General features: G+C 61.7%; 52 protein-coding genes (2 of these 52 only partly in view). 31 read left to right on the top strand and 21 right to left on the bottom strand.

What is annotated here, in order from left to right; translation table 11 throughout:
• From RTH74_RS11115 to RTH74_RS11100, 4 genes are all read left to right on the top strand, one after another.
• A protein-coding gene (locus RTH74_RS11115) for a gluconokinase, GntK/IdnK-type (protein ID WP_316914675.1) crosses the window boundary here: on the top strand, positions 1-66 show its 3' end. 1056 nt of this gene lie to the left of the window's left edge; the window shows 66 of its 1122 coding nt (coding positions 1057-1122); its start codon lies off the left edge, out of view; its stop codon occupies positions 64-66.
• Between the two features lie 49 nt (positions 67-115).
• Positions 116-1393 carry a TRAP transporter large permease subunit gene (locus RTH74_RS11110; protein ID WP_316914674.1) on the top strand — a complete coding sequence of 426 codons (1278 nt, stop codon included), beginning with the start codon at positions 116-118 and terminating at the stop codon, positions 1391-1393.
• A 57-nt stretch (positions 1394-1450) separates the two neighbouring features.
• Positions 1451-2464, top strand: coding sequence for a TRAP transporter substrate-binding protein (locus RTH74_RS11105; RefSeq protein WP_316914673.1), 1014 nt, complete (start codon positions 1451-1453; stop codon positions 2462-2464).
• Positions 2465-2643: 179 nt separating this feature from the next.
• Positions 2644-3663: a LacI family DNA-binding transcriptional regulator gene (locus RTH74_RS11100; protein WP_316914672.1), complete on the top strand. Its 1020-nt coding sequence runs from the start codon at positions 2644-2646 to the stop codon at positions 3661-3663.
• 2 nt (positions 3664-3665) lie between these two features.
• Here RTH74_RS11100 and RTH74_RS11095 read toward each other — a convergent pair whose 3' ends face one another.
• Positions 3666-4697, bottom strand: coding sequence for a lipase secretion chaperone (locus tag RTH74_RS11095; RefSeq protein WP_316914671.1), 1032 nt, complete (start codon positions 4695-4697; stop codon positions 3666-3668).
• Between the two features lie 84 nt (positions 4698-4781).
• Complete coding sequence (locus tag RTH74_RS11090; protein WP_099524344.1) at positions 4782-5735, bottom strand: triacylglycerol lipase; 954 nt, start codon at positions 5733-5735, stop codon at positions 4782-4784.
• 513 nt (positions 5736-6248) lie between these two features.
• Between RTH74_RS11090 and RTH74_RS11085 the strand changes: the two genes are divergently transcribed.
• Complete coding sequence (locus tag RTH74_RS11085) at positions 6249-6557, top strand: class I SAM-dependent methyltransferase (protein ID WP_316914670.1); 309 nt, start codon at positions 6249-6251, stop codon at positions 6555-6557.
• A gap of 78 nt (positions 6558-6635) precedes the next feature.
• On the opposite strand, the gene greB is transcribed toward RTH74_RS11085, so the two are convergent.
• The 3 genes from greB to RTH74_RS11070 are packed head-to-tail and all read right to left on the bottom strand — an operon-like array spanning position 6636 to position 10375.
• On the bottom strand, positions 6636-7133 hold the full coding sequence (greB, locus tag RTH74_RS11080; protein ID WP_316914669.1) for a transcription elongation factor GreB: 498 nt from the start codon (positions 7131-7133) through the stop codon (positions 6636-6638).
• 54 nt (positions 7134-7187) lie between these two features.
• The gene (locus tag RTH74_RS11075; RefSeq protein WP_316914668.1) at positions 7188-9692 is read right to left on the bottom strand and encodes an FtsX-like permease family protein; all 2505 of its coding nucleotides are present in this window, start codon (positions 9690-9692) and stop codon (positions 7188-7190) included.
• On the bottom strand, positions 9692-10375 hold the full coding sequence (locus RTH74_RS11070; RefSeq protein ID WP_099524335.1) for an ABC transporter ATP-binding protein: 684 nt from the start codon (positions 10373-10375) through the stop codon (positions 9692-9694). The genes RTH74_RS11075 and RTH74_RS11070 overlap by 1 nt, the downstream gene beginning before the upstream one ends.
• A gap of 11 nt (positions 10376-10386) precedes the next feature.
• Between RTH74_RS11070 and RTH74_RS11065 the strand changes: the two genes are divergently transcribed.
• The 3 genes from RTH74_RS11065 (at position 10387) to RTH74_RS11055 (ending at position 12392) form a co-directional block, all read left to right on the top strand.
• Positions 10387-10992, top strand: a complete 606-nt coding sequence (locus RTH74_RS11065) for an arylesterase (protein WP_316914667.1) — start codon at positions 10387-10389, stop codon at positions 10990-10992.
• A gap of 90 nt (positions 10993-11082) precedes the next feature.
• Positions 11083-11364, top strand: coding sequence for a hypothetical protein (locus RTH74_RS11060; RefSeq protein WP_099524330.1), 282 nt, complete (start codon positions 11083-11085; stop codon positions 11362-11364).
• 71 nt (positions 11365-11435) lie between these two features.
• A complete protein-coding gene (locus RTH74_RS11055; RefSeq protein ID WP_316914666.1) occupies positions 11436-12392 on the top strand; it encodes a L,D-transpeptidase family protein in 957 nt (318 codons plus the stop codon).
• A 150-nt stretch (positions 12393-12542) separates the two neighbouring features.
• Here RTH74_RS11055 and oprI read toward each other — a convergent pair whose 3' ends face one another.
• On the bottom strand, positions 12543-12794 hold the full coding sequence (gene oprI, locus RTH74_RS11050) for an outer membrane lipoprotei OprI (RefSeq protein ID WP_003239826.1): 252 nt from the start codon (positions 12792-12794) through the stop codon (positions 12543-12545).
• 271 nt (positions 12795-13065) lie between these two features.
• On the opposite strand from oprI, the gene RTH74_RS11045 reads away from it, so the two are divergent.
• Both RTH74_RS11045 and RTH74_RS11040 read left to right on the top strand, forming a co-directional pair.
• A complete protein-coding gene (locus RTH74_RS11045; protein WP_316914665.1) occupies positions 13066-14439 on the top strand; it encodes a GntP family permease in 1374 nt (457 codons plus the stop codon).
• Positions 14440-14585: 146 nt separating this feature from the next.
• Complete coding sequence (locus tag RTH74_RS11040) at positions 14586-14858, top strand: GNAT family N-acetyltransferase (protein WP_099524325.1); 273 nt, start codon at positions 14586-14588, stop codon at positions 14856-14858.
• Between the two features lie 262 nt (positions 14859-15120).
• Here the strand turns inward: RTH74_RS11040 and RTH74_RS11035 are convergent, their stop codons facing one another.
• Together RTH74_RS11035 and RTH74_RS11030 are read right to left on the bottom strand one after the other, a co-directional pair.
• Complete coding sequence (locus RTH74_RS11035; protein WP_316914664.1) at positions 15121-16197, bottom strand: 3-deoxy-7-phosphoheptulonate synthase; 1077 nt, start codon at positions 16195-16197, stop codon at positions 15121-15123.
• Positions 16198-16392: 195 nt separating this feature from the next.
• Positions 16393-16806: a PilZ domain-containing protein gene (locus tag RTH74_RS11030; protein ID WP_099524323.1), complete on the bottom strand. Its 414-nt coding sequence runs from the start codon at positions 16804-16806 to the stop codon at positions 16393-16395.
• On the opposite strand from RTH74_RS11030, the gene RTH74_RS11025 reads away from it, so the two are divergent.
• The 5 genes from RTH74_RS11025 to cysB all read left to right on the top strand — a co-directional run bounded on the left by RTH74_RS11025 (position 16805) and on the right by cysB (position 20903).
• A complete protein-coding gene (locus RTH74_RS11025) occupies positions 16805-17191 on the top strand; it encodes a thioredoxin (RefSeq protein ID WP_316914663.1) in 387 nt (128 codons plus the stop codon). The two genes, RTH74_RS11030 and RTH74_RS11025, sit on opposite strands and share 2 nt — an antisense overlap.
• Positions 17191-18147: a putative 2-dehydropantoate 2-reductase gene (locus tag RTH74_RS11020; protein WP_316914662.1), complete on the top strand. Its 957-nt coding sequence runs from the start codon at positions 17191-17193 to the stop codon at positions 18145-18147. Before RTH74_RS11025 ends, RTH74_RS11020 begins: the two co-directional genes overlap by 1 nt.
• Positions 18148-18149: 2 nt before the next feature.
• The gene (locus RTH74_RS11015) at positions 18150-19055 is read left to right on the top strand and encodes a 5'-nucleotidase (protein WP_106732375.1); all 906 of its coding nucleotides are present in this window, start codon (positions 18150-18152) and stop codon (positions 19053-19055) included.
• Between the two features lie 123 nt (positions 19056-19178).
• Positions 19179-19679, top strand: coding sequence for a universal stress protein (locus RTH74_RS11010; RefSeq protein ID WP_106732374.1), 501 nt, complete (start codon positions 19179-19181; stop codon positions 19677-19679).
• A gap of 249 nt (positions 19680-19928) precedes the next feature.
• Positions 19929-20903, top strand: coding sequence for an HTH-type transcriptional regulator CysB (cysB, locus tag RTH74_RS11005; protein ID WP_037003999.1), 975 nt, complete (start codon positions 19929-19931; stop codon positions 20901-20903).
• Positions 20904-20966: 63 nt separating this feature from the next.
• Here cysB and RTH74_RS11000 read toward each other — a convergent pair whose 3' ends face one another.
• The gene (locus RTH74_RS11000) at positions 20967-21587 is read right to left on the bottom strand and encodes a phosphoadenosine phosphosulfate reductase family protein (RefSeq protein WP_179544796.1); all 621 of its coding nucleotides are present in this window, start codon (positions 21585-21587) and stop codon (positions 20967-20969) included.
• 175 nt (positions 21588-21762) lie between these two features.
• Between RTH74_RS11000 and thrH the strand changes: the two genes are divergently transcribed.
• Positions 21763-22380, top strand: a complete 618-nt coding sequence (gene thrH, locus RTH74_RS10995) for a bifunctional phosphoserine phosphatase/homoserine phosphotransferase ThrH (RefSeq protein WP_316914661.1) — start codon at positions 21763-21765, stop codon at positions 22378-22380.
• 52 nt (positions 22381-22432) lie between these two features.
• Here the strand turns inward: thrH and pabB are convergent, their stop codons facing one another.
• Positions 22433-23791, bottom strand: coding sequence for an aminodeoxychorismate synthase component I (gene pabB / locus RTH74_RS10990; protein ID WP_316914660.1), 1359 nt, complete (start codon positions 23789-23791; stop codon positions 22433-22435).
• A 164-nt stretch (positions 23792-23955) separates the two neighbouring features.
• On the opposite strand from pabB, the gene RTH74_RS10985 reads away from it, so the two are divergent.
• Positions 23956-26670: a LuxR C-terminal-related transcriptional regulator gene (locus tag RTH74_RS10985; protein ID WP_316914659.1), complete on the top strand. Its 2715-nt coding sequence runs from the start codon at positions 23956-23958 to the stop codon at positions 26668-26670.
• Entirely contained in the window at positions 26667-29390 is a 2724-nt protein-coding gene (locus RTH74_RS10980) for a LuxR C-terminal-related transcriptional regulator (protein WP_316914658.1), read from the top strand. Before RTH74_RS10985 ends, RTH74_RS10980 begins: the two co-directional genes overlap by 4 nt.
• Positions 29391-29501: 111 nt before the next feature.
• On the opposite strand, the gene RTH74_RS10975 is transcribed toward RTH74_RS10980, so the two are convergent.
• Genes RTH74_RS10975 through RTH74_RS10965 form a run of 3 tightly spaced genes read right to left on the bottom strand, consistent with a single transcriptional unit; the run spans position 29502 to position 32558 of the window.
• The gene (locus RTH74_RS10975; protein ID WP_099524298.1) at positions 29502-30488 is read right to left on the bottom strand and encodes an alpha-L-glutamate ligase-like protein; all 987 of its coding nucleotides are present in this window, start codon (positions 30486-30488) and stop codon (positions 29502-29504) included.
• 4 nt (positions 30489-30492) lie between these two features.
• Positions 30493-32019 carry an inactive transglutaminase family protein gene (locus tag RTH74_RS10970; protein ID WP_316914657.1) on the bottom strand — a complete coding sequence of 509 codons (1527 nt, stop codon included), beginning with the start codon at positions 32017-32019 and terminating at the stop codon, positions 30493-30495.
• 5 nt (positions 32020-32024) lie between these two features.
• Positions 32025-32558 (bottom strand): ATP-dependent zinc protease, encoded by a 534-nt coding sequence (locus RTH74_RS10965; RefSeq protein WP_099524292.1) that lies wholly within the window; start codon positions 32556-32558, stop codon positions 32025-32027.
• A gap of 304 nt (positions 32559-32862) precedes the next feature.
• On the opposite strand from RTH74_RS10965, the gene RTH74_RS10960 reads away from it, so the two are divergent.
• From RTH74_RS10960 to prpF, 5 genes are all read left to right on the top strand, one after another.
• Positions 32863-33585 carry a GntR family transcriptional regulator gene (locus RTH74_RS10960; RefSeq protein ID WP_316914656.1) on the top strand — a complete coding sequence of 241 codons (723 nt, stop codon included), beginning with the start codon at positions 32863-32865 and terminating at the stop codon, positions 33583-33585.
• Positions 33582-34469 (top strand): methylisocitrate lyase, encoded by an 888-nt coding sequence (gene prpB / locus RTH74_RS10955; protein ID WP_316914655.1) that lies wholly within the window; start codon positions 33582-33584, stop codon positions 34467-34469. The genes RTH74_RS10960 and prpB overlap by 4 nt, the downstream gene beginning before the upstream one ends.
• Before the next feature lie 113 nt (positions 34470-34582).
• A complete protein-coding gene (gene prpC, locus RTH74_RS10950; protein ID WP_316914654.1) occupies positions 34583-35740 on the top strand; it encodes a bifunctional 2-methylcitrate synthase/citrate synthase in 1158 nt (385 codons plus the stop codon).
• 14 nt (positions 35741-35754) lie between these two features.
• On the top strand, positions 35755-38364 hold the full coding sequence (gene acnD, locus RTH74_RS10945) for a Fe/S-dependent 2-methylisocitrate dehydratase AcnD (RefSeq protein WP_316914821.1): 2610 nt from the start codon (positions 35755-35757) through the stop codon (positions 38362-38364).
• A 132-nt stretch (positions 38365-38496) separates the two neighbouring features.
• Entirely contained in the window at positions 38497-39684 is a 1188-nt protein-coding gene (prpF, locus tag RTH74_RS10940; protein ID WP_316914653.1) for a 2-methylaconitate cis-trans isomerase PrpF, read from the top strand.
• A 66-nt stretch (positions 39685-39750) separates the two neighbouring features.
• Here the strand turns inward: prpF and ppsR are convergent, their stop codons facing one another.
• Both ppsR and RTH74_RS10930 read right to left on the bottom strand, forming a co-directional pair.
• On the bottom strand, positions 39751-40569 hold the full coding sequence (gene ppsR / locus RTH74_RS10935; protein ID WP_106732364.1) for a pyruvate, water dikinase regulatory protein: 819 nt from the start codon (positions 40567-40569) through the stop codon (positions 39751-39753).
• 36 nt (positions 40570-40605) lie between these two features.
• Entirely contained in the window at positions 40606-40803 is a 198-nt protein-coding gene (locus RTH74_RS10930; protein WP_243699065.1) for a hypothetical protein, read from the bottom strand.
• Here RTH74_RS10930 and ppsA point away from each other — a divergent pair.
• From ppsA to RTH74_RS10890, 8 genes are all read left to right on the top strand, one after another.
• Positions 40750-43122, top strand: coding sequence for a phosphoenolpyruvate synthase (gene ppsA / locus RTH74_RS10925; RefSeq protein WP_099524279.1), 2373 nt, complete (start codon positions 40750-40752; stop codon positions 43120-43122). The two genes, RTH74_RS10930 and ppsA, sit on opposite strands and share 54 nt — an antisense overlap.
• 168 nt (positions 43123-43290) lie before the next feature.
• The gene (locus RTH74_RS10920) at positions 43291-44280 is read left to right on the top strand and encodes an alpha/beta fold hydrolase (RefSeq protein ID WP_125879841.1); all 990 of its coding nucleotides are present in this window, start codon (positions 43291-43293) and stop codon (positions 44278-44280) included.
• Positions 44281-44493: 213 nt separating this feature from the next.
• Positions 44494-44982 (top strand): ribonuclease E activity regulator RraA, encoded by a 489-nt coding sequence (gene rraA / locus RTH74_RS10915; RefSeq protein WP_125834372.1) that lies wholly within the window; start codon positions 44494-44496, stop codon positions 44980-44982.
• A gap of 4 nt (positions 44983-44986) precedes the next feature.
• A complete protein-coding gene (locus RTH74_RS10910; RefSeq protein ID WP_316914652.1) occupies positions 44987-45973 on the top strand; it encodes a zinc transporter ZntB in 987 nt (328 codons plus the stop codon).
• A 49-nt stretch (positions 45974-46022) separates the two neighbouring features.
• Positions 46023-46274: a CrfX protein gene (locus tag RTH74_RS10905; protein WP_371916923.1), complete on the top strand. Its 252-nt coding sequence runs from the start codon at positions 46023-46025 to the stop codon at positions 46272-46274.
• Position 46275: 1 nt separating this feature from the next.
• The gene (locus tag RTH74_RS10900) at positions 46276-47100 is read left to right on the top strand and encodes a mechanosensitive ion channel family protein (RefSeq protein WP_143507625.1); all 825 of its coding nucleotides are present in this window, start codon (positions 46276-46278) and stop codon (positions 47098-47100) included.
• Between the two features lie 82 nt (positions 47101-47182).
• Positions 47183-47773, top strand: coding sequence for an RNA polymerase sigma factor SigX (sigX, locus tag RTH74_RS10895; protein WP_072423905.1), 591 nt, complete (start codon positions 47183-47185; stop codon positions 47771-47773).
• Between the two features lie 107 nt (positions 47774-47880).
• Positions 47881-48861 (top strand): OmpA family protein, encoded by a 981-nt coding sequence (locus tag RTH74_RS10890; RefSeq protein WP_099524260.1) that lies wholly within the window; start codon positions 47881-47883, stop codon positions 48859-48861.
• A gap of 115 nt (positions 48862-48976) precedes the next feature.
• Here RTH74_RS10890 and cobA read toward each other — a convergent pair whose 3' ends face one another.
• The 6 genes from cobA to RTH74_RS10860 form a co-directional block, all read right to left on the bottom strand.
• The gene (cobA, locus tag RTH74_RS10885) at positions 48977-49720 is read right to left on the bottom strand and encodes a uroporphyrinogen-III C-methyltransferase (RefSeq protein WP_316914651.1); all 744 of its coding nucleotides are present in this window, start codon (positions 49718-49720) and stop codon (positions 48977-48979) included.
• An 80-nt stretch (positions 49721-49800) separates the two neighbouring features.
• Positions 49801-52515 (bottom strand): molybdopterin-dependent oxidoreductase, encoded by a 2715-nt coding sequence (locus RTH74_RS10880; RefSeq protein ID WP_316914650.1) that lies wholly within the window; start codon positions 52513-52515, stop codon positions 49801-49803.
• A 63-nt stretch (positions 52516-52578) separates the two neighbouring features.
• Entirely contained in the window at positions 52579-52887 is a 309-nt protein-coding gene (gene nirD / locus RTH74_RS10875) for a nitrite reductase small subunit NirD (RefSeq protein WP_099524253.1), read from the bottom strand.
• Complete coding sequence (gene nirB / locus RTH74_RS10870; protein WP_316914649.1) at positions 52884-55340, bottom strand: nitrite reductase large subunit NirB; 2457 nt, start codon at positions 55338-55340, stop codon at positions 52884-52886. Before nirB ends, nirD begins: the two co-directional genes overlap by 4 nt.
• A gap of 590 nt (positions 55341-55930) precedes the next feature.
• Positions 55931-56377, bottom strand: coding sequence for a thioesterase family protein (locus RTH74_RS10865; RefSeq protein ID WP_316914648.1), 447 nt, complete (start codon positions 56375-56377; stop codon positions 55931-55933).
• A gap of 37 nt (positions 56378-56414) precedes the next feature.
• Positions 56415-56793, bottom strand: the 3' portion of a protein-coding gene (locus RTH74_RS10860; RefSeq protein ID WP_099524246.1) for a polysaccharide lyase family 7 protein. It continues 311 nt past the right edge of the window; 379 of the gene's 690 nt are visible here — the last part of the coding sequence; its start codon lies beyond the right edge, outside the window; the stop codon is at positions 56415-56417.

Raw genomic sequence — 56793 nt, 5'->3', positions numbered from 1 at the left:
GTGCAGTTGATCAACCTCTGGCGGCGTACGCCGCAGCCGGCCCTGAGTCAGGCGCACGTCGAATGATGCTGGCTCCATTCCAACAAGACGGGCACTGCCCACCGAGGACCTGCCGATGACTGTCGCGGTATTTCTTTCTTCCTTGCTGGGGTTCATGGCATTCGGCATGCCCATCGCCTTTGCCCTGATCCTTACCGCGGCCGTACTGATGTGGTACCTGGATTTCTGGGACGTGCAGCTGCTGGCGCAGAACCTGCTGGCCGGCGCTGATAGCTTCCCGCTGCTGGCGGTACCTTTCTTCATCCTGGCCGGCGAGCTGATGAACGCCGGCGGTATTTCCCGGCGCATCATCGCGATGGCCCAGGCCTACTTTGGACACCTGCGCGGAGGCCTCGGTTACGTTGCCATCGCCGCTGCCGTGCTGCTGGCCAGTATGTCCGGTTCGGCACTGGCCGATACTGCGGCGCTGGCCACCTTGCTGTTGCCGATGATGCGCCAGCGTGGTTATCCGGTGCATTCCTCGGCAGGTCTGGTAGCTGCTGGCGGCATCATCGCGCCAATTATTCCGCCGTCGATGCCGTTCGTGATCTATGGCGTTGTCACCAACACCTCCATCAGCCAGCTGTTCATGGCGGGGCTGGTGCCGGGGCTGATCATGGGCGCAGGCCTGATCGTCGCCTGGACGCTGATCGCCCGCGGTTTCACCGAGCCGACGCCGCCCAAGGCCACTGCCGCCGAGCGTCGCCGTGTGCTGATCGATGGCGCCGCTGCCTTGATGTTGCCGGTGATCATCGTTGGCGGTCTGCGTTTCGGCATCTTCACCCCTACCGAAGCGGCGGTTGTCGCTGCGGTATATGCTCTGGGCGTTTCCACCTTGCTCTACCGCGAGCTGAGCTGGAGCGACCTGATGGAGACCCTGACCCGCGCCAGCCGCACCACGGCGTCGGTGATGTTCCTTTGCGCCGCGGCCACGGTATCGGCCTACATGATCACCCTGGCCCAACTGCCGGACGAGATTGGCGCCATGCTCGGGCCACTGGCTGATCATCCAAGACTGCTGGTGCTGGCGATCATGCTGTTGATGATCGCGGTAGGCATGGTGCTCGACCTGACGCCGACCATCCTGATTCTGGCACCGGTACTGGCGCCCATCGCGATCAAGGCCGGCGTCGATCCGGTGTACTTCGGCGTGATGTTCGTACTGATCGGCTCCATCGGCCTGATCACCCCGCCAGTTGGCACGGTACTCAACGTCGTCGGCGGTATCGGCAAGTTGCGCATGGAAGTGCTAGTACGCGGCGTCATGCCGTTCTTCCTGATCTATCTGATCATCGTCGCGGTGCTGGTGGCATTCCCGTCCATCGTTACCGTGCCGTTGGCCTGGTTGCGCTGAGTTGACCCAGCGGCGCTGGCGCGCCGTCATCATTCACAACAATAAGAGGTAGTCCCGATGAAACGTCCACTGCTCGCCATCCTCACTGCTGCCATGCTGTGCAGCCCGCTCGCCAGTTTCACGGCCCATGCCGATGACGTACGTTCGCGCATGATCCGCTTCGGTTACGGTCTCAACGAGAACAGCAACCAGGGCCGTGCGGCCAAGCTGTTCGCCGAAGAGGTGGCCAAGGCTTCCGACGGCAAACTCAAGGTGCGCACTTTCGGCGCCGCCAGCCTGGGTTCCGACGACCAGATGCAGAGCGCGCTGATCGGTGGGGCGCAGGAAATGATGGTCGGTTCGACCGCGACTCTGGTGGGTATCACCAAGGAAATGGCCGTGTGGGACACGCCGTTTCTGTTCAGCAGCGCCGAGCAGGCCGATGCCGTGCTCGACGGCCCGGTGGGCCGCCAGGTCATGGACAAGCTGGAAGAGAAAGGCCTGGTCGGCTTGGTGTACTGGGAAAACGGCTTCCGTAACCTGACCAACAACAGTCGCCCGATCAGCAAGCTGGAGGACTTCTCCGGGGTCAAGTTGCGCGTAATGCCCAACCCGGTGTTTCTCGAGACCTTCAAGCTGATGGGCGCCAACGCGGTGCCACTGCCGTTCTCCGAGCTGTTCACCGCGCTGGAGACCAAGGCCGTCGACGGCCAGGAAAACCCGTTCAACACCATCCTCTCCTCGAAGTTCTACGAGGTGCAGAAGTACCTGACCGTGACCAATCACGTTTACAGCCCGTGGATCGTCACCGTGTCCAAGCGCTGGTGGGACGGCCTGTCGCAGACCGAGCAGAACATCCTGCTGGAGGCGGCCAAGAAGGCGCGTGACTTCGAGCGCAAGGATACCCGCGAGGAGGCAGACCGCGCCCTGGCCGAGCTGAAGGAGAAGGGCATGCAGATCAACGAAGTGGAAGCGGCCGAAGTGCAGCGCATGCGTGAGCAGGCCGCACCGGCGATCCAGAAGGTCGTCGACACAGTCGGTCAGCAACTGTTCGATCAGGTGCAGGCTGAAGCCGAGAAGGCCGCTCTATAAGAGCTTGCCCACGTTCAGGTGCGACTAATGCGCAGCCGATCGTGGTCAGGTTTGCAGTTTCGCGGGGCACGCAGGTGGTAACGCTCCTTGCATGGTGACGTTACCCCGGGCGGCGTGTCCCGCGCTTTATTCATCGGCGGGGCTGGTAGAATCGCACACTGGTAAACAATGGAGGCGCTATGACTCAACGCCGTCGCCGGTCCGCCGAACGCGTCACCCTGTCCGATGTGGCCAAGGCAGCAGGCTGTTCGCTGATGTCTGCCTCGCGCGCCTTGTCGCAGCCGGGGCGGGTCTCCGATGCGCTGCGCGAGCAGGTGATGCGCGCGGCCCAGTCGCTGGGCTACGTGCCCAACCCTGCCGCGCGGGCGCTGGCCAGTTCGCGTTCGAACCTGGTGGCGGTGGTGATTCCGTCGCTGTCCAACTCGGTGTTCGTCGATACCGTCGAGGCCATCCAGCGAGTGCTGATGCCGGCCGGCTTCGAGATGATGATCGGCGTCAGCCACTATCGGGTGGATGAGGACGAGCGCCTGCTGCGCTCCTACCTGGCGCACCAGCCAGCTGGCCTATTGCTTACGGGGTTCGAGCGCAGCGACGCGGCGCGGGAAATCCTCGGCGCCAGCAGTTGCCCGTTAGTAACGCTGATGGAGCTGAGCGAGGAGCCGGAGGACTACTGCGTCGGTTTCTCTCAGGTAGACGCTGGCGCCGCCATGACCCGTGCCCTGGTGCAGCGTGGTTACCGCCATATCGCCTTCGCCGCGGCGCAGCTCGACCCGCGTACCTTGCAGCGTGCCGAGGGCTATCGCCAAGTGATGCAATACCTCAATCGCCACGACCCGGCACTGGAGCTGCTGACACCGCAGTTGTCATCCATCGGCCTGGGCGCCGAACTGCTCGACCGCCTGCTGGCGCAGCAGCCGCAGATCGATGCGGTGTTCTTCAACAACGACGACTTGGCCATGGGTGCGCTGTTCCGCGCCCGGCAACTGGGGTTGGATGTGCCAGGGCGTCTGGCCATCGCCGGCTTCAACGATCTACCTGCGGCGGCCTGGATGCATCCGGCGCTGAGCACGGTGCGTACCACACGGGGGCGTATCGGCGAGTTGGCGGCGAACATGCTGTTGGCTCTGATGCGTGGCGAAATGCCGGAGCAGCATTGCATCGACGTCGGTTTCGAACTGGTGATGCGCGACAGCGCCTGACGCTACTGTTTCTTGCTGGCGGCTGCCAATTGCTCGGCAGCATCCAGGCGCAGGCGCTCACGCTCATCGAAACGTTCGGCGGCCAGGGCCTCGATTGCCGCACGTTTGTCACCCGCGCTGAGGCCTTCGCTGGCGTCGATTCGCGCTTTTTCTGCGAGATAGCCATCCAGGCGTTTCTGCCAGTTCTGCCGCTGGCTATCCAGCGCCTCCAGGCGAGTGGTGGCTTCGGCGCCGACCAATTGCTGACGCATCTGGCGGATCTGCGCGGCGCTGGCGCCCTCGGCCTGCAGTCGGGCTGTGTTCTGCCGCAGTTCCTGTTGCAGTTGTGGCAATACGGCGTCATGCAGCTCTTCCGGCAGGGAGGCGCGCAGGCGGTCGACGGCAACGCCTTTTTCCTCTGCGCTCATTTTGCCGTCGTGCTGGATAGCCAGGCGTTCCAGGGTGAAGCGGTTGTAGCCTTCCTCACGGGCGAAGAAGGCCAGGTGTGTCTCGTTGTCGAACAGGCGCGCACGCAGCGCTTGCACGGCAGTTTCGCGCTGGCGCATGGCATCGAGGTTGGCCATTTGCGGCAGGTCGCGCTCCAGCATCACCAGCTCGCGCTTGTAGCTCAGGTATTGCTCCAGCAGCGTCTGTGCGCGGGTTCGCGCCGGTTCCTGCAATTGGCTGTCGATGTAGCTGCGCAGGCGTGAAACGCTGGCATCCAGGCTTTCTTCACCGACGCTGGCAAGGAAGTAATCGAAGATCCGCCGGATATCTTCGCTGATGACCAGGTTGCCGGCGGCATCCACGCGAAAGCGGCCGTCGACTTCGGTGCCTACGAAGGAGCTGGGCAGAGCCAGCTTGCTGATCTTCTTCTGCTTCTGCGCGTCCTCGACGCTCGGGGCCATTGCCTGGGCAGTCGGCTGCGGCGCGGGCGGCGTAGCCGTGGCGGCGGGAGGGGTGAGGTGGGTGGTTTGGTGTCCGGGTTGCAGGTAGAGCATCAACGCCAGGCTGGCGGCGATCAGTAGAGGTAGGATGAATAAGGCTTTCTTCACGGCAGCTTCCAGTGAGGCGTCGGACCGGGGTTAGAGCTGATGCCTCGTAGGGTGCGACGTACACACCCTACGAGGCTTGGCTGTTTAGAGCCCGGCGTTCTTCAGGCGGTTGGCGTGCTGGCGGTAGACCGTCACCGGGTCGGTCTCGAACAGGCTGGTCAGGCCCAGGGTCTGGTTGACCTCGTCGAGGTGGTTCATCCGGTAGTTGTCACGAATCACCTGGCCCATGCGCGAGCTGCAGCGACCGACCAGGCCGTCGTTGGCTTCGCTGCCGAAGGTCAGCGAGGACGCGCCCATCAGCAGGTCGCTTGGGTCGAGCAGGTTGGTCAGCGGGCTGGTGCCGCTCCAGGAGTAGTAACGCACGCCATTGACGCTGTAGGCGCCTTCGCCGCAGGCGCTGGTGGGAATGCCTTGCGGAAACTTCGCATTGAAGCGCGCTGCGCCCTGGCTGTTGAGCGATTCCAGTGAGCCCAGTGCATTCTGTGGCGTGGTGCTGGAGCTGCCGGAAAGGAAGTTGATCAGCGTCCCCAGGCCGTTGACGATACCCACCAGCAGCGGCGTGGCAACCGGGCCGGCCGGGCCGTCGCTGATGCCCTTGAGGAAGTCGGCGGTGGCCGAACCCTTGTGCGGTGCGCCGACGCTGGTGACGGAGGCGACCAGGTCCGGGCGCACGGCGGCGACATAGCGGGTGGTCGGGCCACCGTGGCTGTGGCCGATCAGGTTGACCTTGCCCTTGCCGCTGATGGCGACGATATCCTCGACCTGCTGCAGTAATTGCTCGCCGCGTGCTTCGGAGGTGTCCAGCTGGCTGACTTCGGTGACATAGACGCTGGCGCCATCGCGGCGCAGAGCGGCCGGGATACCGTACCAGTAGTCGACGCCGAGGATGCTGTCGAAACCGAGCATGCCGTGGCCGAGGACGATGGGGTATTTGGTCTGGGTATAGCCGGATGAACCGAACCAGAAAGCCTGGGTCTGGCCACTGGCGAGCAGGCCGGTACCGAGACAGAGGGCGAGCAGGGTTTTATTGTTTTTCATGGGCGCTCTCGATGGATTTTGTTGAGGCAGTCAGCTGCTTCCAGCAACACAAATCACGCCCATCCTATGGCGCGTACGGCGCAAGATTGATGGCAGGAAGCATGCCAGCGTCGCTGAATCACAAGCGAAGCCTCTAACCCGGGACTTTTGTCGATATTGGTGCGAACTGGCGGCGATATCGCTGGCTAAGTTCTGTTACGTGTCGACACGCAAGATCACGCAAAAGGCCTCGACTCAACTGTTCATCGTGTGATTTTCGAGGCGGTGGCAGGGCGGTTTAGAGGCTGGCAAGTGGGCCGATTAGCCACCGCCCAATCGAAGGTTGGGGGTAACGCTGGGTGCGCCTTGACAGTTTGCCGTGGGCTTCTCTAGGATGCGCGCTGCGCCGATTTAAACAGCTACTTGCGGGGCGCCACAGGGTGTTGTCATCAGCGCCTGAAATTCCGCTAAAGCGCTGGTTCGGTGTCGCCTCTCACCGCTGCCCAGCGGGATTCTCGAGGCGGAGACGCGACCATGATCTGTCCCCAACCCCTTATTCGCCTGGCGCCCATCACTTCGGGCCTGCTGCTGCGCAATCCGCGCGTGCTGCTGGGCGGCAGTCACCAACCTACCTTGCTTCGCTATCTCGAAGGCTGGCCCAAGCGCTGGGTCGGGTCACGTGCCTTTCGCATTCAGTTCGTGCAGAACGGTGAGTCGTTGAGTCGCTTCGCGCGGGATAGTTTTGACCTGGCGGTGATCCAGGCCCCGAGCGCCGAGGGCCTGGCGCAAACCGTCGGTGAGCTGGTGCGTGTGGCGCGCCAGGGGCTGATCACCCGGCGTTAGTCGGGTTGCGAAGCCGGCCATCTGCATAGGAGCGAGCCCTGCTCGCGAAGCTCTTCAAACACCAGTGTTCGCGAGCACTTAGGGGTAATCGATCTCGACGATGTAGCAGGTCTTCTCGCCACTGGGGCTGTGCACGCGAACCTCGGCATCCAGTTCCTTGCCGACCAGGGCGCGGGCCAGTGGCGAGTCAATGCTGATCAGGCCCAGCTTCAGGTCCAGTTCGTCCGGGCCAACGATACGGTAGCGCGCCTGCTCGCCGTCCTCGTCCTCGATGGTGACCCAGGCACCGAAGTACACCTTGTTCGGATCGGACGGCTTCTCGCTGACGACCTTGAGCTTCTCCAGGCGCTTGGTGAGAAAGCGCACGCGGCTGTCGATCTCGCGCAGCATCTTCTTGCCGTAGGTGTATTCGGCGTTCTCCGAGCGATCGCCCTGAGCCGCCGCTTCACTGACCGATTGCGTCACCTGTGGCCTGCGCACATGCCACAACTCATGAAGTTCGGCGCGCAGACGCGCTTCGCCTTCGGGCGTGATCAGTGGTGTACCGGCAGGGCGAGGGGGGCGATAGCGGCTCATGGTGTTCAGGGTCTGAAGAGGGGCGCCAAGTCTAGCAAACCCCTCTCAGGGTTCTCAGCCTTCACGTAGCACGCTCAGCGGGCTGGCATTGAGTGCGCGTCGGGTGCCGAGAACACCGGCCAGACCGATCAGCAAGGCACCAATCAGCGGCAGCAGAAGCAGCCAGGGGTGCGGTTGCCAGCTCATATCGAAGGCATAACGATAGAGCAGGAAACTCACCAGCTCACAGCCCAGCGCGGCGAGCAGGCCGGCGGCAGCGCCGAGCAAGCCGAACTCAGCACGTCGGGCGCTGATCAGTAACTTGCGCTCGGCGCCCAGAGCGCGCAGCAGTGCGCCCTGGCGAATACGTTCATCCAGGGTCGCCTGCAGTCCGGCGAGCAGAACGGTGATACCGGCCGCGAGTACGAACAGCAGCACGTATTCGATGGCCAGGGTGACCTGGGCGAGGATGCTACGCAGCTGTGCAAGAAGGGCATCGACCTGCAGCAAGGTGACGCTGGGGAAAGCGCGGCTGAGCTTGACCAGTTCTGCATCCTGGCCAGGCGGCAGGTAGAAGCTGGTCAGGTAGGTGGCAGGTAGATCCTGTAGGGTCTGCGGCTCGAAGATCATGTAGAAGTTCGGCTGGAAGCTGTCCCAGTCCACCTGGCGCAGGCTGGTGACCTGCGCCTCGCGCTCGATGCCGCCGACGTTGAAGCGCAGGCGGTCGCCGAGCTTCAGCTGCAGACTTTCGGCCAGCTCGGCCTCGACGGAAACGCCAGGCAGATCGCTGGCATGCTCGGCCTTCCACCAACTGCCGGCAGTGATCTGGTTGTCCGACGGCAACTGCTCGGCCCAGGTCAGGCTCAGGTCGCGTTGGATGGCGCGCTCGCCGCGACTTTCCTTGGTCACCAGTTGGCGTACCGGTTCGTCGTTGATCATGATCAGGCGACCCGGTACCACCGGATACAGCGGCGCGGGGTGTGGCGACAGGTCGGCCAGGCGCGCGGCGAAGGCATCGCGTTCGGCCGGCAGCACGTTGAGGGCGAAGTGGTTGGGGGCATCTTCCGGCAACTGGTCCTGCCAGGTATCGAGTAGCTCGCCACGCAGCAGGGCGATCAGCGCCATGGCCAGCAGGATCAGGCCGAAGGCCAGCGACTGCCCAGCTGCAGCGAGCGGGTGGCGCAGCAGTTGGCCGAGGCCCAGGCGCCAGGGTAGGGAGGCACGTTGCAGCAGGCGGCGCAGGCTTTGCAGACCGAGCAGCAGCAGACCGCCGAGCAGCAATGCGGCGAGTAGACCGCCACCCAGCAGTGCCAGCGTCAGTTTCAGGTCCAGACTCAGGCGCCACATGATCAGGCCCAGCGCAACCAGCGCCGCACCGTAGACCAGCCAGGAACTTGCCGGTACCGGCAGCATGTCGCGGCGCAGGACGCGCAGCGGCGGCACACGGCCGAGCGCGGCCAGCGGCGGCAGGGCGAAACCGGCCAGCGCCACCAGCCCAGTGGCCATCCCGGCCAATGCGGGCCACAGATCCGCAGGTGGCAGGTCATCGGGGATCAGGCCGCGCAGCAGATAGAACAGCACGTGCTGGCCGGCCCAGCCCAGCAGCGCGCCGATCATGCAGGCAATCAGCCCGAGCAGCGCCAGTTGCAGGCCGAACAGGGCTAGCGCTTCGCGCCGTGACAGCCCGAGGCAGCGCAGCAGGGCGCTGGCGTCGAAGCGCCTTGCGGCGAAGCGTGCCGCTGACAGTGCCACTGCGACGCCGGCGAGCAGCACCGCCGCCAGGCTGGCCAGGTTCAGATAACGCTCGGCTCGGCCGAGGGCGCCGCCTACCTGGCGATTACCGTCACGGGCGTCGTCCAGGCGCTGATTGGGCTCCAGACCGGCTTCGACGGCCTGGCGGTAGGCGGCCAGGGCGTCGGCATCGCCGCGCCAGAGTTCGCGAAAGCGCACACGGCTGCCAGGCTGCACCACCTCGGTGGCGGCGAGGTCGTCCAGGTGCATCAGCACGCGCGGCGTCAGGCTGTAGAAATCGCCAGCGGTGTCCGGGTCGTAGGTCAGCACGCGGCTCAAGCGCAGGGTCTTGGACCCTATTTCCAGTTCATCGCCAATCTTCAGATTCAGCGCGACCATCAGGCGTGCTTCGGCCCAGGCCTCACCGGGGCGCGGGCTGGAACCCGCTTCCTCTGGTGCGTAGGGTTCGGCAGCGCTCCTCAGTTCGCCGCGCAGCGGATAACGGCTGTTGGCTGCCTTGACGCTGGCCAGCTGAATGCCATCCGCAGCGGCAACCACACTGGAAAACTCCACCGCTTGTGCGTGATCAAGGCCCAGCTTGAGCCCTGCCTCTATCTGTTCCTGGCTGGCGGGTGAGCTACCGCTCAGGCGTAGATCCGCGGCGAGAAACTCACTGGCGCGCAGCAGCATGGCGTCATTCAGGCGTGCGCTGAAATAGCCAATGGCGCTGCTCGCTGCTACCGCGACCAGCAAGGCGAAGAACAGCACCCGCAACTCGCCAGCGCGGGCATCGCGTAGCAGTTGGCGAGCAGCGAGCGAAAACAGGCGAGTCAAGGGCACGCGTTTCATCAGGGCTCCACGCGGTCGATCAGGTGTCCGGCTTCCAGGCGGATCAGGCGCTGGCAGCGGTGCGCCAGGCGCTCGTCATGGGTGACCAGCACCAAGGTGGTGCCGCGTTCCTGGTTGAGCTGAAAGAGCAGGTCGCTGATACGTTCGCCGGTGTGGCTGTCGAGGTTACCAGTGGGTTCGTCGGCGAACAGCACGTCGGGCTCGGCGGCGAAGGCGCGGGCGATGGCCACGCGCTGTTGTTCGCCACCAGAAAGCTGGCGCGGGTAGTGGGTCAGGCGTTGGCCCAGGCCCACACGTTCGAGCAGGGCTCGGGCGCGCTGGCGGGCATCGGCGTGACCTTCCAGCTCCAGCGGTAGCATCACGTTTTCCAGCGCGTTGAGGCTGTCGAGCAGCTGGAACGACTGGAAGACGAAACCCACGTGCTCGGCGCGCAGGCGCGCACGCTGGTCCTCGTCGAGCTCGCTGAGGTTGTTGCCGGCCAGCAGTACGGCGCCGCCGCTGGGCAGGTCGAGGCCAGCCAGTAGGCCGAGCAGGGTGGATTTTCCGGAGCCAGAGCTGCCGACGATGGCCAGGCTATCGCCTTTGTTCAGGTCGAGGTCGAGGTCATGAAGGATTGTCAGCTCGCCTTCCGTGCTGCTGACCACTTTGCTAAGGTTCCGCGCAGCGAGAATGCTCGAAGTCATGGAGATTCCAAATGCGTGCATGGTGGCTGAGTGGTGCCTTGGCCCTGATGTTCTGGGCTCAGGGAGCGGTTGCAGGCACCCTGCTTGTGGTCGGCGATAGTATCAGCGCCGCTTTTGGCCTGGATAGCCGCGTGGGGTGGGTTGCTTTGCTGGAAAAACGCCTTCAGGAGGAAGGTTTCGAGTACGCCGTGGTCAATGCGTCGATCAGCGGCGATACCAGCGCAGGCGGCGCCGCGCGGCTCTCTGCGCTGATCGCGGAGCATAAGCCGGAACTGGTCATCATCGAGTTGGGTGGCAACGATGGCCTGCGCGGGCAGCCTCCTGCGCAATTGCAACAGAATCTTGCGTTGATGATCGACCGGTCCACGTCGGCCGGCGCGCAGGTGCTGCTGTTGGGGATGCGTCTGCCGCCAAACTACGGGGCGCGCTACACCACGGCTTTCGCCCAGGTGTTTGCTGATTTGGCGGAGCAGAAGAGCGTGCCGCTGGTGCCGTTTTTCCTCGAGGGCGTTGGTGGCGTGCCGGGAATGATGCAGGCCGACGGCATTCACCCGACCGAGTCTGCGCAGGCGGTGTTGCTGGACAACGTCTGGCCGACGTTGAAGCCCATGCTTTGAGCGCCTGTGGATGGCGGAAAACTGAGTAGGCAGAGGCTTTTCCGCCTCAGGCCTTTCGGCTAATGTGGCCGACCTGTCACGGAGCCCCAGATGCCGCGTCCCGCCTGGTCCCTTTATGCCTACCAACTGATCGAGCCGGATGAGCAGCTGGATCTGTTCGCCTGTCGTGAGGTGCGAGTGCACCTGGTGGCTCGTCAGTTGCGCCTGGGTGGGCATGCTGATCGCACATTGTGTGGTGGTTTGTTGCCGGCACAACCGCGTTGGCGGACCTTGGAAAAGGCCTGGCTGCGTGATCGTCGCTTGTGCCCAGCCTGCCTGGCGACATTCGAGGCCCAGCGTCAGGGACTGTGCTCGAATTGGGCAGATGGCTGACGCCTGCCCGGCTTGCAAATCGCGGTGTACAATCGCCGCAATATCATTCAACTCTTCAAGGGACATCCCGGATGTTGTCGCGCTTTTCTGCGGTCAACCGCTGCCTGACTCTGGTCGCACTGTGCTCCAGTGCCGCAGTGCAGGCTCTCGAACTTCCACTGCCGCCGCCAGGCGAGGATGTGGTGGGCCAGGTACAGGTGATCAAGGCCAAGTACGAGGACACCTTTGCCGATCTGGGAACGGCAAACGACCTCGGCTATCTGGAAATGGTTGCAGCCAACCCAGGCATCGACCCCTGGCTGCCGGGCGAGGGCAGCGAGATCATCCTGCCGACGCGTTACGTGCTGCCGCCGGGCCCACGTGAAGGTATCGTGATCAATTTGGCCGAGTACCGTCTCTACTACTTCCCGAAAGGGCAGAACGTCGTGCATACCTTCCCACTGGGCATCGGTCGTGAAGGCTGGGGATCACCACTGGGTGTTGGCCGGGTAACGGTGAAGACGCCGAACCCGGCCTGGTATCCGCCCCAGTCGATCCGTGATGAGCACGCTGCTGACGGCGATATTCTGCCCACTGTTGTGCCGCCAGGCCCGGACAATCCACTGGGCCCATACAAGATGACACTGTCGTTCCCGGGTTACCTGATCCATGGTTCGAACAAGAAGTTCGGTATCGGTATGCGCGTCAGCCATGGCTGCTTCCGCATGCTCAATCACAACGTGCTGGAGTTGGCGGACATGGTGCCTGTCGGCACTCCCGTGCGCATTCTGAACGAGCCGTACAAGTTCGGCGTCAGCGGTGGCAAGGTCTATCTGGAAGCGCATGCGCCGCTGGACGATGATGGTGATCCATCTGTCGTCGACAAGCACACGGCGGTGATCAATGCACTGCTCAAGCGTGACGAACTCAGCGGCCTGCGTCTTGACTGGGAGATGGTTCGTGAAGTGGTTGCTGCCGAGGACGGCATGCCGGTGCCCATCGCGGCACAGACCGAGAGCGTGGTGGCGAGCAGCGACAACCCGTTCTGATCACCCCAGTTGCAAAAGCCCGCCTGCATTCGTGTACGCGGGTTTTTTATTGTCTGGTAATCGAGCTGTTCTGAGGGTGGCAGGTCATTAGTGGGTAATAAAAAAGCCGCACCAGTTGCCTGGGGCGGCTTTCGAAAAAACGAGTCGCAATTACTTGCGGCTGGCTTTTTCCAGCATGCGCAGAGCGCGCTCATTGGCTTCGTCAGCAGTTTGCTGAGCTTTCTGAGCGGCGGCCAGAGCTTCATCAGCCTTGCGGTAGGCTTCGTCAGCACGGGCTTGAGCGCGAGCTGCTGCGTCTTCGGTAGCAGTCAGGCGAGCTTCGGTTTCTTTGGACATGCTGCTGCAACCGGTAGCCAGAACTGCGGCCAGAGCCAGAGCAGAGAATTTCAGAACGTTGTTCATCGTGTTCCCCTTGAGGTGGAGTTTTTCCATAAAGAGCAATTCCCCAACTGCGGGAAATTAGCCGGCGTACATACTACCTATTACTTTTAGTAAGTAAACGGAGCCAGGGCAAGAGTTGCAGGTTTTTTTTCTTCGAGCTGGGCGCTGAAGGGTAGAGCCTGCGCGGGCTGGCTAAAAAACAGCCAGTTACGTAATCCATACAGTGTAGCGATTGTACGAACTGTTATAACTGTCCCGACGTTGAAACTAAAACAATAAAGAGAGGATGCAGATGCTTGGGAATTTGGGGCTCTTGCTGGGCTTGGCGCTACTTATCTTCATGGCGTTGCGCGGGGTGAACATATTCATCGCCGCATTGCTCTGTTCGATTTTGGTGGCACTGACCAATGGCGTCGCCGTACCAGGTGCGCTGCTCGAGCACTTTCCATTCGGCCCCTTGGGTGCATTCACCTTTGCCGGCAAGTTCTTCGTGCTGTTTCTCTGCGGGGCGATCTTCGGCAAGGTAATGGCTGCCAGCCAGGCGGCCAGCAGTATTGCTCAGGCCATTACCCGCGGCCTGGGTACGCAGCGCACGCTCTGGGTGGCGATGCTGGTGTGTGCGGTTCTCACCTATGGCGGGGTGGTGGTATTCGTGGTGATCTTCACCATGTATCCGCTGGGTATTACCTTGATGCGCGAGGCGAATCTGCCCAAGCGATTGTTCTGCGCAGCCACGGCGCTGGGTGCGGGAACCTTCACCATGACGGCCTTGCCTGGCTCACCGTCGATTCACAACGTGATCGCCGCCAGTGCGCTGGATACCGATCTGTTCGCAGGTGCCTGGATTGGTCTGCTCGCCTCGCTGGTAATGATCGTGTTGGGTATGGCCTATCTGCAGCGCGAATGGCGTCTGGCGCGCGAGCGCGGCGAAGGGTTCGAGCCTAACGCGCAGGACGAACGTATGCAGCAGTTGGCCGGTGCGCCGGGTAGCGGGCCGCATTGGGGGATGGCGCTGGTGCCGATCATCGTGGTGCTGGGAATCATCCTGCTGCCGCGCCTGCTCGCTCTGTCTGGTACGGTTGTATCGGGTGAGGGTGCGCTAGGTGGATTGTTGGCCTTCAGTCAGTCGCAGCCGATTCTCTGGCCCAGTCTGGCCTTGGTGATCGCTACCGGTGTCGCTGTGCTGATGTTCTCGGCGTTGCGTCGTAATACCCTCGGCCTGCTGGGGCAGGGCGCGGACGATGCGATCATGCCGCTGCTCAATACCGCTGCGGTGATCGGCTTTGGCGGTGTGGTTACCCAGACCGCCGGTTTCGCTCAGTTCGCCCAGTGGATACTGGGGGTGGATCTGCCGCCGCTGTTGTCGGTGTTCGCATCGGTCAGCGTGGTATCGGGGATCGTCGGTTCTTCGTCTGGTGGCTTGCAGATTTTCATGCAGACCCTGGCGCCGCGTTACCTGGAGATGGGGGTGGACCCTGAGGTGTTGCACCGGATCGCCAATATCACCGCTGGTGGTCTCGATTCGCTACCACATTGTGGTGCAGTGATTGCGATGCTGATGATCATGGGCCTGACTCACAAGCAGGCGTACAAGGACATCTTCGTCATCACGGTACTGATCCCGGTGATTGCGGCTTTGCTCTGTATCGCGGTGTTGAGCTTCTGATTGCTCGTGGCTGGGCGGTTCGTCGACTGATAAGCTTGGCCAATTGCATAGGTCGGCAGTGGCATCAGAATTTGCGCTTTTGCCGCAGCACCGGTATGAAGTAAAAATAGATGCGCCGCTAATGGTTGGCGGCTAGAGGAGTGAAGATGAGCGAGGGTTTGTCCATCCACCATGACCAGACGAGTCACCAGTTCGTGACGACCGTCGATGGTGATCGTGCCTATCTGGCCTATATGGATCTGGGCAAGCAGACGCTGGACATCTATCGCACCTTCGTACCCAACGGCCTGCGTGGCCGTGGCATCGCCGCCGCGTTGACCGAGCATGCCCTGCAGTACGCCGAAGGCAAGGGTTACACGGTGATTCCGTCGTGCTCCTATGTCGAGCGCTACATGGAGCGACGTGCGCGTCACCAGTAGGATCGATTTGGAGACTTGCAGCCTGCGCTGAGCGTCATGGTGGGCTGAAGCCCACCCTACGTGAATGCGGATACGAAAACGCCGGGCATTGCCCGGCGTTTTCATTGCTGCTGCGACCCTAGAGGGTGTTTACAAGATAGGCGAACGAAGGCAAGACAAGGCGAAAACGATCGAGAAAGCGGAGTTTACGTGCCGTAAATGAGCATTTCGAGATCGTTTTCAACGCAGTATTGCCAAGTGCAGCCATTTTGTAGACAGCCTCTTAGCCGCGAGGGCGCTTGGGCAGCACATCCTTGAGCTTGGCATGCATGCTGCGCAGGCTCTTCTCGGTGGTATCCCAGTCGATACAGGCATCGGTGATGGATACGCCGTACTTGAGGTCGCACAGATCCTTCGGAATCGACTGGCTGCCCCAGCCCAGATGACTCTCGACCATCAGGCCAACGATGGAGTTGTTGCCTTCGAGAATCTGGTTGGCAACGTTCTCCAGAACCAGTGGCTGCAGGGCCGGGTCCTTGTTGGAATTGGCGTGGCTGCAATCGACCATGACGTTCGGGCGAATGCCGGCTTTTGTCAGTTCCTGCTCACAAATGGCAACGCTGACCGAATCGTAGTTGGGCTTGCCGTTGCCGCCGCGCAGTACCACATGGCCATAGGCATTGCCCTTGGTGGTGACGATGGATACGCCACCTTCCTGGTTGATGCCGAGGAAGCGGTGCGGGCTGGAAACCGATTGCAGGGCGTTGATGGCCACGGTCAGACCGCCGTCCGTGCCGTTCTTGAAGCCAACGGCCGAGGACAGGCCGGAGGCCATTTCGCGGTGGGTCTGGGATTCGGTGGTGCGTGCACCGATGGCCGACCAGCTGATCAGGTCCTGCAGGTACTGCGGGGAGATCGGGTCGAGCGCCTCGGTGGCGGTGGGCAGGCCCATTTCTGCCAGGTCGCGCAGCAGCTTGCGGCCGATGTGCAGACCGTCCTGGATCTTGAACGAGTCATCCAGGTAGGGGTCGTTGATCAGGCCTTTCCAGCCGACCGTGGTACGCGGCTTCTCGAAGTACACGCGCATGACCAGGAACAGGCTATCGGACAGCTCGGCAGCCAGCACCTTGAGGCGCTCGGCATATTCGTGAGCGGCCTTGATGTCGTGGATGGAGCAAGGGCCGACGACCACGAACAGGCGATGATCCTTGCCGTCGAGGATGTCACGTACCACCTGGCGACCATGGGCAACGGTCTTCAGTGCGGCATCGGTCAGGGGGATTTCGCGTTTTAGCTGATCGGGGGTGATCAGCGTTTCGTTGGAAGCGACGTTGAGGTCGTCGATCGGTAAATCAGCCATCGTGCTATTCATCGGGTCAGGTCGTCAGGTCACGGGTGCCGGCCGCCAGCGATCCCCTATGGCGGTGCACAGCTAGTTGGTGCAGGGGGAGCCGAACCTTAGCGCGTACGGGGCTGCGCGACAATGGGCGTGAAGTTCAATGAGCCTCATAGATTGGCAGTATGAGGTGGCGTTTTGCTCCTTTAGAGGGTTTATTCAGGCGAGATAGGGAAACTCCGCAGCATGCTTGGCGATCCAGTCCTGAGCGCATTGCTCGATGGCCATGGGCTGGCCCGACTCATGTTCGAGTTGTTGTCGGTAATGCTGGATCTGGCAAACCTGCTCGACCATGCGCGCACGAAACAAGGTGTCTTCATCGATGAAGGCGATGCCCACCAGATAATCGCCCTCCTGTCGCCGACACCAGGCCACAACGCCGGGATAGCGGGCCTGGTCGCCTAGTAGGGGAATACGTAGCTCCACCGAGGTACCGCGACGAAAGCCCCGCGACGAGTTGCACGCGACGCCGCCGAGGCTGATATTGTTCAGCCGTTGCCGGGGAATGCAGGCTTGTTTGCGCAGTACCAGTTCTACCGGCATGTCGCTTGGATGACGCAGAAACTTACGCATGAACACCGACCTTCAATGCAGGCAAACTGACATCAGTGAGTTCAGTATAGCGATGCAATTGGAATTGACCGATCTGGATGCTGATCGCCGCCTGCTCGACCTTCCCGGTGCGTCGCTGCTGGTGTTCACAAGCACGGGCTGTGCCAGCTGCCGCTGGGCACGTCAGGCCTTGCCTGGCATGCCGCTGCCAATAGAGCGACTGTGCTGGGTCGATGCAGGGCATAACGCCGGATTGGTGACGCGCTACGAGGTATTCCACTTGCCGGCGCTGTTTCTGATCAAGGACGGTCATTTCTTTGGCGCACTGCACACACGTCTTACCCATTCCGATCTGGTTACCGCCTTGGGCGAGGCCTTGCTTCGCCCGGCTGAGGAGCTTCCCTGATGTCTCAATCCCCCACGCCGCGTATTGGCATTATCGGCACCGGTGCCATTGGCGGTTTCTACGGAACGATGCTGGCTCGCGCTGGCCATGACGTGCACTTTCTCTTGCGCAGCGAGTATGGCGCGGTGGTCGAGCGAGGCCTGCAGTTGAACAGTGCGGTACATGGTGCACTGAACCTGGCCCCGGTACAGGCCTACCAGCATGTCGACGAGATGCCGCCCTGCGACTGGTTACTGGTGGGCACCAAGACCACCGCCAATGCCGAGCTGGCGCCGCTGATTGCCAAGGCAGCAGCGCCAGGCGCCAAGGTGGTACTGCTGCAAAATGGCCTGGCAGTGGAAGATGAGCTGCGCCCGCTGTTGCCCGACGACCTGCATCTGCTAGGCGGGCTCTGCTACATCTGCGTTCATCGTAGTGCCCCGGGCGTGATCGAACATCAGGCGCTGGGGGCGATCAACCTGGCCTATCACTCGGGCCCTCTGGCCGACGACGAAGCGCGCCTGGCGCTGGCCGAGGAGGGCGCCAGCCTGCTGCGCAGTACTGGCCTGGATTCCGCGGCGATGCGCGATCTGGCGCAAACGCGCTGGCAGAAGCTGGTGTGGAATATCCCTTATAACGGCCTGTCGGTGTTGCTCGATGCCGACACGCAGCGCCTGATGGGCAATCCCGATAGTCGCGCGTTGATCGCTGGCATGATGCAGGAGGTGGTGCAGGCGGCTCAGGCGCTGGGCTACAGCATGCCGGACAGCTACGCAGACAAATTGCTGGCCGCCACTCAGCGCATGCCTGATTACCTGCCGAGCATGTACCACGATTTCGCCCAGGGCCGCGTGGCGGAACTGCATGCCATCTACGAGGCGCCACTGGCGGCTGCGGACGCAGTGGGTTTCGATATGCCCAAGGTGCGCGCTCTGTATCAGGCGCTGCGGTTCATTCAGGCTCGCCAGGAGGCCTAAGTATGGGTAAGGGGCTGGGGGACAAACTGGTGCTGGCGATCTCTTCGCGGGCGCTTTTCGATCTGAGCGAAAGCCACCAGATCTACGAAAGCGAGGGTGTGGAAGCCTATCGCCGCTATCAGATCGAGCATGAAGACGAAGTGCTGATGCCGGGCGATGCCTTTCCCCTGGTGGAGAAGCTGCTGGGGCTCAACACGCGTCTCAGCGAGCAGCGCGTGGAAGTCATCCTGGTGTCGCGCAACAGTGCCGATACCGGGCTACGCGCGTTCAACTCGATCCAGCACTACGGGCTCGGCATATCCCGCGCCGCCTTCGTGGGTGGCCGTAGCCCCGACCCATATCTGGCAGCCTTTGGCTGTCATCTGTTTCTGTCTACTCATGCCGACGATGTGCGCAATGCACTGAAGGCCGGTTTCGGCGCAGCCACGCTGCTTTCCGGTGGCGCGCGGCGGGCGAACAGCAACGAACTGCGCATCGCCTTCGATGGCGACGCCGTACTGTTCTCCGACGACTCCGAGCGCGTCTACCAGAGTGGCGGTCTCAACGCCTTCCAGGATCATGAGCGCGAAGCCGCAAGGCAGGCGCTGCTGGGCGGGCCTTTCAAACCTTTCCTGGCTGCTCTGCACAGCCTGCAGCAGGAATTCCCCGAGGCAGACTGCCCGATCCGTACCGCGTTGGTCACCGCACGTTCGGCGCCGGCGCATGAGCGGGTGATTCGCACCCTGCGGGAATGGAATATTCGTCTGGACGAATCCTTCTTCCTCGGTGGGCTGGACAAATCGGCGGTGCTCGAAGCCTTCGCCGCCGACGTGTTCTTCGATGACCAGACAGGACACTGCGAAAAGGCGCGCCAAGTGGTTGCCACTGGTCATGTCCCGCATGGGGTGAGCAACGAGTTGTTGCCCTGAGCCGATGCTGGCGCTCAAGCGCCTGCATATAGCCATTCGTCCTAAATAACGCTGCCAATCTTGCTTTGTCTGATGCGCTGCTAAGCTCAATAAAGGGCCTGCGCCAGCAGTCGAGGAGGCCGTGTGATCCGTTCGATACTCTATGCCACCGATCTGGGGCTTTATGCTTCCTATGTGCTGCAGCACGCCCTTGCCATGAGCCGTAGCTTCAAGGCTGATCTGTATGTGGTGCATGCGGTTGAACCCATGGGGTTGTTCGCTGAGTCCGTGCTACAGACCTACCTGGATGAAGAAACCCTCGGGGAGCTTCGTCGCAATGGGTTGAGCACGGTCATGGCCAGCATCGAGCAGCGCGTGCTGGAGGGATTTCGCGACGAGTTGGGTGATGCTCAGCAGGATCTCGAACTGATTCGTGCCGTGCGGGTGCTGCAAGGGGACCCGCCGGCGATGATTCTCGAGGAGGCGCAGAAACTTGGGGTGGATCTGCTGGTCGTAGGCAGTCATAGCCATGGTGCGGACTTGGCCGTGCCGCTGGGTCGCACCGCAGCACGGATCGTGCAATTGTCGGAAGCACCGGTGTATCTGGTGCCCATGCTGCAACACCGTGGGCATGGAGATTTGTAAAAAGGGGTAAATAATAAAACGTTCTAGGCTGTTCTATTAAACCAATAATATGGTTATATACGGCATTGGCGGCTGTTGGCCTGCCTTACCAGGCCGTTGAAAAACGTAGGCGAGGCAGCCAGTGCAAGGCGAAAACAGGCGAGGACGCGGAGTTTACGAGTTGTAAATGAGCATTCCGAGCCTGTTTTTAACGCAGCAATGGCAACGCAGGTAGTTTTCAACGACTTGTTACTGCTCTGAGGGAAACATATGAAGCTTCAGCAATTGCGCTACATCTGGGAAGTTGCGCACCACGACCTCAACGTATCGGCTACCGCTCAGAGCCTGTACACCTCGCAACCAGGGATCAGCAAGCAGATTCGCTTGCTCGAGGATGAGCTGGGCGTGGAAGTTTTCGCCCGCAGCGGCAAGCACCTGACCCGCGTGACCCCAGCCGGGGAGCGCATCATCACGACGGCCGGCGAGATTCTGCGCAAGGTCGAGAGCATCAAGCAGATTGCCCAGGAGTTCTCCAACGAGAAGAAGGGCACCCTGTCCATCGCCACCACCCACACCCAGGCGCGTTATGCCCTGCCGCCGGTGATCAGCGCGTTCATCAAGCAATACCCGGATGTCGCTCTGCATATGCACCAGGGTACGCCAACGCAGATCGCCGAGATGGCGGCCGACGGCAGCGTGGATTTCGCCATCGCCACCGAAGGCCTGGAGATGTTCAACGACCTGATCATGATGCCTTGCTACCGCTGGAACCGCTGCGTGGTGGTGCCGCAGGGGCACCCGCTGACCAAGCTGCCAAAGCTGACCCTCGAGGCGCTGGCCGAGCACCCCATCGTCACCTACGTATTCGGCTTCACCGGCCGTTCTAAACTGGACGAGGCGTTCAGTCATCGTGGCCTGACGCCGAAGGTGGTGTTCACCGCAGCAGATGCTGACGTGATCAAAACCTATGTGCGCCTGAACCTGGGGGTGGGCATCGTGGCCAAGATGGCTGTCGACGCCAAGCTCGATCCAGACCTGGTGGTGCTCGATGCCGATGACCTGTTCGAGCCCAGCGTGACCAAGATCGGTTTCCGTCGCGGTACCTTCCTGCGTGGCTTCATGTGCGATTTCATCGAGCGTTTCGCCCCGCACCTGACCCGCGACATGCTGGCCAAAGCCGTGCAGTGCCACAACAAGTCCGAGCTGGAAGAGTTGTTCAGCGGCGTCGAACTGCCGATGCACTGAAGCCTGCTCTGAAACGAAAAATGGCGCCCGATGGGCGCCATTTTCTTTTCTGCACGAGCGTGATCAGTGGCTCAGGTGCAGGCCGCACTCGCGATTGTCCTCGCCCTTGGTCGGGTCGAAGTAATCGAATTCGTTCGGCAGGTCATGGGCGACCAGGTACTGATACAGATCCTTGGACGACCAGTGCAGCAACGGAGCAACCTTGATCAGACCGTCCGGGTTGATGCTGATCGGGTCCATCTGAGCGCGCACTGCGGTGTCGGTCGCACGCAGGGCGGTGAACCAGACGCTCGGAGCGGTCTCGCGTAGGGCGCGGGCGAACGGCTCGAGCTTCACCTCTTCGGTGAACGCTGCGTGACGCGGATCATCCAGTGCAGGTACCGGACCGTCGATGGCTTCGCGATGCGCACGCGAACGCTTGGGCAGGTAGGTGATGAGGTTGAGGTTGAGCTTGCGGGCCACTTCATCGGCGAAGCGGTAGGTGGCCTCGGTGTTGTAGCCACTGTCCATCCAGACTACCGGGATATCCGGTTTGACCTGGCTGACCATATGCAGGATCACCGCTTCGAAGGGACGGAAGTTGGTGGTGCAGATGGCGGGTTTGCCCAGTCCGATGGCCCATTGAACCAGCTTTTCTGGCTGGTTGCCGAATTCGGCGTTGAGCGCGTCCAGGTCGAGTTCCATGGTGAGGACTCCAGATCGTGTGCGTGAGGGCGCGATGGTAGCAAAGGCAGGTTATGCGGCTAAATAACTAAGACGCTTGATGTGCTTCATTCCAGTTATAAGCAGGTCGCATTGCGCCAACCAAGCCCAGCGGCTAGAGTGCCGGCTCCTTTTTGGCTCAACCGAGGAGTGGCCTGTGGAAATCGCGTGTCTCGACCTGGAAGGTGTTCTGGTTCCGGAAATCTGGATCGCCTTTGCGGAAAAAACCGGCATCGAGTCGCTCAAGGCGACCACCCGCGACATCCCCGATTATGACGTGCTGATGCAGCAGCGCCTGCGCATTCTCGATGAGCACGGCCTGAAGCTCAAAGACATCCAGGACGTCATCGCTACCCTGAAGCCGCTCGATGGCGCCGTGGAGTTCGTCGACTGGCTGCGTGAGCGTTTCCAGGTGGTGATTCTCTCGGACACCTTCTATGAGTTCTCCCAGCCGCTGATGCGTCAGCTGGGTTTCCCGACGCTGTTGTGCCACCGTCTGATCACCGACGAGACCGATCGTGTGGTCAGCTACCAACTGCGCCAGAAGGATCCCAAACGCCAATCTGTTCTCGCCTTCAAGAGCCTCTACTATCGCGTGATCGCGGCCGGTGACTCGTACAACGACACCACCATGCTCAGCGAAGCCCATGCCGGCATCCTGTTCCATGCGCCGGAAAACGTGATTCGCGAGTTCCCGCAATTCCCTGCCGTGCACACCTTCGAGGCGCTCAAGCAAGAGTTCCTCAAGGCGTCGAATCGCAAGCTGAGTCCGTAACACCGATGCATGAAAAACGCCGCAAAATCGCGGCGTTTTTCATTTGGGGTACTTATTCGGTTGTGGCTGGCAGGCGCTCCAGCGTTTCCAGCAGCACCTTCACCTTGGTGATGGACTCCTGATACTCGGCCTGCCAGTTGGAGTCGGCGACGATGCCACCACCGCCCCAGCAGCTGATCTTGCCGTCCTTGACCAGCAGGCTGCGAATGGCAATGGAACTGTCCATCTCGCCGCGCACGTCGAGATACAGGAGCGAGCCGCAGTAGAGCCCGCGCCGGGTCGGCTCGAGCTCATCGATGATCTGCATGGCGCGGATCTTCGGTGCGCCGGTGATGGAGCCGCCCGGGAAGCTGCAGGCGATCAGGTCCAGCGCATCCTTGCCAGGTGCAAGCTCGGCGGTGACGCAACTGACCAGGTGATGCACGTTGGGATAGCTCTCCAGGGCGAACAGCTCCGGCACTTTCACCGAACCGATGCGGCAACTGCGGCCGAGATCGTTGCGCAGCAGGTCGACGATCATCAGGTTCTCGGCGCGATCCTTGCGGCTTTCCAGCAGCTCCTGTGCCTGCGCCTGATCGTCCTCAGCGTCATGGCCGCGGCGCCGCGTGCCTTTGATCGGGCGGGTTTCCACCAGGCCGTCGCTGACCTTGAGAAAGCGCTCGGGCGACAGGCTGAGAATGGCATCACCATTGCCCAGACTCTGGAATCCCGAGAAAGGTGTTGGGCAGGCCTGGCGCAGTGCCAGGTAAGCGCCCCAGGGGTCGCCTGCGCAGGGCGCCTGAAAGCGCTGGGCGAAGTTCACCTGATAGCAATCGCCAGCGAGGATGTAGCTCTGGATGCGATCGATCGCCTGGCGATAACGGTGCTGGTCGATATCGGCCTGGAACGGCTGGGTCAGGTGGAAGGGTGCAAGCGCTTCACTATGCGCCGCTTCGAACAGCGTTTGCAGGCGCTGGCGCTCTGCCTCTGGCAGTGCCGGGTGAAACAGCAGGGCGCTGGTCTCCAGCTGATGATCGCTGATCAGCGCCCAGGCATAGAGTCCGAAGCGCGCATCTTCAAGGTCGAGATCATCGACGCTGTGCTCGGGTAGCACTTCCAGGCGGCGGCCGAAGTCATAAGACAGGTAACCGATCAAGCCACCGACGAATGGCAGCTCCTGTTGCGCGGGTGCTTCGGCGGCCCCGAGGCTCTGTAATGCGTCTCGCAGGCGTTGCAGAAAATCGTTGGCCGATTCGTCGGACATGGGCGCCAGTTCTGCCAATGGCCAGGCGCTCATAAGGTCATAGCGTCCACGCTTGGCACTCGGTCGCCCGGCATCCAGTAGTACGGCACCGGGGGCCTGGCGAATGCGCTGGAAGTAGTCGCTGGGATCGGTGCGGTAGGGAAGAGGGTGCAAAGAGCAACTGGGCATGCGTGGCAGTCGAAAGGGATGAAAGAGCGATTGTAGTCCGCCGCTAATATTCATCCTAGAGCTTCGGTCAGGTTTGCTCCGGTAGGCTCGGCTGATTAGTATGGAGTCGTGCCAGGATGTTGAACTGTCGTACCAAAATAATAATGAATGAAAGGGTCCAGGCCATGGATGTAGTGATTGCTCCAGCCGCTGGAAGCCTGCTGCGTTCAAAGCTGTCACCGCCTCAGGCATCCGCGGACTATCTGGCAAGACCGCAGGTGGATGCCGCGCTTTCGGCCCATTCCCACGCCCGCCTGGTACTGTTTTGCGCGCCTGCTGGCTTTGGCAAGACTACGGCGTTGGCGATGCTGCTCGAGCAGCGTCGTCAGGCCGGCAGCGCTGTTGCGTGGCTATCCTTGAGCTCTGCTGATGACGAGCCGGTACGTTTCTTCCAGCAACTGATCGGCGCCTTGGGACGTGCATTGCCCGGGCTGGGTGATTACGCCCTGGGCTACCTGCGCAACACCATGCGCGTGCCTGTCGAGGCGGTGATGGAAAGCCTGCTGGTAGACCTGTCGCAGCGATCGGAACCGTTGCTCCTGGTGCTCGATGACCTGCACCTGATTCAGGATGGCGAGCTTCTCCGCGCACTCAATCGTCTGGTCAAGTTGGCGCCGCCGAATTTCACCCTGGCCATCGGCAGCCGTTCGCAACCCGCTCTGGGTCTCGCCACGTTACGCGCCAAGGGGTTGTTGCTGGAGCTGGGTAGTGACGAGCTGAGGCTCAATGCCGAAGAGATGCGTGCTTATCTGAAGCGCAGCGGCCTGCGTCTCGATCCTCAGGTGCTCGATGCGCTTCACCGTCATACCGAGGGCTGGGTGGTGGGAGTGCATCTGGTCAGCCTGTGGCTGCATAACCACCCGCAACCGACTGAGCGCCTGGCCGAACTGGGCGCAGACAAGAATGTGCTAGGTGACTACTTGCTGCGCTCGGTGTTCGAGCAGTTACCTGTCGAGCGGCAGGAGCAGTTGTTGGCGCTCGGGGTGGCACAGCAGCTCAGCGGCGATCTGGTCAATGCCCTGACCGCGCGTCAGGATGGCCAGCAACTGCTGGAAGAGCTGGAGGCCATGCAACTGTTTCTCCTGCCCATGGATCGTGAGCGCCAGTGGTATCGCTTCCATAATCTGTTCGCCGAGTTTCTCCGCAGTCGGCTCAAGGACCGCGATCCGGAGCGTTTCAAACAACTGCATTTCAATGCCAGCCTGTGGTTCACCAACCACCATATGCAGAACCTGGCCATCGAGCACGCCTGCTTGGCCGAAGACGCCGAGATGCTCGCCGCGCTGCTCGACGGCTGTGGCCTGGAGCTGATCAATCGCGGCCAGCTCAACCTCATCTACAAGTGGCGACAGCATGTGCCGGACGAAATCGCTGCGCGCTTTCCGGTGCTGGTGCTGGCCGATGTCTGGACCCGTGCGGCCGAGCTGGGCCTGAAAGAGGCCAATCGCATGCTCGATGAGCTGCTGGAACGTTGGGCCGAGTCGCGCGCGAGCGGACCATTGAGTGACAAGGTGCTGGCGACCCTGACGATCAAGGCGGTGATTGCCTTGCAGAAAGATGACCTGGATACCTGTGTCGATCTGGCGCGGCGCATCGAGGCGCAGCTGGGGCAGCACACTGCGTTTCTCGAGGTGGCGATCCTCACCGTTGGCGCCCTGGCCAGCGTGATGCTTGGCCAGGCCGAGCAGGCGCGCAAGTTGCTGGCGCTGGCGCAACAGCGCAACCACTTTCTCGAAGGCCGTTATCTGGATATGCAGTTGGCCAATGTGGAAGTGCTCCTGTGTCTGGAACAGGGGCGGGTAAAGCAGGCGCAGCTGCTGTTCGAGCAGTTGCGTGCGCGGATGATGCCCTGGTTCGGCGAAAAGTCCCGTGCCCTGGTTTTGCCAACCATCAGTGAGTCGCTGATCGCCTATCAGCAGGGGCGCCTGGATGGCCTGCAGGATCGGCTGCGTTGGGCGTTGGCCACGGTCGATGTGATTAATCCGATCGACCTGTACGCCCAGGCGATGCTTTGCCTGGCACGGGTTCAGCGCCAGCAGGGGGCTCCGAAAGAAGCGGCTGCGACCCTGGTGATGATGCAGAACCTCGCGGCGCGCAACCATTCCTGGCGTTTTTATGTGCAGGCCGTGGGTGAGGAGATTGCATTGATCCTGCAGGAGCCAGCGCCCGAGCGCAGCAAGCGCGCAGAGCAGCGTTTGAAGTCGGTGGATTGGAGCAAGCTGGAAGGGTATTACGCGCAGCGCAATTTCAATCCGGTGCCGTGGGTGCTCGGCTTGAGCCGGGTGCGCCTGCAGCAGGCGCGCGGCTATTACAGTGAGGCGCTGCATGAGATCAGCCAGTTGCGCAGCCAGTTACAGGATGACCGGCATAGGCTGTGGCAACTGCGTCTGGATCTGCTCGCTGCGCTGAGCTACCAGCGCCTGGGCTACCGGGAGCGGGCGCAGAGCTTGCTGGTGCAGTGCCTGATTGGCGCGGAGCGGGAAGAGGCGCGCAGTCTGTTCATCGAGGAGGGCGAGGCTGTGCGCCAGTTGCTGCAACAGCTGGAGTCTACTGAGCGCCAGCCGGCATTGCAGGTTTTCATCCGCAGTCTGTTGAGTGCCTGGCCCGGCCAGGAGTCGCAGCACGCCCTGGACGTGCTGGAGGAGGGGTTGACCGAGCGCGAGCGCGAGGTGGTCTGTCTGGCCGCCAAGGGCATGTCCAACGAAGAGATCGGCCAGCAGTTGGCGCTCGCCTTGGGTACCGTCAAATGGCACCTGCACAACATCTACGAAAAGCTCAAGGTGCGTAATCGCACCCAAGCCATACGACGTGCACGTGAGCTGAGCCTACTCGAATCATGAACAGCCAGAATCCGTCCCGCCAATCCGCTATCCCGTTATTGCGTACCAAGCTGTATCCCTCCCATGCCGAGGGCGCTCCGCTGCTGGAGCGCTCGGTTTTGATCGAGCGATTGATGGAGGCGCGTGAGCAGCGCCTGATCGTCCTCAGTGCACCCGCCGGCTTTGGCAAGAGCACCGTTCTCAGCCAGCTGCGCAGTCGCCTGCAGGCACTGGGGATGCGAGTTGCCTGGCTGTCATGCGACGACAGCGACAGCGAGCCGGCGAGGTTGCTGCAGTATCTGGTGGCGGCTGTCGCCGCTGTTTGTCCGGGCTTCGGCAGCAGTGCCACTGCATTGCTGCAGGGTGAGATCAGCTGGCCGCTGGAGACGGCGATCGATGCATTTCTCGACGACCTGAACGGGCTGTCGGAGAGCCTCTATCTGATGCTCGATGACTTCCACCGCATCCGCCATCCCACGCTTGGTCAGAGCTCGCGCTATCTGCTCGAGCGCCTGCCCAGCCACGTCCGGCTGGTAGTCAGCACCCGTTATCAGCCACGCTTTCTCGACGAGCCGCCTTTGCTCGGTGCCTGGGCATTCTGGCTCAAGGCCGAGGACCTGCGCCTGACACGCGCGGAGACCGCTGCTTACTTGCGCAGCATCAAGCGTCTGGCCCTGGAAGACAGCGAGATCAACCAGTTGTATGCGCGTACGGAAGGATGGATCACGGCCTTGCACCTGGCGGCGCTGGCCTTGCCGCGTCAGCAAAACCGCGCGGCCTTTCTCGCCGGGCTGTCAGGGACCGAACGCAATATCGCCGATTATCTGGCCGAAGACGTGGTAGCCAGCCTGCCAGAAGCCGTGCAGCTGTTTCTCGACCAGACTTCGGTACTTGATGAGTTCAACGCCGAGTTGTGCAACGCGCTGACCGGGCGCCATGACGGTGGCGACATGCTGCGCCGCCTGCAGGGCGAGCAACTGTTCGTGATCGAGCTGGACAAGCAGGGCCAGTGGTTCCGCTATCACCACCTGTTCGCCGAGTTCCTGCAGGGGCGTCTGGCCAAGCGTGGCGACCCGGCTCACCTGCTGCACGCGGCGGCGCGATGGTGCGAAAGCCATGACCTGGCTGACAAATCGATCAAGTACGCGTTGCGCGCGCGTGATTACGCCTTCGCCGCCGAGCTGCTGGAACGCCAGGGCGCGCGCTTGATCGCCGGCAACCGGGTATACGGCATCCTCGCCATTCTCAAGGAAGTCCCGTCGCTGGTGATCACCGAGCAGCCGGTGTTCCAGATCTTCTATGCCTGGCAATTGGCTTTCGAGCAGAAGTTCGCCGAGTCCGAGGCGTTGATCGAGGACGTTAGCGCGCGCCTGACGCAGGGGCGTGGCAAGGGCATGCATTTCGGCCTGATCGAGCTGCTGGCTGCTGCTCAGGTGCTCAAGGCATTGGTGTTGCTTTATCAGGACAAACTCGACGCCTGCCTCAAGGTCGCCGGCCATTGGCTGGCGCTGGTACCGCAGAACCAGCCGGTATTTCGCGCCAGCCTGGCCTGCGTGCAGGCTGCAGCGTTCGCATTGCTCGGCGAATTCGGCGAGGCCGCCAAGGCCATCGCCGTGGCGCGTGAGAGTCTGCGTGATTGCGACAGCGAATACCTGCATGTGATGGCCAGCTTGATCGAGGCGCTGATCTGCAAGGAATACGGCGAACTCGAGCGCGGTGGCTCCCTGGCCGAAGCTGCGCGGGCAAGAGTCGTGCAAGTGTTTGGGCGGCGCAGTCGAGTTGGCGGCCCGCTGGGGCTGGCTTATGCCGACCTGCTTTACGAACAGGATCGCCACGCTGCGATTCTCGCCGAGCTTCCACTGGCCACTACCTGGCGTGATGTCGCCACGCCGGTGGAACTGATCAGCCGCGGCAAACTGGTCATGGCGCGCGCGCGTTTCTTCGCCGGTGCAGGGGAGCAGGGGCTGGAGGAGCTTGATGAGTGGTTGAGCGGTTTACAAGGGCCTGGCTACGAGCGGGTATTCGCCATCGCCATGGGGTGCAAGGTGCAGTTCCTGCTGTGGTTGCGCCGACCCAATGAGGCGCAGCGTGTTTATCTGCAGCTGGAGCGTCATCTCGCTGTACTGCCCATCGAGCGCTATGGCGATGCGCATACGGCGTTGACGCTGAGCCAGGCGCGCTTGGCACTGAGCGAACACTGGGTAGAGAGAGCCCAAACCAGCCTGGAGGAATGTCTGGCCAAACAGGGGGCAGACCACCAGCGGGATCGACGCCTGCACCTGAGCCTGCTCCTGTCAGTGGCTTACTGGCGCAAAGGTAATGGCGAAAAAGCCTTCGTGCTGTTGCAGGCGACTCTCGAAGAGGCCTGGCAATGTGGTTATCGCCGCTTGTTTCAGGACGACGCCTTGTGGCTGCTGCCGCTCTGGAATGCCTGGAGCCGCGCCGAGCCCGAGCAAGCCGCGGCCTGGCAGGGCATTGCCGAAATGCTACGCGAGCAGTGCCGCAGGTTAGCTATCGATCCTGACAGTCTCGAGGAAAATCAGGGGGTGAGTCATCGCGAGCGGGAGATATTGCGGCTCGTGGCAGCGGGGCTGTCGAATCGCGATATTGCCGAGGCGGTGCACTTGTCTGAAGCCACCATCAAATGGCATCTGCATAACCTGTTTTCCCGGTTGGGCGTACGCAGTCGCACGCAAGCCGTACTCAAGGGCAAGAGTATGGGGCTGCTGAGCGAGGCGTGAGGAAAGCGGGCAAGTAGAGGCGAGGTGTTCGTGTTGGCGACAGACTATTGAGCGAGTCGCGAAGTGCAGCCGGGTCTGGGCGACCCGGCTGCACCTCGCGGTGCTAGCTGGTCAGACTTCCTTGCTGACGATGTGGCCGAACAGCTCCTGGGAGAAGCGTACGCGCTCTTCGGCGTCTTCCTGAATGCCTTTGGCTTTCAGCTCTTCCAGGCGCGCTTCCACGGCATGGGCGCGGTGGGTCAGGCCGCAGTCGTTGGCGATCTGGATGTTCAACCCGGGGCGGGCGTTGAGCTCGAGAATCAGCGGGCCCTTGTCCTGATCCAGCACCATGTCCACACCGATGTAACCCAGGCCGCACAACTCATAGCAGCCGGCGGCGAGCTTCATGAAGCCGTCCCAGTTAGGCAGTTGCACGCCGTCCACTGCGTTGGTGGTGTCCGGGTGCTTGCTGATCTTGTTGTTCAGCCAGGTACCACGCAGGGTGATGCCAGTGGCCAGATCGACACCGACACCAATGGCGCCCTGGTGCAGGTTGGCCTTGCCATTGGACTGACGTGTCGGCAGGCGCAGCATGGCCATCACCGGGTAGCCCATCAGCACGATGATGCGGATGTCCGGCACGCCTTCGTAGCTGATGCTCTTGAAGATGGTGTCCGGGGTGACCCGGTATTCGATCAGCGCACGGTCACGGTGACCACCGAGCGAATACAACCCGGAGAGGATGCTGGAGATCTGCTGCTCCAGCTCCTCGTGGCTGACGATCTTGCCGGATACCGTCTTGAAACGATCCTCGAAGCGGTCGGCGATAACGGTGATGCCATCACCGCCTGCGCCTTGCGCCGGCTTGATCACGAAGTCATTGCGCCCGGCAATGATCTGATCGAGCTTGTCGATGTCCTTCTCGGTCTCGATGACGCCGTACATTTCCGGCACATCGATGCCGGCCTCGATGGCCCGCTCCTTGGTGATGATCTTGTCGTCGACGATCGGGTACAGGTGCCGTTTGTTGTACTTCAGCACGTAGTCCGCGTTGCGTCGGTTGATGCCCATGATGCCTTTGGCTTCAAGGGCCTTCCACGTCTTGATCAGGCCGAACATGGTCTTAGTCCTTGAGGAAGGCTTTGAAACGGAACAGTTCGGTCAGGCGATAACCGCGGTAGCGACCCATCGCCAGCATGAAGCCCACCAGAATCAGCAGGATCGCCGGGAAGGTGAACACGAAGTACACCAGCTCGGGCACGCTCATCAGCAGGTGCGCGATAGTAGCGGCGAACAGCGTGCCAATGGCGACCTTGAAGGCATGGCTACCGCCACGTTCTTCCCAGGTGATCGACAGGCGTTCGATGGTCATGGTCAGAATCACCATCGGGAACAGCGCAACCGACAGACCGCGTTCGAGACCCAGCTTGTGGCTGAACAGGCTGATGGCGGCGATCAGTACCACGACGAAGGTCAGTACTACCGACAGGCGCGGCAGCATCTGCAGCTTCAGATGTTCCAGGTAGGAGCGTAGCGACAGGCCGAGCGCAGTAATCACCGTGAACAGGAAGATACCGAAGCCCAGTTGGGTTTCGCGGAAAGCGAGGGCGATCAGTACCGGGGTGAAGGTACCCAGGGTCTGCAGGCCGCCGAGGTTGCGCAGGATCAGAATGACCAGCACGCCGATCGGGATCATCACCATGATCATGAACGTCTGCTGAGTCTGCAGCGGCAGGCCGTATAGCGAGTATTCGAGGAAGCTGGCGTCGGTGTTCTCGTCAGTCAGCTTGGCCAGGCGGATGGCATTCATCTCGCTGTTGTTCAGGCTGAAGCTGACGGCGGCTTGACGGCCACCTTCGAGGCTGACCAGATCGCCATCGCCGATCCACCAGACCAGGCGGTCGGCCGGCAGGCCTTGCTCACCGGATTCGGGGTTGAAGTACAACCACTTCTGGCCGTTGAAGCTGCGCAGCCACAGTTCTGGCGATTGAGCGACTTCGGCTTGCAGGCGAATGGTGTGCACGCGTTCCATCGGCACGTGAGCGATGGACAGCAGCAGCTCGACGACCTTGGCCTTGTTGACGGTGGAGGCATCGCCGCCAAGCAGCAGCTTGACGTTATCGTCATTGGCGTTGTTGACGCGCTTGATGGTCTCGCTGATGAAGGTCTCGACGTCCGCCGAGTGCTGGCGAATCGGAGCCAGCAGGGCTTCGGCCGCAATCTTCTCAGGGCCTTCGACCGGGATGCTGTCGCGGAAGATCGGACCTTTTGCAGGTGTCTGCTCACCGCTGTAACGCTTGGTCAGTACCAGACGGTAATAGAGGGTTTGTTTGCCGCTGGCGCGACGGGCCGACCAGGTGACGCGGCGGTTGCCGTCGACACGGTTGACGCTGACACCGTAGTTGTTGGAGATGAAGCTCTCGTTGAGGCTTACGTAATCCTGGTTCAGCGGCGGCACGAACATCTGCAGTTTCACCGGCTCACGCGGCGTCGCCTGGAATTCGACCCTGGCATCGATGTTCCACAGATCGTCGGTCTCGTCCTCGGTCACCGGAATGCCGAGAATGAAGATTTGGTATGCCGTAATCAGAACGCCCAAGGCCACCAGCAGGGTGATCAGGACTTTCAGATGTAGGTTCAGAGAGCGCATGGGAATTACTCGCCAGGGGTTGCGTCATCGGTGCAGTTGGGTTTGCCAGCTGCATATTTAAGGCTTGGATCGACCATGGCTTCGAAATGCTTGAGCGCTTCGGAGCCGATCAGAAGCGGGTATTGGAATGCGCTTCGGTCGGTCAAGTTCACTTCGATCGTGCGCAGGGTCTTGCCCATGCACAATTCAAGGTCGATTACCGGGCGTGCCGTGTAGGTCTTGCCTTCATCGGGATCGAAGTCGCCAGCACGGCGTTTGATCTTGCTGATACGTGATAGTGGACGCTCGATGGTGCGCTCATGGGCATCATCGATGGCCAGCACGAAACGCACCCAGGTTTCTCCGTCGCGTTTGAAACGCTTGATGTCACGGGCGCTCAAGGACGCGGTTTTTGCGCCGGTATCGAGTTTGGCGGCTACCTGCAGGTCCAGTTCTTCTACGTGGATATATTCGTTCAGACCATAGATTGACTTGCCCATGGCCAGAGCCGGGCACAAGGTCAGCAGGCAGATCAGTAAGGAGAAGGGTTTCAGTCTCATGTGTCCTTGAGAGGGTATTGCCAGGGGCAGGTGAAGGGCAGCGTCTGGCGGCATCCTGCCATACAACGGCCTGCCATGAAGTCTAGCAGCCATGGCAAAAGGCGATAGCCGGGCATGAATGTGCGGATTCTAACATGGAGATTTTCCGTGCCGACAGACGCTTATGTAGCTTTCTGCAAGTAAGGTCGCGGCTCGCTCGCCTGGTTTGGCTGGAAACATTGTCGACAATACTTTGGTCTGCTTTGACCTTTATGGCTTTTTGACGTAATTTCATGGTCATTGTATCTCTGTGGTGTCGACAATCATGCTGCTCGAGTCCGAAGTGCCTACAGCGCCCCAGGTGGATTCGGAAACACTTTCCGAACATGTTTTCCGCTTGATCCAGGCTGCCATCGTCAAGGGCGAGATCGCCCCGGGTAGCAAGATTTCCGAGCCTGAGCTGGCGCGCACCTATGGCATCAGTCGTGGTCCGTTGCGCGAGGCCATCCACCGTCTGGAAGGGCAGAAGCTGCTGGTGCGCGTCCCGCATGTGGGCGCGCGGGTGGTATCGCTCAGTCATGACGAACTGATCGAGCTCTACGAAATTCGCGAGTCCTTGGAAGGCATGGCCTGCCGCCTGGCCGCCGAGCGCATGACTCAGCACGAGATCGATGAATTGCGCCGGGTGCTTGAGCTGCACGAGCAGGACGCCGCGTTCAAGGCCGGTGTCGGCTATTACCAGCAGGAAGGCGACTTCGACTTCCACTACCGGATTATCCAGGGCAGCGGCAACCGCACCCTGGCCAAGCTGCTGTGCGACGAGCTCTATCAGCTGGTGCGCATGTACCGCCTGCAGTTCTCCGCCACACCCAACCGGCCACACCAGGCCTTCGCCGAACACCACCGCATTCTCGATGCCATCGAAGGCCGTGACGGCGAACTGGCCGAACTGTTGATGCGCCGCCATATCGGCGCCTCCAAACGCAATATCGAGCGTCACTATAGAGAGACGCTCGCCACTTCATCCAAGACCCGAGGTGATTCATGACCCAGCTTTCTGCCGGCCAGCGCTTCCGCCAGGCCCTCGCCGAAGAGCAACCGCTGCAGGTGATCGGCGCGATCAACGCCAACCACGCACTGCTGGCCAAGCGCGCAGGCTTTCGTGCCATCTACCTGTCTGGTGGTGGTGTCGCGGCCGGCTCCCTGGGGCTGCCGGATCTGGGCATCAACACCCTGGATGACGTGCTCACCGACGTACGCCGTATCACCGATGTTTGCGATCTGCCGCTGCTGGTGGATGTCGACACCGGTTTCGGTCCGTCGGCTTTCAATATCGAGCGCACCATCAAGAACCTGATCAAGGCCGGCGCCGCCGCCGCGCATATCGAGGATCAGGTCGGCGCCAAGCGCTGTGGCCACCGTCCGGGCAAGGAGATCGTCTCCTGCGAGGAAATGTGCGACCGCGTGAAAGCTGCCGCTGATGCCAAGACCGATCCTGACTTCTTCCTCATCGCCCGTACTGACGCCATCCAGGCTGAAGGTGTCGACGTCGCCATCGAACGGTGCCTGCGCTATGTCGAGGCCGGCGCCGATGCAATCTTCGCCGAGGCGGCTTACGACCTGCCGACCTATGCACGTTTCGTCAAAGAGCTGAATGTGCCGGTGCTGGCCAATATCACCGAATTTGGCGCCACGCCGCTGTTCACCCGCGACGAACTGGCCTCGGTCGGCGTCGCCATCCAGCTCTACCCGTTGTCGGCCTTCCGCGCGGCGAACAAGGCGGCGGAAAGTGTCTACACCTCGATTCGCCAGAACGGCCACCAGAAGGATGTGATCGAGCTGATGCAGACCCGCGCCGAACTCTACGACCGCATCGGCTACCACGCCTTCGAGCAGAAGCTCGACGCGCTGTTCGCCGCCGGCAAGAAGTAATCAGGGTAGGGTGGGCTTTAGCCCACCACATCAGCGTCGCTGGTGGGCTTCATCGGATCACCTTCCGGCCCGCCATACAGCGCAACAGGACAAAAAGAGTCGAGGAGATAACCATGAGTGCCACCGAAACCACCCCTGGCTTCAAACCGAAAAAATCCGTCGCCCTCAGCGGCACCGCCGCCGGCAACACTGCGCTGTGCACCGTCGGCCGCACCGGTAACGACCTGCACTACCGTGGCTATGACGTGCTGGATTTCGCCAACCGCTGCGAGTTCGAGGAAATTGCCCACCTGCTGGTACACGGCAAGCTGCCCAACGTCGCCGAGCTGGCCGGCTACAAGGCCAAGCTGAAAGCGCTGCGCGGCCTGCCGGCTGGGGTGAAGGCCGCACTGGAGCAACTGCCGCCCTCGGCGCACCCGATGGACGTGATGCGCACCGCCGTGTCCGTACTCGGCTGCCTGGCGCCGGAGAAGGACGACCACAATCATCCGGGCGCCCGTGATATAGCCGACAAGCTGATGGCCTCCCTCGGTTCGGCGCTGCTGTACTGGTATCACTACAGCCACAACGGCAAGCGCATCGAGGTGGATACCGACGACGACTCCATCGGCGGCCACTTCCTGCATCTGCTGCATGGCGAGAAACCGCGCGAGTCCTGGGTGCGCGCCATGCACACCTCGCTGAACCTGTATGCCGAGCACGAATTCAACGCTTCGACCTTCACCTCGCGGGTGATCGCCGGTACCGGTTCCGACCTCTTCTCCTGTATTGCCGGCGCCATCGGCGCGCTGCGCGGGCCGAAACACGGCGGCGCCAACGAGGTGGCCTTCGAGGTGCAGAAGCGCTACGACAGCCCGGACGAGGCCGAGGCCGATATCCGAGAGCGGGTAGGGCGCAAGGAAGTGGTGATCGGCTTCGGTCACCCGGTCTACACCGTGAGCGACCCGCGCAACAAGGTGATCAAGGAAGTGGCCCGCGAGCTGTCCGTGGAGCAGGGCAACACCAAGATGTTCGACATCGCAGAGCGTCTGGAAACCATCATGTGGGACATCAAGAAGATGTTCCCCAACCTCGACTGGTTCAGCGCCGTGAGCTACCACATGATGGGTGTGCCCACCGCAATGTTCACCCCGCTGTTCGTCATCGCCCGTACCGCCGGTTGGTCGGCGCACGTCATCGAGCAACGCATCGACGGCAAGATCATTCGTCCGAGCGCCAACTACACAGGCCCCGAAGACCTGAAGTTCGTGCCGCTCAAGGATCGTAAATAACCATGAACGACACCGTGAATAGCCAATACCGCAAGCGCCTGCCCGGCACCGCACTGGACTACTTCGACGCACGTGAGGCAGTCGAGGCGATCCAGGTCGGCGCCTGGGCGAAGCTGCCCTACACCTCGCGCGTACTCGCCGAGCAACTGGTGCGCCGCTGCGAGCCGCAGGATCTGACCGCCTCGCTGGAACAGCTGGTCTACCGCAAGCGCGACCTGGACTTTCCCTGGTACCCGGCGCGCGTTGTCTGCCATGATATTCTTGGCCAGACCGCGCTGGTCGACCTGGCCGGCCTGCGTGACGCCATCGCCGAGCAGGGTGGTGATCCGTCCAAGGTCAACCCGGTAGTACCGACCCAGCTGATCGTCGACCACTCGCTGGCCGTGGAAGCGCCGGGCTTTGATCCGGACGCTTTCGAGAAGAACCGCGCCATCGAGGATCGCCGCAACGAGGATCGCTTCCATTTCATCGACTGGACGAAAACCGCGTTCAAGAACGTAGACGTGATCCCGGCCGGCAACGGCATCATGCACCAGATCAACCTGGAGAAAATGAGCCCGGTCATCCAGGCGCGCGGCGGTATTGCCTTCCCCGATACCTGCGTCGGTACCGACTCGCACACCCCGCATGTAGATGCCCTGGGCGTGATCGCCATTGGCGTCGGCGGCCTGGAGGCCGAGACGGTGATGCTTGGCCATCCATCGATGATGCGCCTGCCGGATATCGTCGGCGTCGAGCTCACCGGCAAGCGCCAGCCAGGTATCACCGCCACCGATATCGTCCTGGCGATCACCGAGTTCCTGCGCAAGGAACGCGTGGTCGGTGCCTGGGTCGAGTTTTTCGGCGAGGGGGCGGACAGTCTGTCCATCGGCGACCGTGCGACCATCTCCAATATGTGCCCCGAATACGGCGCTACCGCCTCGATGTTCTATATCGACGGCCAGACCATCGACTACCTCAAGCTTACGGGCCGCGAGCCGGAGCAGGTGGAGCTGGTTGAAAACTACGCCAAGACCCTCGGCCTGTGGAGCGATGCACTGAAAACCGCCGAGTACGAGCGCGTGCTGCGCTTCGACCTGGGCAGCGTGGTGCGCAATATGGCAGGCCCGAGCAACCCGCATCGCCGCCTGCCGACCTCGGCGCTGGCCGAGCGTGGCATCGCCGACGAAGCCAAGCTGCAGAGCGGCAAGGTCGAAGAAGCCGAAGGCCTGATGCCGGATGGCGCAGTGATCATCGCCGCCATCACCAGTTGCACCAACACCTCCAACCCGCGCAACGTCATCGCCGCCGGCCTGGTGGCGAAGAAGGCCAATGCGCTGGGCCTGGTGCGTAAGCCCTGGGTGAAAACGTCGTTCGCGCCGGGCTCCAAGGTCGCCAAGCTGTACCTGGAAGAGGCCGGTCTGCTGCCGGAGCTGGAAAAGCTCGGCTTCGGTATCGTCGCTTACGCCTGCACTACCTGCAACGGCATGTCCGGCGCGCTCGACCCGGTGATCCAGAAGGAAATCATCGACCGCGACCTGTATGCCACCGCAGTGCTTAGTGGCAACCGCAACTTCGACGGGCGCATCCATCCCTACGCCAAACAGGCCTTCCTCGCCTCGCCGCCGCTGGTGGTCGCCTATGCTATCGCTGGTACCGTGCGTTTCGATATCGAGCAGGATGCGCTGGGCGCCGATGCCCAGGGCAACCCGATCACGTTGAAGGATCTGTGGCCGAGCGACGAGGAAATCGACGCCATCGTCGCGGCGAGCGTCAAGCCCGAGCAGTTCAAGCAGATCTATATCCCGATGTTCGACCTGGGCAGCGTGCAGGAGGCCGAGAGCCCGCTGTACGACTGGCGGCCGATGAGTACCTACATTCGCCGCCCGCCGTACTGGGAAGGTGCGCTGGCTGGCGAGCGCACGCTCAAGGGCATGCGGCCGCTGGCGATCCTGCCGGACAACATCACCACCGACCACCTGTCGCCGTCCAACGCCATCCTGGCCGACTCGGCCGCCGGTGAGTACCTGGCGAAAATGGGCCTGCCGGAAGAGGACTTCAACTCCTACGCCACCCACCGTGGCGATCACCTGACCGCGCAGCGCGCCACCTTCGCCAACCCGCAACTAGTCAACGAAATGGTCGTGGTTAACGGTGAAGTGAAGAAGGGCTCGCTGGCCCGCGTCGAGCCGGAGGGCCAGGTGATGCGCATGTGGGAAGCCATCGAAACCTACATGAATCGCAAGCAGAACCTGATCATCGTTGCCGGTGCCGACTACGGCCAGGGCTCGTCGCGGGACTGGGCGGCCAAGGGCGTGCGTTTGGCTGGCGTGGAAGTGATCGTTGCCGAAGGCTTCGAGCGTATCCACCGCACCAACCTGGTGGGCATGGGCGTGCTACCGGTGGAGTTCAAACCGGGCACCACGCGCCTGACCCTGGGGCTGGACGGCACCGAAACCTATGACATCGAGGGCGATATCTCGCCGCGCTGCGACCTGACCCTGGTGGTCAATCGCCGCAACGGCGAGGTGGTTCGGGTGCCGGTGACCTGCCGACTGGATACCGCGGCGGATGTCAGCGTGTACAAGGCCGGCGGCGTGCTGCAGCGCTTCGCCAAGGACTTCCTCGAAGGTGCGGTGGCTTGACCTGACGCGACATGCCGGCCCGTCAATGGGTCGGCACAACTCCTATAGGTGCGCGTAGCCCGGATGCAATCCGGGGAGAGCTGCGCCGTCATTCCCGGATTGCATCCGGGCTACTTTTTCAGGGCTGCGTGTATGTCCCATGTACCTCAAGTAAAAATCCCCGCCACCTATATGCGTGGCGGCACCAGCAAGGGCGTGTTCTTCCGCCTGCAGGATCTGCCCGAGCGTTGCCAGGCGCCTGGCGAGGCGCGCGACAAGCTGTTCATGCGCGTGATCGGCAGTCCCGATCCGTATGCCGCGCAGATCGACGGCATTGGCGGCGCGACCTCGAGCACTTCCAAGTGCGTGATCCTGTCGAAAAGCACTCAGCCCGAGCATGACGTCGATTACCTCTACGGCCAGGTCTCCATCGACAAGGCGTTCGTCGACTGGAGCGGCAACTGCGGCAACCTGTCCACCGCCGCCGGCGCCTTCGCCATTCATGCCGGCCTGATCGACCCTGCGCGGATTCCCGAGAACGGCACCTGCGTGGTGCGTATCTGGCAGGCCAATATCCACAAAACCATCATCGCCCATGTGCCGGTCAGCAATGGCCAAGTGCAGGAAACCGGCGATTTCGAGCTGGACGGCGTGACCTTCCCAGCAGCGGAGATCGTGCTGGAATTCCTCGACCCATCTGATGATAGCGAGGAGGGCGGTTCGATGTTTCCCACCGGCAATCTGGTCGATGATCTTGAGGTGCCGGGCATCGGTACCTTCAAGGCGACCATGATCACCGCCGGCATCCCGACCATCTTCGTCAATGCCGAGGACATCGGTTGCCAGGGCACCGAGCTGCGTGAGGCCATCAATGGCGACCCCGCGCAACTAGCGCGTTTCGAGCAGATCCGCATTGCCGGTGCGCTGCGCATGGGGCTGATCAAAACGGCCGAGGAGGCTGCGACACGTCAGCACACCCCGAAGATCGCCTTCGTCAGCCCGCCCAAGGATTACCGCACTTCCAGCGGCAAGGAAGTGAAGGCCAGCGAGGTCGACCTGCTGGTGCGTGCGCTGTCGATGGGTAAGCTGCATCACGCGATGATGGGCACTTGTGCGGTGGCCATCGGTACTGCGGCGGCGATTCCAGGCACGCTGGTCAACCTGGCGGCCGGCGGTGGCGAGCGTGAGGCGGTGCGCTTCGGTCATCCATCCGGCACCTTGCGTGTCGGTGCGCAGGCGCAAAAGGTCGATGGTCAGTGGACGGTGACCAAGGCGGTGATGAGCCGCAGTGCGCGCATCCTGATGGAAGGCTGGGTGCGTGTGCCGGGTGGCAGCTTCTAACGGCTGAAACTAGAAAAGGCTCGAAGTATCGAGCCTTTTCTCTTTTGAAGCATGAGCTTATGTTGGTTATTTAAGGCGTCGCTCAACCCCTTTTTCCACCAGGATCTTGGCCGAAATCTCCTCGACCGAGAAATGCGTGGAGTTGATGAAAGCGATGTTTTCACGGCGGAACAGACCCTCCACCTCGCGCACTTCGAACTCGCACTGGGCGAAGCTGGCGTAACGGCTGTTGGGCTTGCGCTCGTGGCGGATGGCGGTGAGACGATCCGGGTCGATGGTCAGGCCGAACAGCTTGTCGCGGTATTTTTTCAGTGAGTCCGGGAGCTGCAGGCGCTCCATGTCGTCTTCGGTCAGCGGGTAGTTGGCGGCGCGGATACCGTATTGCATGGCCATGTACAGGCAGGTTGGCGTCTTGCCGCAGCGCGACACGCCGACCAGGATCAAGTCGGCTTTGTCGTAGTAATGGGTGCGAGCACCATCGTCGTTGTCGAGGGCGAAGTTGACCGCCTCGATGCGCTCCATGTAGTTGGAGTGCTGGCCGATGGAGTGCGACTTGCCGACGGAGTAGGAGGAGTGCGAGCTCAGCTCCTGCTCCAGTGGCGAGAGGAAGGTCGAGAAAATATCGATCATGAAACCATTGGCGGTATCGAGAATCGCACGAATATCGCGGTTGACGATGGTGTCGAAGATGATCGGACGGGCGCCGTCCCTTTCGGCGGCGGCATCGATTTGTTGTACCATGGCGCGCGCTTTATCGACGCTGTCGATGTAAGGGCGCGTCAGTTTGGTGAACTGAATGTTCTCGAACTGCGCGAGCAGGCTCTGGCCCAGGGTTTCGGCGGTGATGCCGGTGCCGTCGGAGATGAAGAAAGCGGTACGTTTCATTTGCGCCAAAGGCCTTAAGCTGAGTTCGATTCTTGGCTATGATAGGCCGCGTTTTACGCCGGGCCCACCGGGTTCGGCATTGTTACTTATACAAGGGCAAGGCCACAATCGCGCGACTTCGGTCGTTCGACATTGCGCAGCCCAATGAGCTTTTCCAATACAGTTAGTGGAGAGATCACCTTGGTAGAGTACGTAGTTTCCCTCGATAAGCTCGGCAATCACGATGTTGAGCATGTGGGGGGCAAGAACGCATCCCTCGGCGAGATGATCAGTAACCTGGCCGGCGCCGGTGTCTCGGTTCCCGGCGGTTTCGCCACTACGGCTCAGGCTTATCGCGACTTTCTCGAGCAAAGCGGCCTGAATGCGCAGATCCACGCAGCGCTCGACGCACTCGATGTCGATGACGTCAACGCCCTGGCCAAGACCGGCGCGCAGATTCGCCAGTGGGTCATGGACGCCGAGTTCCCGGCTGAACTGGATAAGCAGATTCGCGAAGCCTTCGCCACCATGAGCGCAGGTAACGACAACATGGCCGTGGCCGTGCGCTCCTCCGCTACCGCCGAAGACCTGCCGGACGCTTCCTTTGCCGGTCAGCAGGAAACCTTCCTCAATATCCGCGGCGTGGACAACGTGATCCGCGCGGCCAAGGAAGTCTTCGCTTCCCTGTTCAACGACCGTGCCATCGCCTACCGCGTGCACCAGGGCTTCGACCACAAGCTGGTTGCTCTGTCTGCTGGCGTGCAGCGCATGGTGCGTTCGGAAACCGGTACCGCCGGTGTGATGTTCACCCTGGACACCGAGTCCGGCTTCCGTGACGTGGTGTTCATCACCGGCGCCTATGGCCTGGGCGAAACCGTTGTGCAGGGCGCAGTGAACCCCGACGAATTCTACGTGCACAAGCCAACCCTGGAAGCGGGCCGCCCGGCGATCCTGCGCCGCAACCTGGGCAGCAAGGCGATCAAGATGATCTACGGCGACGAAGCCAAGGCTGGTCGCTCGGTCAAGACCGTCGAAGTCGACCGCGCCGAGCGCGCGCGCTTCTGCATCACCGATGCCGAGGTCAGCGAGCTGGCCAAACAGGCACTGATCATCGAGAAACACTACGGCCGCCCGATGGACATCGAGTGGGCCAAAGACGGTGATGACGGCAAGCTCTACATCGTGCAGGCCCGTCCGGAAACCGTGAAGAGCCGCGCCAGTGCCACCGTGATGGAGCGCTACCTGCTGAAAGAGAAGGGCACCGTTCTGGTCGAAGGCCGCGCCATCGGCCAGCGTATCGGCGCTGGCAAAGTACGCGTGATTCACGACGTGTCCGAGATGGACAAGGTGCAGCCGGGCGACGTGCTGGTCTCCGACATGACCGATCCGGACTGGGAACCCGTGATGAAGCGCGCCAGCGCCATCGTCACCAACCGTGGCGGTCGTACCTGCCACGCGGCGATCATCGCCCGTGAACTGGGCATTCCGGCCGTAGTCGGTTGCGGCAATGCCACTCAGGTGCTGAAAGATGGTCAGGGCGTCACCGTGTCCTGCGCCGAAGGCGATACCGGCTTCATCTTCGAAGGCGAGCTGGGCTTCGACATTCGCAAGAACTCGGTCGACGCCATGCCGGATCTGCCGTTCAAGATCATGATGAACGTCGGTAACCCGGATCGTGCCTTCGACTTCGCTCAACTGCCGAACGAGGGCGTGGGCCTGGCCCGCCTGGAGTTCATCATCAATCGCATGATTGGTGTACACCCCAAGGCGCTGCTGAACTTCGCTGGCCTGCCGCCGGAGATCAAGGACAGCGTCGAGAAGCGCATCGCCGGCTACGGTGATCCGGTCGACTTCTACGTCGAGAAGCTGGTCGAGGGCATCAGTACCCTGGCCGCGGCGTTCTGGCCGAAGAAGGTCATCGTGCGTCTGTCGGACTTCAAGTCCAACGAATACGCCAACCTGATCGGCGGCAAGCTGTATGAGCCGGAAGAAGAGAACCCGATGCTGGGCTTCCGTGGTGCTTCGCGCTACATCAGCGAATCCTTCCGCGACTGCTTCGAGCTGGAATGCCGTGCGCTGAAGAAAGTGCGCAACGAGATGGGCCTGACCAACGTCGAGATCATGGTGCCGTTCGTGCGTACCCTGGGCGAGGCGTCGCAAGTGGTCGAGCTACTGGCCAGCAATGGCCTTGCCCGCGGTCAGGATGGCCTGAAGGTCATCATGATGTGCGAGCTGCCGTCCAACGCCATTCTGGCTGAAGAGTTCCTCGAGTTCTTCGACGGTTTCTCCATCGGTTCCAACGACCTGACCCAGCTGACCCTGGGCCTGGACCGTGACTCCGGCATCGTCGCCCACCTGTTCGATGAGCGTAACCCGGCCGTGAAGAAACTGCTGGCCAATGCCATTGCCGCCTGCAACAAGGCTGGCAAATACATCGGCATTTGCGGTCAGGGCCCGTCGGACCACCCGGATCTGGCCAAGTGGCTGATGGAGCAGGGCATCGAGAGCGTGTCACTGAACCCTGACTCGGTACTCGACACCTGGTTCTTCCTGGCCGAGACTCAGCCTGCCTGATGTTCATTGCGCAGGGCGGGTTTGACCCGTTTTGCGTAGAGGCACAGGTTCAAGAAAAACGCCGCGATTTCGCATAGAAGTTGCGGCGTTTCTCTTGAGCGGCTGGCAACAGGGCCGTTCCTGGCCTGATTTCCTTTGTGGCATAGCGCCATTGCGGTCACCTGATCCATGCAAAGCAGCAGTGAGCTTTTTCCCGTCGCCCTGATCAGCGCCGAATTACGCGGTGATCTGAGCGAGGATGTCTATCTTCTCAAACCCAACAACAGCCCCGACTCTAGCGTCGAGCTGGCCCTGACCCGGCTCGGCCGCGCAGGTGCCGAAGGCGAGCGCGGCGTCCCCGTGGTATTGCTGCATGGCAGCTTTTCCAATCGGCGCTTCTGGTATTCACCCAAGGCCATTGGCCTGGGGCCTTACCTGGCGCGTGCGGGGTTCGATGTGTGGATCGCAGAAATGCGCGGCCACGGCCTGTCGCCGCGCAACGAAAACTATCGAGACAACCACGTGGCGCAGTACGTGCGCTATGACCTTCCAGCCATTGCTGATTTCATCATCGAGCAGACCGGGCAAGCCGCGCACTGGATCGGTCACTCCCTCGGCGGAGTGATTCTGGCGGCAGCCCTGGGCGGTGGTTATCTCGATGAGGCGCGTGCGCGCTCGGCAGCCTTGTTCGGCAGTCAGATCAGTCGTATCTACTGGCCGCTCAAGTTGCCGCCGGTGGAGTGGGGCGGCCGCCTGCTGTTGCGTGCCTTTCCTTACCTTTCCGGGCGCCGGCTGAAGCGTGGCCCCGAAGACGAACCGACCGGCCTGGCACTGGAAACCCTGCGCTGGCTCAAGCTATTCGGGCGTTTCGGCGATGCCGATCAGGATTGGTGGGCTGGCCTGACTGAGGTGCGCATACCGATTCTGGCCGTAGGGGCGGCAGCCGATCAGCAGGACCCTGCCTGGGCCTGTCGCAAGTTGCTGGAGCAGTGCAGTGCAGCGCCGTCGCAGTTTTTGCTGCTAGGCAAGGAAAATGGCTTCTCCAGCGACTTCGGGCATATCGAAATGCTGGTCAGCAAGGAGGCGCAGCGTGAGGTATGGCCACTGACCGAGTATTGGTTGCAGCATCTGCAACTACCCGCCGGTTTTGCCGAGCAGGCCTCTGCTATAGGATCTTGAGCTGCTGCTTGAGATCGTCCCGGTCGTTTCTTCGGCAAGGGCTTAGCGGTAAGATGTGACGCCCCGTGTGTGGGTGGTCATTTCAGATTCATCTGCTTGCTTATCGTTCATGCTGGGCCGCTGCGTATTGATAGCCCTTTGCTGAATTGTCCCGCTTCAAGCAGGTCCATGAAGGTGGCTGCCTTCTCATCCATTGTCGAAAGGAGTTCTGTCATGCACTACATCACCCCTGATCTGTGCGATGCCTATCCGGAGCTGGTCCAGGTCGTCGAGCCCATGTTCGCCAACTACGGCGGCCGCGACTCCTTCGGTGGCCAGATCGTCACCATCAAGTGCCATGAGGACAACTCGCTGGTGAAGGAGCAGGTCGATCTGCCAGGGCACGGCAAGGTGCTGGTCGTGGATGGCGGCGGCTCCCTGCGACGTGCACTGCTTGGCGACATGCTGGCCGAGAAGGCGGCCAAGAACGGCTGGGAAGGCATCGTCGTATATGGCTGCATCCGTGACGTCGACGTCATCGCGCAGACCGATCTGGGCGTGCAGGCGCTGGCCAGTCATCCGATGAAGACTGACAAGCGCGGCATCGGCGACCTGAATGTCCCCGTCACCTTTGGCGGCGTGACTTTCAAACCCGGTGATTACCTGTACGCCGACAACAACGGCGTCATCGTTTCCCCGCAAGCCCTGAACATGCCGGAATAATCCGATGCAGGATCAGGATTCGGCGCTGTTGCACGCTTTCGTGCTCGATGGTCGTGGCGGTGCGCGCAGCATCAGTCGCGAAGAACTGGACACCCTGCTGCTAGGTGAACAGGAAAGCCTGTGGCTGCACTGGGATCGCAGTCAGGAACAGTCACAACACTGGTTGCGTGAGCACAGCGGGCTGGATGAATTCAGCTGCAACCTGCTGCTGGAGGAAAATACCCGGCCACGTCTGCTGCCTCTGCCCGACGACGAGCTGCTGTTGTTCTTGCGCGGCGTCAACCGTAATCCCGGCGCCGAGCCGGAGGACATGGTATCGGTGCGAATCTTCGCTGATGCCCAGCGTGTTATCTCCCTGCGTCAGCGTCCACTGCACGCAACCGATGCATTGATTGCTGATCTGTTGGCGGGCAAGGGGCCGAAGACGTCGTCCGAGCTGCTCCTGGAGCTCGCCCGTCACCTCACCAGTCGCGTCGATGATCTGATTGCCGAGCTGAGTGAGCAGCTCGACGTCGAGGAAGATGGCCTTGATGGCGATGAGCGCTATCGTCCTGATCACGGTCTGGTGTTGCAGATACGTCGGCGGGCGGCCAGCTTGCGTCGGTTCCTGGCGCCGCAGCGCGATCTCTACGCGCAACTGGCGCGCAATCGACAGCCCTGGTTCGTCGATGACGACGATGACTACTGGAACGAGTTGAACAACCGACTGACCCGCTATCTGGAAGAGCTGGAGCTGATTCGTGAGCGCGTCGGCCTGGTGCTGGAGGCAGAAAGCCGGCGTCTTGGTGAGCGCATGAACCGCATCATGTACCGCTTCACCGTGATCACTGGCCTGTTCCTGCCACTGACCTTTCTGACCGGTTTGCTGGGCATCAACGTTGGCGGAATCCCCGGGGCGGAAAACCCGGTTGGCTTCTTCGTCGCCTGCGGCCTGATGGTCCTTCTGGCGCTGGCTCAATTGCTGCTTTTTCGCCGTTGGCGTTGGCTGTGATGTGTGACTCATCCGCTGGCTACTTCGTCTAGCCGTGACATCCCGTGAGGTGCGCATGCACGATCCATTCGAAGAGTCTCTACGCGATTTGCTCAAGTCCTCGCCGTCCAGCCATGACGACGATGCTTGCCTGCACCGGGTTCTCAAGACCGCCAATCGCCAGGTCGGTGCTGGTGACCTGTTCAGCCTGATAGGCCACTGGGCGCAGGCTCTGATGATCGCTCTGAACAACGGTTCGGCGCATGTCGCGCCGGTTTCGCGCCGTAACCAATCCTCTGCTTCTGCTGATAAGGCCGACTGAAATGGAACTCGATCCCTGGACCCAAAGCCTGATCTCCGCGATGACCGCGTTGTGGACCAAGGTTGCCGGATTCATACCTAATCTGTTCGTTGCACTGGTATTGGTGCTGCTTGGCTTCGTTGTCGCCAAGTTGCTCGACACGCTGCTGTCCAAGCTTCTCGGCAAGGTTGGCCTGGACCGCCTGATGACAGGTACCGGTCTGACCAAGCTGCTGGCGCGCGTCGGCATTCACGCACCGGTATCGACCCTGGTCGGCAAGATCGTCTATTGGTTCGTGCTGCTGATCTTCCTGGTGTCGGCTGCTGAATCGCTCGGTCTGCAACGCGTTTCCGCGACGCTCGACGTGCTGGCGCTGTATCTGCCGAAAGTTTTCGGCGCCGCCTTGGTGCTGCTTGCCGGTGTGCTGCTGGCGCAATTGGTCAGCAGCCTGATACGCGGTGCTGCCGAAGGTGTTGGCCTCGAGTACGCCAACGGGCTGGGGCGTGTCGCTCAAGGTCTGGTGATCATCATCAGTATCTCGGTGGCCATCGGCCAGCTGGAGATCAAGACCGACCTGCTCAACAACGTGATTGCCATCGTACTGATCTCCGTTGGTCTGGCGGTCGCGCTGGCGCTGGGCTTGGGCAGCCGTGATATTGCCAGCCAGATTCTCGCGGGCATTTATGTGCGCGAGCTGTATCAGGTCGGGCAACAAGTGCAGGTTGGTGAGGTCGAAGGGCAGATCGAAGAGATCGGCACAGTGAAAACCACCCTGTTGACCGATACCGGTGAGCTGGTATCGGTGGCAAATCGAGTGATGCTCGAGCAACGCGTGAACAGTCGCTGACGCCAATCTGTTATTTTATGCAGCTGCCCGACAGGCGTGACCTGCCGGGCGCTTTTCGTCCTGACCGTCGGCCCGACTCGTTTTGAACAAAGCCCAGCCCTTGCCTACGCGCTATGACCCCCGCGAGCTCACTGATGAAGAGCTGGTGGCGCGCGCCCACGACGAGCTGTTTCATATAACTCGTGCTTATGAAGAGCTGATGAGGCGCTACCAGCGCACATTATTTAACGTTTGTGCGCGTTATTTAGGGAACGAAAGGGATGCTGATGATGTCTGTCAGGAGGTGATGCTCAAAGTTCTCTATGGCCTTAAGAACTTTGAGGGTAAATCCAAGTTCAAGACCTGGCTTTACAGCATTACTTATAACGAATGCATTACTCAGTATCGAAAAGAGCGGCGAAAGCGTCGATTGGTTGACGCCTTAAGTTTGGACCCGCTCGAAGAAGCTTCCGACGACAAGACACCCAAAGTCGAGGAGCGAGGCGGTCTGGATCGCTGGTTGGTTCACGTCAACCCGATCGATCGCGAGATTCTAGTGCTACGTTTTGTCGCAGAGCTCGAGTTTCAAGAGATTGCTGACATCATGCACATGGGCTTGAGCGCAACGAAAATGCGCTACAAGCGAGCATTGGATCGGTTGCGGGATAAATTTTCGGAAACCTCCGAAACTTAGTTCAGCATTCCGACCACTAAGGGAGTGGCGAAACCTGATAAAATCGCCAACAAGTTGCCGACTGAATTAACGGTGACTTATTAACCACCAAGATGGGGATTTAACGGATGAAAGTAAAAAACACCTTGGGCGTAGTCATTGGCTCTCTCGTTGCCGCAACCTCCTTCGGCGCGCTGGCGCAAGGCCAAGGCGCCGTCGAGGTGGAGGGCTTCGTCAATCGCTACTTCACCGACGTTCAGCGTGATTACGCGCACAACGAAGGCAACCTGTTCGGTGGCAGCATCGGCTACTACCTGACTGACGACGTCGAACTGGCGCTGTCCTACGGCGAATACCACGACCTGCGTGGCGAAGGTTCGCAAGGCAGCAAAAACATCAAGGGCAACCTGACCGACCTGAAGGCCATCTACCACTTCGGTCAGCCGGGTGTTGGTCTGCGTCCGTACGTCTCTGCCGGTTTCGGCCATCAGAGCATCGGTGATGCCAACAGCGGTGGTCGCAACCACTCCACCCTGGCTATCGCTGGCGCTGGTGCCAAGTACTACTTCACCGAAATGTTCTACGCCCGTGCTGGCGTTGACGCTCTGTACAACATCGACCAGGGCGACACCGAGTGGCAAGCTGGCGTGGGTGTTGGTCTGAACTTCGGTGGTGGCAGCAAGCCTGCTCCGGCTCCGGTCGTAGCCGCTGCACCTGAGCCGATGCCAGAGCCTGCTCCTGAGCCGGTAATGGAAGCTGTTCGCGTTGAGCTGGACGTCAAGTTCGACTTCGACAAAGACCGCGTCAAAGAAGAAAGCTATGGCGACATCAAGAACCTGGCTGACTTCATGAACCAGTACCCGCAGACCACCACCACTGTTGAAGGTCACACCGACTCCGTTGGTAGCGACGCTTACAACCAGAAGCTGTCCGAGCGTCGTGCAAACGCCGTTCGTGAAGTACTGGTTAACCAGTACGGCGTTGACGGTAGCCGCGTGAGCACTGCCGGTTACGGTGAAACCCGTCCGGTTGCTGACAACGCCACCGACGCTGGTCGCGCTATCAACCGTCGCGTTGAAGCTGAAGTAGAAGCCCAAGTTAAGCAGTAATGCTTCTGGTGCTTTAAGAAAAACCCGGCCTCGGCCGGGTTTTTTCTTTTCTGGAATAAAAAAGCCCGCCGAGGGGGCGACGGGCAAACAACGGCCTCGCAGGTGCGTGAAGCATTCACGCATGCAGGAGCTGGGGCATGCTGATATGGGTGCTGGCGCGGGCGACTTCGCCGATCACCAGAATGGCCGGGCTTTTCAGGGCGAAGGCCATCGCGTCGTCCTGCATCGTTGCGAGGTGGCTGCGGCATTCGCGTTGCTCGGGCAGCGAGGCGTTCTCGATCATCGCTACCGGCATCTCGCCGCTCATACCGCCAGCGAGCAGGCCGTCACGAATGTCCGCCAACTTGGCCACGCCCATATAGACCACCAATGTCGTGCCGCTTTGGGCCAGGGCTGTCCAGTTCAATGAGCTGTCATCCTGAGTATGGGCAGTTACCAAGGTTACGCCGCGAGCCACGCCGCGTAAGGTCAGAGGAATACCGCAGTTGGTCGCGCCAGCCAGCCCGGCGGTAATGCCGTTGACCATTTCCACGTCGATTCCATGTTCGCCGAGCCAGTCGGCTTCCTCGCTGCCGCGACCAAAGATGCACGGATCCCCGCCTTTCAGGCGCACCACGCATTTGCCCTGGCGTGCATAGCGCAGCATCAAACGATGGATAAACGCCTGCGGGGTGGAGCGACAACCGCCGCGCTTGCCTACCGAGACGATACGCGCGCTGGGGCAGTGTTCGAGCACGTCCGGGTTGACCAGATCGTCGATCATCACGATCTCGGCCTGCTTCAGCGCTTTGACCGCCTTGAGCGTCAGCAACTCGGGATCACCGGGGCCAGCGCCTACCAGCCAGACTTTTGCATTCATGTTTACCACCTCTCGTTGGGTGTCGCGGGGCCGCCTAGGTCGTGCGCACCAGCTTTTTGCAGCGGTGCGCGCAGCGCACCTTACGCGTGTGTCGCCACTGACTGCTGGGCCAGCAGGCGTTTGATTTCGGGTACACAGGAGCCACAGCTGGTACCGCATTTGAGCGTCTGCTTTAACCCATCCAGGTCCAGGCCGCGCTCTATGCCGACACGCACCGCGCCTTCGCTGACGTTCAGGCAGTTGCACAGGATCTTGCCGCCCAGGGTGGTACTGGAATTACCCGGCGGCGCGGAGACCGGGGCGAGCAGCCAGCGACGCAGGTCGGCGTTGGCCTGGCCGTCGAGCCACAGGTTTCTGAGCCATTCGCTGGCGGCGGTTTCGCCGGCCAGGCGGATGCTGACGATGCGGCCATCCTCGATGCGCACGCGCTTGCCCACCGCACGGCGCGGGTCGTCGTAGGCCAGCACCGGACCTTCATTCAGGCGCAGCAGGCGGTCGATCTGCGCCAGCAGCTCGGGCGGCGGCGCCACTGCGCTGGCGGCGCGGATCAGCAGAGCCGGGCGCTCGCGACCGGTGGGGGTGAGGCTGGCGTAGGCGAACTCTTCGAACAACGGGCGCAGGGCCTCGAAGCGGCTCTGTACGTCACCCTCGACCAGGGCGAACAGCTGCCAGGGCAGTTCCACCTTGTCCACCTCGACGCCGGCATGCTTGAGCTCCGGCTGTTTGGATAGCGGATCGAACGCAGGCTGGGTCAGCACGTTGGTGCCGAGCCCCTTGAGGAAGCGATCGCCCCAGTGCATCGGCAGCCAGGCCTGGCCGGGACGCACCGACTCGTCGGCCTGCACCGGCAGGATCAGGCTGCCACGGCGGCTGCGCAGTTTGATCAGGTCGCCGTCCTGCAGGCGTCGGCGCCGCAGTTCGTCCGGGTGCAGGCCTAGCACGGCGGCTTCGACATGGCCGAACAGGCGTGCGGCGGTGCCGGTGCGGCTCATACCGTGCCACTGGTCGCGCAGGCGACCAGTGTTGAGGGTGAGCGAAAAACGCGCCTCGCGCTTTTCTTTCGGCGCGCGGTACGGATCGGCGTGAAACTGCGCGCGCCCGCTGGCGGTGGGGAAGCGGCCGTCGGCATAGAGCCGTGCGGTGCCCTGGCGTGCGCCGACCGGGAACGGCCATTGCTGAGGGCCTTGATCATCCAACAGCGCGTAGCTCAGCCCCGAAAGGTCGAGGTCGCGTTTGGCGGTCAGGTGTTTGTATTCCTCGAACAGCGCCTCGCTGCTGGAGAAGTCGAACAGGCTTGGCAGGCCGGGGCGGAGCAAAGTTTCCAGGCGACGAGCGAAGTCGCAAGTGATCGACCAATCGGGCCGCGCCTCTGCGGGTGCTGGCACGGCGCGGCGCACATGACTGACGCGGCGCTCGGAGTTGGTCACCGTGCCTTCCTTCTCGCCCCAGCTGGCGGCGGGCAGCAGCAGGTCGGCGTAGCGGCAGGTTTCGGTGGTGAAGAAAGCTTCCTGCACCACGACGAAGGGGCAGGCGGCCAGGGCCTCGTGCACCTTGCTCTGATTCGGCAGCGACTGCGCCGGGTTGGTGCAGGCGATCCACAACGCCTTGATGCGGCCGTCGTGCACCGCATCGAACAGCTCGATAGCGGACAGGCCGGGCGTCTCCGGCAGGGCGTCGACGCCCCAGTAGGCGGCGACTTCGGCGCGGTGTTCGGCGTTGCCAGCCTCGCGATGCCCCGGCAGCAAGTTGCTAAGGCTGCCGGTCTCGCGGCCGCCCATGGCGTTGGGCTGGCCCGTCAACGAGAAGGGGCCTGCGCCTGGCTTGCCGATTTGCCCGGTGGCCAGGTGCAGGTTGATCAATGCGCTGTTCTTCGCTGTGCCGGCCGAGGACTGATTGAGCCCCATGCACCACAGCGAGAGGAAGGAGGGCGCCTTGCCGATCAGCTCAGCGCAGCGCTGCAGAGCGTCGAGGCTGATGCCGCAGATATCGGCGGTGGCGGCCGGGCTATAGTCGCGCACCAGGTTCTTCAGTGCTTCGAAACCTTCGGTATGGGCGTCGATGTAGGCGCGGTCGACCCAGCCTTCCCACAGCAGGATATGCAGGATGCCGTGAAACAGCGCGACGTCGGTGCCGGGCAGGATCGCCAGGTGCAGATCGGCCAGTTCGCAGGTGTCGGTGCGCCGTGGGTCAATGACGATCACCTTCATCTCGGGGCGGCGCGCCTTGGCTTCTTCCAGGCGGCGGAACAGCACCGGATGGGCGTAGGCCATGTTGGAGCCGGCGATCAGCAGGCAGTCGCTCAGTTCGATGTCTTCATAGCTGCAGGGCGGGGCGTCAGCGCCGAGACTGCGTTTGTAGCCTACCACCGCCGAGCTCATGCACAGGCGCGAGTTGGAGTCGATGTTGTGGGTACCAACCAGGGCGCGGGCCAGTTTGTTGAAGGCGTAGTAGTCCTCGGTCAGCAACTGGCCGGAGATATAGAAGGCGACGCTGTCCGGTCCGTGTTCACGGATGGTCTCGGCGAACACCGCCGCGGCGTGATCCAGAGCGCTGTCCCAGTCCGTGCGTGAGCGGGCCAGACCCTTGCCCAGGCGCAGCTCGGGATAGAGTGCGCGAGCGTCGAGGTCGCCGGTCAGGTGCAGGGTCGAACCCTTGCTGCAAAGTTTGCCGAAGTTGGCCGGGTGGCTGGGATCGCCGGCAACGCCGAGGATCTTCTCGCCGTCGTGCTCGATCAGCACGCCGCAGCCAACGCCGCAGTAGCAGCAGGTGGAGGCGGTGATTTGTGTGGAGGCCATGTTCGTGACTCCTGCAGGAAGAGGATGGGAGGACATCGCGGCTAAAGCCCCTCCCACATGGCGTTACGCCAGGGCCAGCAGCACCCGGCCGTTTTCGACCTTGGCCGCGTGCCGGTGCGCGCAACCGACGTCCGGCGCCATGGCCTCGCCGGACTCCAGCTCGATCTGCCAGTTGTGCAGCGGGCAGGCCACACGCTTGCCGTAGATCAAACCCTGGGACAGTGGACCGCCCTTGTGCGGGCAGCGGTCGTCGAGAGCGAAAACCTCGTCGCCGCTGGTACGGAAGATGGCGATGTCCCCCTTGGGGCCGCTGACTATGCGCGAGCCGAGCAGGTTGATCTCATCCAGGGCGCAGATATCCAGCCAGTTCATACCGTAGCCTCCTCGAGTTGCACGACCTTGATGGTGTCGAATTCCTTCTTCAGCTGCGGCGTCTCGATGCGCTCCTTCCACGGGTCCTGCTCGAACGACAGGGCGTAGTGCAGGCGCGCGGCCAGCGCCTTGCGATTGGCTTCGTCTTCCAGCACCGCCTTCTTGATGTGCTCCATGCCGACGCGCTGCATGTAGTGCACGGTGCGCTCCAGGTAGAAGGCCTCCTCGCGGTAGAGCTGGAGGAATGCGGCGTTGTACTCGCGCACTTCCTCGGCTGTTTTCACCTTGACGAAGAACTCGGCGACCTCGGTCTTGATCCCGCCGTTGCCGCCGATGTACAGCTCGAAGCCCGAATCCACACCGATGATGCCGACGTCCTTGATACCGGCTTCGGCGCAGTTGCGCGGGCAGCCGGAAACCGCCAGCTTGACCTTGTGCGGCGACCACATATTGAACAGGTCGTGTTCCAGGTCGATACCGAGCTGGGTCGAGTTCTGCGTGCCGAAGCGGCAGAACTCGCTGCCGACGCAGGTTTTCACGGTGCGGATGGACTTGCCGTAGGCGTGACCGGAGGGCATATCCAGCTCTTTCCAAACGGCCGGCAAGTCTTCCTTCTTGATGCCCAGCAGGTCGATGCGCTGGCCGCCGGTGACCTTGACCATGGGCACCTTGTACTTGTCGGCCACATCGGCGATGCGGCGCAGCTCCGACGGATTGGTCACGCCGCCCCACATGCGCGGCACCACCGAGTAGGTGCCGTCCTTCTGGATATTGGCGTGGGCACGCTCGTTGATCAGGCGCGACTGCGGGTCGTCCTTGGCCTCGCCCGGCCAGGTGGAGATCAGGTAGTAGTTCAGCGCCGGGCGACAGGTGGCGCAGCCGTTGGGCGTACTCCAGTTGAGAAACGTCATGGTCTGCGCCATGGAGGTCAGGTGTTGCTCGCGAATCGCCTTGCGGATCTGCCCGTGGTTGAGGTCGGAGCAGCCGCAGATGGCCTTCTCGCTCTTGGGCTTGACGTCAGCGGCGCCGCCGACGGTGCTGATCAGTATCTGTTCGACCAGGCCGGCACAGGAGCCGCAGGAGCTGGCGGCCTTGGTGTGCTTCTTCACCTCATCGACCGAGAACAGGCCGTTCGCCTGGATCGCCTTGACGATGGTGCCCTTGCACACGCCGTTGCAGCCGCAGATTTCCATGCTGTCAGGCATGTTGGCGGTCTTGTCGGCACCCTGATGGCCGACGTCGCCGATGGCGCCCTCGCCGAACATCAGATGGTCGCGAATCTCGCTGACGTTGTGGTTCTCGCGGATCTGGCGGAAGTACCAGCCGCCATCGGCGGTGTCGCCATAGAGGCAGGCGCCGACCAGCACGTCATCCTTGATCACCAGCTTCTTGTACACACCGCCGATGGGGTCGGAGAGGGTGATGGTCTCGGTGCCTTCTCCCCCCATGAACTCGCCGGCGGAGAACAGATCGATGCCGGTGACCTTGAGTTTGGTCGAGGTCACCGAACCCTGGTAGCGCGAGTAGCCGAGCTGGGCCAGGTGGTTGGCGCAGACCTTGGCCTGCTCGAACAGCGGCGCCACCAGGCCGTAGGCGATGCCGCGGTGGCTGGCACATTCGCCGATGGCGTAGATGCGCGGATCAAAGGTCTGCATGGTGTCGTTGACCAGGATACCGCGGTTGCAGGCGATGCCGGCGCTCTCGGCCAGCTCGCTGTTGGGGCGGATGCCGGCAGCCATCACCACCAGATCGGCTGGGATCACCTCACCGTCCTTGAACTTCACCGCGCAAACGCGGCCTTCGCCGTTGTCCAGCAGTTCGGCGGTGTGCTTGGGCAAGAGAAACTTCAGACCACGGTCTTCCAGGGACTTTTGCAGCAGCTCGCCGGCGGTGCGATCAAGCTGACGCTCCAGCAGCCAGTCGCCGATATGCACCACGGTCACGTCCATGCCGCGCAGCTTGAGGCCGTTGGCAGCTTCCAGGCCGAGCAGGCCGCCGCCGATGACTACCGCGTGTTTATGAGTCCTGGCGGTGTCCATCATGGTCTGGGTGTCGGCGATGTCGCGGTAGCCGATCACACCGTCCAGGTCCTTACCCGGAATCGGCAGGATGAAGGGGTTGGAACCGGTGGCGATGAGCAGGCGGTCGTATTCGGCCTCGCTGCCGTCGTCTGCGATCACCAGGCGCTGCTTGCGGTCGATCTTGACCACCTTGCGCCCGAGCAGCAGCTTGATGCCGTTATCCGCGTACCAGTTGAGATCGTTGAGCACGATCTCCTCGAAGGTCTGCTCGCCGGCCAGCACCGGTGAAAGCAGGATGCGGTTGTAGTTGGGGTGCGGCTCGGCGCCGAACACGGTGATGTCGTAAAGGTCGGGGGCGAGCTTGAGCAGCTCTTCGAGGGTGCGCACACCCGCCATGCCGTTGCCGATCATCACCAGCTTGAGTTTTTGCATGCCGGCCATCTCCTGAGTCATGGATCACGGAAAAAGGTGGCTGCCAAAAATGGCAGGCCAGAAAAACAAAAAAGGCGTCCCGCTAGTCACCTAGCGAGGACGCCTTTGTCCTATCCCGTTCTATCGGGAAGCACGCTGCTCGTCGTTGAGCCGCGCGCTTTAATCAAGTTGTACGGCTAGCAATGCAGCGCTTGTGCCAATTTGCCAAAACCGCAGATTTGGCGGGTTTCAGGGCGCAACATGACCGTGCAGCGCTGCTGCGGCGCACCTTTTCAAGGCCATGAGCGCCGATTTGGTGCGGCGCTGGCCAATCAGCGGCTGAGTTCGACCTTGCCTGCCGTATGCTCGGCCTGCATAGGCGCCTGCGTTGTGCTGGGCAAGTGGGTCGTGGTGGCGTGAGTGGGAAGGGGAAGAGTGAGGAGTGGCCAGGCGGAGAGGCTGGCGATCAGAGCAGCGCGTTGAGCGCGTTGGCGCATAGCTGGCATTGCGGTTCCTCCCAAGGTAGCTCTGCACCGGGGCTGCGCAGGGCTTTTATCGTTATGCACTAAGGCGTAGCAGATGGATTAGCAACTGTCACGCCAACAGGTCGGTTATCCGACCACACGATTGACCTTGGGGAATTTGGCGCTGAAAGGCTCTGGCATCGGTACCACCTTCGACTGCAGATAATCGAAGAACACGAAGCCGGATTTGGCCATCGCCACCAGCGTGCCGTCGGCTGGGCGGGTGATGCGGAAGGTGATGTCGCCACCGTACTTGTTGAAATCCATCACGCCGACTTCGAACAGCAATTGATCGCGTGCATGAGCTTCTGCGCGGTAGGTGGTGGCCAGGTCGGTGACGATGATGCCGGTGCCTTTGCCGTCGGTTTCGCGAATGCCGAACTCGAAGAGGAAACGCGCACGCGCCTCGGAAATCATCGAGATCATCGAGTCATTGCCCAGGTGGTTGGCGCCGTTGATGTCGGTGACGCGTACGGTCAGGTGGGTGCTGTAGCAGTACTGGTCTTCGGGAAAATCGAGGGTCAGGCGTGCCATGGTCGAGCCTTGGTCGAGGGGAGCGGCGATTGTAACCTCAGCGGTGCAGACTGTTGAGGTGGTAGAACGTGACGCGACCACCTTCGCTATCCGGTCCGTAATTGTCCTGGATGTAGGCGCCGGCCTTGAAATACAGATACTGCTTGCTCCAACTGCTGCTCAACTGGCGGTAGAGCGAGCCGTCGTCGCCATCCGTGCTGGCCACGCTGATGCCGATGCGTCCGCTGGGTGTAACGCGCAGGTCGTAGCCGAAGCGCTCGCCAAGCTGGATGTTCTCGGCCAGCAGGATGTTCTGCACCTCGCTGTCGCCTGGGCGGGCGCGCAGCAGTGCCTCCACCCGACCAACACCTCGCCGATAGTGGTATTGCAGCTTGAGCAGCGGGTCGTTCTGGCTGCCTGGCGCGTCAGTGCTGTGG

It is taken from the genome of Pseudomonas sp. zfem001 (assembly GCF_032621725.1).
GTDB classification, from domain to species: Bacteria; Pseudomonadota; Gammaproteobacteria; order Pseudomonadales; family Pseudomonadaceae; genus Aquipseudomonas; species Aquipseudomonas sediminis.
The sequence above is the reverse complement of the archived record's forward strand: the minus strand, read 5'-3'. Positions and strand labels throughout refer to the sequence as shown.

Bases quoted from the DNA above. Each gene is read 5' to 3' on its own strand.
- RTH74_RS11085 (WP_316914670.1), top strand. From the start codon at position 6,249: ATGATCTGTCCCCAACCCCTTATTCGCCTGGCGCCCATCACTTCGGGC.
- RTH74_RS11020 (WP_316914662.1), top strand. From the start codon at position 17,191: ATGTCTCAATCCCCCACGCCGCGTATTGGCATTATCGGCACCGGTGCC.
- prpF (WP_316914653.1), top strand. From the start codon at position 38,497: ATGTCCCATGTACCTCAAGTAAAAATCCCCGCCACCTATATGCGTGGC.
- ppsR (WP_106732364.1), bottom strand. From the start codon at position 40,569: ATGAAACGTACCGCTTTCTTCATCTCCGACGGCACCGGCATCACCGCC.
- RTH74_RS10965 (WP_099524292.1), bottom strand. From the start codon at position 32,558: ATGAGACTGAAACCCTTCTCCTTACTGATCTGCCTGCTGACCTTGTGC.
- RTH74_RS10890 (WP_099524260.1), top strand. From the start codon at position 47,881: ATGAAAGTAAAAAACACCTTGGGCGTAGTCATTGGCTCTCTCGTTGCC.
- rraA (WP_125834372.1), top strand. From the start codon at position 44,494: ATGCACTACATCACCCCTGATCTGTGCGATGCCTATCCGGAGCTGGTC.
- RTH74_RS11105 (WP_316914673.1), top strand. From the start codon at position 1,451: ATGAAACGTCCACTGCTCGCCATCCTCACTGCTGCCATGCTGTGCAGC.
- nirD (WP_099524253.1), bottom strand. From the start codon at position 52,887: ATGAACTGGCTGGATATCTGCGCCCTGGATGAGATCAACCTGCTCGGC.
- RTH74_RS11040 (WP_099524325.1), top strand. From the start codon at position 14,586: ATGAGCGAGGGTTTGTCCATCCACCATGACCAGACGAGTCACCAGTTC.
- nirB (WP_316914649.1), bottom strand. From the start codon at position 55,340: ATGCAAAAACTCAAGCTGGTGATGATCGGCAACGGCATGGCGGGTGTG.
- cobA (WP_316914651.1), bottom strand. From the start codon at position 49,720: ATGAATGCAAAAGTCTGGCTGGTAGGCGCTGGCCCCGGTGATCCCGAG.
- RTH74_RS10930 (WP_243699065.1), bottom strand. From the start codon at position 40,803: ATGCTCAACATCGTGATTGCCGAGCTTATCGAGGGAAACTACGTACTC.
- RTH74_RS10980 (WP_316914658.1), top strand. From the start codon at position 26,667: ATGAACAGCCAGAATCCGTCCCGCCAATCCGCTATCCCGTTATTGCGT.
- RTH74_RS10880 (WP_316914650.1), bottom strand. From the start codon at position 52,515: ATGGCCTCCACACAAATCACCGCCTCCACCTGCTGCTACTGCGGCGTT.
- RTH74_RS11065 (WP_316914667.1), top strand. From the start codon at position 10,387: ATGCGTGCATGGTGGCTGAGTGGTGCCTTGGCCCTGATGTTCTGGGCT.
- oprI (WP_003239826.1), bottom strand. From the start codon at position 12,794: ATGAACAACGTTCTGAAATTCTCTGCTCTGGCTCTGGCCGCAGTTCTG.
- RTH74_RS11025 (WP_316914663.1), top strand. From the start codon at position 16,805: ATGAACACCGACCTTCAATGCAGGCAAACTGACATCAGTGAGTTCAGT.
- RTH74_RS11015 (WP_106732375.1), top strand. From the start codon at position 18,150: ATGGGTAAGGGGCTGGGGGACAAACTGGTGCTGGCGATCTCTTCGCGG.
- RTH74_RS11110 (WP_316914674.1), top strand. From the start codon at position 116: ATGACTGTCGCGGTATTTCTTTCTTCCTTGCTGGGGTTCATGGCATTC.
- RTH74_RS11000 (WP_179544796.1), bottom strand. From the start codon at position 21,587: ATGGAACTCGACCTGGACGCGCTCAACGCCGAATTCGGCAACCAGCCA.
- RTH74_RS11035 (WP_316914664.1), bottom strand. From the start codon at position 16,197: ATGGCTGATTTACCGATCGACGACCTCAACGTCGCTTCCAACGAAACG.
- RTH74_RS11070 (WP_099524335.1), bottom strand. From the start codon at position 10,375: ATGACTTCGAGCATTCTCGCTGCGCGGAACCTTAGCAAAGTGGTCAGC.
- RTH74_RS10910 (WP_316914652.1), top strand. From the start codon at position 44,987: ATGCAGGATCAGGATTCGGCGCTGTTGCACGCTTTCGTGCTCGATGGT.
- RTH74_RS11045 (WP_316914665.1), top strand. From the start codon at position 13,066: ATGCTTGGGAATTTGGGGCTCTTGCTGGGCTTGGCGCTACTTATCTTC.
- cysB (WP_037003999.1), top strand. From the start codon at position 19,929: ATGAAGCTTCAGCAATTGCGCTACATCTGGGAAGTTGCGCACCACGAC.
- RTH74_RS10960 (WP_316914656.1), top strand. From the start codon at position 32,863: ATGCTGCTCGAGTCCGAAGTGCCTACAGCGCCCCAGGTGGATTCGGAA.
- prpC (WP_316914654.1), top strand. From the start codon at position 34,583: ATGAGTGCCACCGAAACCACCCCTGGCTTCAAACCGAAAAAATCCGTC.
- RTH74_RS11090 (WP_099524344.1), bottom strand. From the start codon at position 5,735: ATGAAAAACAATAAAACCCTGCTCGCCCTCTGTCTCGGTACCGGCCTG.
- RTH74_RS10865 (WP_316914648.1), bottom strand. From the start codon at position 56,377: ATGGCACGCCTGACCCTCGATTTTCCCGAAGACCAGTACTGCTACAGC.
- RTH74_RS10975 (WP_099524298.1), bottom strand. From the start codon at position 30,488: ATGTTCGGCCTGATCAAGACGTGGAAGGCCCTTGAAGCCAAAGGCATC.
- RTH74_RS11100 (WP_316914672.1), top strand. From the start codon at position 2,644: ATGACTCAACGCCGTCGCCGGTCCGCCGAACGCGTCACCCTGTCCGAT.
- RTH74_RS11060 (WP_099524330.1), top strand. From the start codon at position 11,083: ATGCCGCGTCCCGCCTGGTCCCTTTATGCCTACCAACTGATCGAGCCG.
- RTH74_RS11055 (WP_316914666.1), top strand. From the start codon at position 11,436: ATGTTGTCGCGCTTTTCTGCGGTCAACCGCTGCCTGACTCTGGTCGCA.
- RTH74_RS10920 (WP_125879841.1), top strand. From the start codon at position 43,291: ATGCAAAGCAGCAGTGAGCTTTTTCCCGTCGCCCTGATCAGCGCCGAA.
- pabB (WP_316914660.1), bottom strand. From the start codon at position 23,791: ATGCCCAGTTGCTCTTTGCACCCTCTTCCCTACCGCACCGATCCCAGC.
- RTH74_RS11030 (WP_099524323.1), bottom strand. From the start codon at position 16,806: ATGCGTAAGTTTCTGCGTCATCCAAGCGACATGCCGGTAGAACTGGTA.
- prpB (WP_316914655.1), top strand. From the start codon at position 33,582: ATGACCCAGCTTTCTGCCGGCCAGCGCTTCCGCCAGGCCCTCGCCGAA.
- RTH74_RS10985 (WP_316914659.1), top strand. From the start codon at position 23,956: ATGGATGTAGTGATTGCTCCAGCCGCTGGAAGCCTGCTGCGTTCAAAG.
- RTH74_RS10900 (WP_143507625.1), top strand. From the start codon at position 46,276: ATGGAACTCGATCCCTGGACCCAAAGCCTGATCTCCGCGATGACCGCG.
- RTH74_RS11075 (WP_316914668.1), bottom strand. From the start codon at position 9,692: ATGAAACGCGTGCCCTTGACTCGCCTGTTTTCGCTCGCTGCTCGCCAA.
- greB (WP_316914669.1), bottom strand. From the start codon at position 7,133: ATGAGCCGCTATCGCCCCCCTCGCCCTGCCGGTACACCACTGATCACG.
- RTH74_RS10970 (WP_316914657.1), bottom strand. From the start codon at position 32,019: ATGCGCTCTCTGAACCTACATCTGAAAGTCCTGATCACCCTGCTGGTG.